At 68.4% G+C, this 56,776-nt stretch carries 56 protein-coding genes, 1 tRNA gene and 1 riboswitch (1 of these 58 only partly in view); of the genes, 25 read left to right on the top strand and 32 right to left on the bottom strand.

Annotated features, from left to right (window positions below; all coding sequences use genetic code 11):
- Positions 1-146: 146 nt before the first annotated feature.
- The 7 genes from AC069H_RS32010 to AC069H_RS32040 form a co-directional block, all read right to left on the bottom strand.
- The gene (locus tag AC069H_RS32010) at positions 147-1,763 is read right to left on the bottom strand and encodes a peptide ABC transporter substrate-binding protein (protein ID WP_478234802.1); all 1,617 of its coding nucleotides are present in this window, start codon (positions 1,761-1,763) and stop codon (positions 147-149) included.
- Between the two features lie 258 nt (positions 1,764-2,021).
- Positions 2,022-2,975 (bottom strand): Ppx/GppA phosphatase family protein, encoded by a 954-nt coding sequence (locus AC069H_RS32015; protein WP_378435579.1) that lies wholly within the window; start codon positions 2,973-2,975, stop codon positions 2,022-2,024.
- A 76-nt stretch (positions 2,976-3,051) separates the two neighbouring features.
- Positions 3,052-4,218: a lytic transglycosylase domain-containing protein gene (locus tag AC069H_RS32020; RefSeq protein WP_478234803.1), complete on the bottom strand. Its 1,167-nt coding sequence runs from the start codon at positions 4,216-4,218 to the stop codon at positions 3,052-3,054.
- A gap of 183 nt (positions 4,219-4,401) precedes the next feature.
- Entirely contained in the window at positions 4,402-4,917 is a 516-nt protein-coding gene (locus AC069H_RS32025; protein WP_478225533.1) for a DUF501 domain-containing protein, read from the bottom strand.
- A gap of 18 nt (positions 4,918-4,935) precedes the next feature.
- Positions 4,936-5,298 carry an FtsB family cell division protein gene (locus AC069H_RS32030; protein ID WP_091598626.1) on the bottom strand — a complete coding sequence of 121 codons (363 nt, stop codon included), beginning with the start codon at positions 5,296-5,298 and terminating at the stop codon, positions 4,936-4,938.
- Between the two features lie 186 nt (positions 5,299-5,484).
- The gene (gene eno / locus AC069H_RS32035; RefSeq protein ID WP_478234804.1) at positions 5,485-6,771 is read right to left on the bottom strand and encodes a phosphopyruvate hydratase; all 1,287 of its coding nucleotides are present in this window, start codon (positions 6,769-6,771) and stop codon (positions 5,485-5,487) included.
- Between the two features lie 161 nt (positions 6,772-6,932).
- Positions 6,933-7,421, bottom strand: coding sequence for a VOC family protein (locus AC069H_RS32040; RefSeq protein ID WP_478234805.1), 489 nt, complete (start codon positions 7,419-7,421; stop codon positions 6,933-6,935).
- A gap of 72 nt (positions 7,422-7,493) precedes the next feature.
- Between AC069H_RS32040 and AC069H_RS32045 the strand changes: the two genes are divergently transcribed.
- The gene (locus AC069H_RS32045) at positions 7,494-7,907 is read left to right on the top strand and encodes a tetratricopeptide repeat protein (RefSeq protein ID WP_125674103.1); all 414 of its coding nucleotides are present in this window, start codon (positions 7,494-7,496) and stop codon (positions 7,905-7,907) included.
- Between the two features lie 30 nt (positions 7,908-7,937).
- On the opposite strand, the gene AC069H_RS32050 is transcribed toward AC069H_RS32045, so the two are convergent.
- Complete coding sequence (locus tag AC069H_RS32050) at positions 7,938-8,507, bottom strand: helix-turn-helix domain-containing protein (RefSeq protein ID WP_219148332.1); 570 nt, start codon at positions 8,505-8,507, stop codon at positions 7,938-7,940.
- 54 nt (positions 8,508-8,561) lie between these two features.
- Here AC069H_RS32050 and AC069H_RS32055 point away from each other — a divergent pair, with 54 nt between their 5' ends.
- Complete coding sequence (locus AC069H_RS32055; RefSeq protein ID WP_478234891.1) at positions 8,562-9,482, top strand: NAD(P)/FAD-dependent oxidoreductase; 921 nt, start codon at positions 8,562-8,564, stop codon at positions 9,480-9,482.
- Here AC069H_RS32055 and AC069H_RS32060 read toward each other — a convergent pair.
- Positions 9,455-10,159 carry a lysozyme family protein gene (locus AC069H_RS32060; protein WP_478234806.1) on the bottom strand — a complete coding sequence of 235 codons (705 nt, stop codon included), beginning with the start codon at positions 10,157-10,159 and terminating at the stop codon, positions 9,455-9,457. The genes AC069H_RS32055 and AC069H_RS32060 overlap by 28 nt on opposite strands.
- Positions 10,160-10,304: 145 nt before the next feature.
- On the opposite strand from AC069H_RS32060, the gene AC069H_RS32065 reads away from it, so the two are divergent.
- Positions 10,305-10,715, top strand: coding sequence for a PPOX class F420-dependent oxidoreductase (locus AC069H_RS32065; protein ID WP_125674107.1), 411 nt, complete (start codon positions 10,305-10,307; stop codon positions 10,713-10,715).
- A gap of 63 nt (positions 10,716-10,778) precedes the next feature.
- Here the strand turns inward: AC069H_RS32065 and AC069H_RS32070 are convergent, their stop codons facing one another.
- The 9 genes from AC069H_RS32070 to AC069H_RS32110 all read right to left on the bottom strand — a co-directional run bounded on the left by AC069H_RS32070 (position 10,779) and on the right by AC069H_RS32110 (position 21,528).
- On the bottom strand, positions 10,779-11,339 hold the full coding sequence (locus AC069H_RS32070; protein ID WP_478234807.1) for a hypothetical protein: 561 nt from the start codon (positions 11,337-11,339) through the stop codon (positions 10,779-10,781).
- 8 nt (positions 11,340-11,347) lie between these two features.
- Positions 11,348-12,721: a hypothetical protein gene (locus AC069H_RS32075; protein ID WP_478234808.1), complete on the bottom strand. Its 1,374-nt coding sequence runs from the start codon at positions 12,719-12,721 to the stop codon at positions 11,348-11,350.
- Positions 12,718-13,521, bottom strand: a complete 804-nt coding sequence (locus tag AC069H_RS32080; RefSeq protein ID WP_478234892.1) for an ABC transporter ATP-binding protein — start codon at positions 13,519-13,521, stop codon at positions 12,718-12,720. Before AC069H_RS32080 ends, AC069H_RS32075 begins: the two co-directional genes overlap by 4 nt.
- Positions 13,522-13,538: 17 nt before the next feature.
- Positions 13,539-14,354 carry a zf-HC2 domain-containing protein gene (locus tag AC069H_RS32085; RefSeq protein WP_478234809.1) on the bottom strand — a complete coding sequence of 272 codons (816 nt, stop codon included), beginning with the start codon at positions 14,352-14,354 and terminating at the stop codon, positions 13,539-13,541.
- Entirely contained in the window at positions 14,351-14,893 is a 543-nt protein-coding gene (locus AC069H_RS32090) for an RNA polymerase sigma factor (protein WP_478225528.1), read from the bottom strand. Before AC069H_RS32090 ends, AC069H_RS32085 begins: the two co-directional genes overlap by 4 nt.
- Positions 14,894-14,973: 80 nt before the next feature.
- Positions 14,974-15,897, bottom strand: a complete 924-nt coding sequence (locus AC069H_RS32095; RefSeq protein WP_478234810.1) for a nucleoside triphosphate pyrophosphohydrolase — start codon at positions 15,895-15,897, stop codon at positions 14,974-14,976.
- Entirely contained in the window at positions 15,894-16,898 is a 1,005-nt protein-coding gene (locus AC069H_RS32100; RefSeq protein WP_478234811.1) for a hypothetical protein, read from the bottom strand. Before AC069H_RS32100 ends, AC069H_RS32095 begins: the two co-directional genes overlap by 4 nt.
- Before the next feature lie 104 nt (positions 16,899-17,002).
- Positions 17,003-20,557 (bottom strand): transcription-repair coupling factor, encoded by a 3,555-nt coding sequence (mfd, locus tag AC069H_RS32105; RefSeq protein WP_478234893.1) that lies wholly within the window; start codon positions 20,555-20,557, stop codon positions 17,003-17,005.
- 56 nt (positions 20,558-20,613) lie between these two features.
- Positions 20,614-21,528 (bottom strand): LLM class flavin-dependent oxidoreductase, encoded by a 915-nt coding sequence (locus tag AC069H_RS32110; protein ID WP_478234812.1) that lies wholly within the window; start codon positions 21,526-21,528, stop codon positions 20,614-20,616.
- A gap of 86 nt (positions 21,529-21,614) precedes the next feature.
- On the opposite strand from AC069H_RS32110, the gene AC069H_RS32115 reads away from it, so the two are divergent.
- Positions 21,615-22,379: an MmyB family transcriptional regulator gene (locus AC069H_RS32115; RefSeq protein ID WP_478234813.1), complete on the top strand. Its 765-nt coding sequence runs from the start codon at positions 21,615-21,617 to the stop codon at positions 22,377-22,379.
- Here AC069H_RS32115 and AC069H_RS32120 read toward each other — a convergent pair.
- Positions 22,306-22,935, bottom strand: a complete 630-nt coding sequence (locus tag AC069H_RS32120) for a class I SAM-dependent methyltransferase (protein WP_478234814.1) — start codon at positions 22,933-22,935, stop codon at positions 22,306-22,308. The genes AC069H_RS32115 and AC069H_RS32120 overlap by 74 nt on opposite strands.
- 131 nt (positions 22,936-23,066) lie before the next feature.
- On the opposite strand from AC069H_RS32120, the gene AC069H_RS32125 reads away from it, so the two are divergent.
- From AC069H_RS32125 to AC069H_RS32135, 3 genes are read left to right on the top strand one after another with little or no spacing between them, the layout of a single operon-like run.
- Positions 23,067-24,233, top strand: coding sequence for a sensor histidine kinase (locus AC069H_RS32125; RefSeq protein WP_478234815.1), 1,167 nt, complete (start codon positions 23,067-23,069; stop codon positions 24,231-24,233).
- Positions 24,230-24,892, top strand: a complete 663-nt coding sequence (locus AC069H_RS32130; protein ID WP_478225521.1) for a response regulator — start codon at positions 24,230-24,232, stop codon at positions 24,890-24,892. Before AC069H_RS32125 ends, AC069H_RS32130 begins: the two co-directional genes overlap by 4 nt.
- Positions 24,893-24,913: 21 nt before the next feature.
- A complete protein-coding gene (locus AC069H_RS32135) occupies positions 24,914-26,098 on the top strand; it encodes a PQQ-dependent sugar dehydrogenase (RefSeq protein WP_478234816.1) in 1,185 nt (394 codons plus the stop codon).
- Here the strand turns inward: AC069H_RS32135 and AC069H_RS32140 are convergent.
- Positions 26,095-26,784, bottom strand: a complete 690-nt coding sequence (locus AC069H_RS32140) for an SDR family NAD(P)-dependent oxidoreductase (protein ID WP_478234894.1) — start codon at positions 26,782-26,784, stop codon at positions 26,095-26,097. The two genes, AC069H_RS32135 and AC069H_RS32140, sit on opposite strands and share 4 nt — an antisense overlap.
- 54 nt (positions 26,785-26,838) lie before the next feature.
- Here AC069H_RS32140 and AC069H_RS32145 point away from each other — a divergent pair, with 54 nt between their 5' ends.
- Positions 26,839-27,360 (top strand): isochorismatase family protein, encoded by a 522-nt coding sequence (locus AC069H_RS32145; RefSeq protein WP_478234817.1) that lies wholly within the window; start codon positions 26,839-26,841, stop codon positions 27,358-27,360.
- Positions 27,361-27,363: 3 nt separating this feature from the next.
- Positions 27,364-27,756, top strand: coding sequence for an NUDIX hydrolase (locus AC069H_RS32150; RefSeq protein ID WP_478234818.1), 393 nt, complete (start codon positions 27,364-27,366; stop codon positions 27,754-27,756).
- Here AC069H_RS32150 and AC069H_RS32155 read toward each other — a convergent pair whose 3' ends face one another.
- Positions 27,757-28,350, bottom strand: coding sequence for a TetR/AcrR family transcriptional regulator (locus tag AC069H_RS32155; RefSeq protein ID WP_037318732.1), 594 nt, complete (start codon positions 28,348-28,350; stop codon positions 27,757-27,759).
- Positions 28,351-28,448: 98 nt separating this feature from the next.
- Positions 28,449-29,399: an acyl-CoA desaturase gene (locus tag AC069H_RS32160; protein WP_478234819.1), complete on the bottom strand. Its 951-nt coding sequence runs from the start codon at positions 29,397-29,399 to the stop codon at positions 28,449-28,451.
- A gap of 173 nt (positions 29,400-29,572) precedes the next feature.
- Between AC069H_RS32160 and AC069H_RS32165 the strand changes: the two genes are divergently transcribed.
- From AC069H_RS32165 to AC069H_RS32185, 5 genes are all read left to right on the top strand, one after another.
- A tRNA-Gln gene (locus AC069H_RS32165) sits at positions 29,573-29,644 on the top strand.
- A 43-nt stretch (positions 29,645-29,687) separates the two neighbouring features.
- Positions 29,688-31,436: a GGDEF domain-containing protein gene (locus tag AC069H_RS32170; RefSeq protein WP_478225517.1), complete on the top strand. Its 1,749-nt coding sequence runs from the start codon at positions 29,688-29,690 to the stop codon at positions 31,434-31,436.
- Positions 31,437-31,480: 44 nt separating this feature from the next.
- Positions 31,481-32,968: a bifunctional UDP-N-acetylglucosamine diphosphorylase/glucosamine-1-phosphate N-acetyltransferase GlmU gene (gene glmU, locus AC069H_RS32175; protein ID WP_478234820.1), complete on the top strand. Its 1,488-nt coding sequence runs from the start codon at positions 31,481-31,483 to the stop codon at positions 32,966-32,968.
- Positions 32,965-33,945, top strand: a complete 981-nt coding sequence (locus AC069H_RS32180; protein WP_478225515.1) for a ribose-phosphate diphosphokinase — start codon at positions 32,965-32,967, stop codon at positions 33,943-33,945. The genes glmU and AC069H_RS32180 overlap by 4 nt, the downstream gene beginning before the upstream one ends.
- Before the next feature lie 127 nt (positions 33,946-34,072).
- Complete coding sequence (locus AC069H_RS32185) at positions 34,073-34,948, top strand: TIGR03621 family F420-dependent LLM class oxidoreductase (protein WP_478234821.1); 876 nt, start codon at positions 34,073-34,075, stop codon at positions 34,946-34,948.
- On the opposite strand, the gene AC069H_RS32190 is transcribed toward AC069H_RS32185, so the two are convergent.
- Together AC069H_RS32190 and AC069H_RS32195 are read right to left on the bottom strand one after the other, a co-directional pair.
- Positions 34,942-35,559 carry an NAD(P)-dependent oxidoreductase gene (locus AC069H_RS32190; protein ID WP_478225513.1) on the bottom strand — a complete coding sequence of 206 codons (618 nt, stop codon included), beginning with the start codon at positions 35,557-35,559 and terminating at the stop codon, positions 34,942-34,944. The two genes, AC069H_RS32185 and AC069H_RS32190, sit on opposite strands and share 7 nt — an antisense overlap.
- A 96-nt stretch (positions 35,560-35,655) precedes the next feature.
- Entirely contained in the window at positions 35,656-36,777 is a 1,122-nt protein-coding gene (locus tag AC069H_RS32195; protein WP_478234822.1) for a hypothetical protein, read from the bottom strand.
- A 340-nt stretch (positions 36,778-37,117) separates the two neighbouring features.
- Here AC069H_RS32195 and AC069H_RS32200 point away from each other — a divergent pair, with 340 nt between their 5' ends.
- From AC069H_RS32200 to AC069H_RS32215, 4 genes are all read left to right on the top strand, one after another.
- A complete protein-coding gene (locus AC069H_RS32200) occupies positions 37,118-37,723 on the top strand; it encodes a 50S ribosomal protein L25/general stress protein Ctc (RefSeq protein ID WP_340687010.1) in 606 nt (201 codons plus the stop codon).
- A 10-nt stretch (positions 37,724-37,733) separates the two neighbouring features.
- Positions 37,734-38,330: an aminoacyl-tRNA hydrolase gene (pth, locus tag AC069H_RS32205; RefSeq protein ID WP_340687009.1), complete on the top strand. Its 597-nt coding sequence runs from the start codon at positions 37,734-37,736 to the stop codon at positions 38,328-38,330.
- 158 nt (positions 38,331-38,488) lie between these two features.
- Positions 38,489-38,848 (top strand): DivIVA domain-containing protein, encoded by a 360-nt coding sequence (locus AC069H_RS32210; RefSeq protein WP_478234823.1) that lies wholly within the window; start codon positions 38,489-38,491, stop codon positions 38,846-38,848.
- Positions 38,848-39,177: a DivIVA domain-containing protein gene (locus AC069H_RS32215; protein ID WP_340687007.1), complete on the top strand. Its 330-nt coding sequence runs from the start codon at positions 38,848-38,850 to the stop codon at positions 39,175-39,177. The genes AC069H_RS32210 and AC069H_RS32215 overlap by 1 nt, the downstream gene beginning before the upstream one ends.
- 62 nt (positions 39,178-39,239) lie before the next feature.
- Here the strand turns inward: AC069H_RS32215 and AC069H_RS32220 are convergent, their stop codons facing one another.
- The 5 genes from AC069H_RS32220 to rsmA form a co-directional block, all read right to left on the bottom strand.
- Entirely contained in the window at positions 39,240-40,931 is a 1,692-nt protein-coding gene (locus AC069H_RS32220) for a fatty acyl-AMP ligase (RefSeq protein ID WP_478225510.1), read from the bottom strand.
- A gap of 51 nt (positions 40,932-40,982) precedes the next feature.
- Positions 40,983-42,755 carry an ABC-F family ATP-binding cassette domain-containing protein gene (locus AC069H_RS32225; RefSeq protein ID WP_478225509.1) on the bottom strand — a complete coding sequence of 591 codons (1,773 nt, stop codon included), beginning with the start codon at positions 42,753-42,755 and terminating at the stop codon, positions 40,983-40,985.
- A gap of 67 nt (positions 42,756-42,822) precedes the next feature.
- Complete coding sequence (locus AC069H_RS32230; protein ID WP_007028772.1) at positions 42,823-43,788, bottom strand: 4-(cytidine 5'-diphospho)-2-C-methyl-D-erythritol kinase; 966 nt, start codon at positions 43,786-43,788, stop codon at positions 42,823-42,825.
- Between the two features lie 118 nt (positions 43,789-43,906).
- Positions 43,907-44,917 (bottom strand): methionine ABC transporter ATP-binding protein, encoded by a 1,011-nt coding sequence (locus tag AC069H_RS32235; RefSeq protein WP_478225508.1) that lies wholly within the window; start codon positions 44,915-44,917, stop codon positions 43,907-43,909.
- Positions 44,918-45,129: 212 nt separating this feature from the next.
- A riboswitch (SAM riboswitch) is annotated at positions 45,130-45,220 on the bottom strand.
- Between the two features lie 247 nt (positions 45,221-45,467).
- Entirely contained in the window at positions 45,468-46,304 is an 837-nt protein-coding gene (rsmA, locus tag AC069H_RS32240; protein WP_478225507.1) for a 16S rRNA (adenine(1518)-N(6)/adenine(1519)-N(6))-dimethyltransferase RsmA, read from the bottom strand.
- Positions 46,305-46,344: 40 nt separating this feature from the next.
- Here rsmA and AC069H_RS32245 point away from each other — a divergent pair, with 40 nt between their 5' ends.
- On the top strand, positions 46,345-46,986 hold the full coding sequence (locus AC069H_RS32245) for a GNAT family N-acetyltransferase (protein WP_478225506.1): 642 nt from the start codon (positions 46,345-46,347) through the stop codon (positions 46,984-46,986).
- 88 nt (positions 46,987-47,074) lie between these two features.
- Positions 47,075-48,082: a DUF222 domain-containing protein gene (locus AC069H_RS32250; RefSeq protein WP_478234824.1), complete on the top strand. Its 1,008-nt coding sequence runs from the start codon at positions 47,075-47,077 to the stop codon at positions 48,080-48,082.
- Between the two features lie 58 nt (positions 48,083-48,140).
- Here the strand turns inward: AC069H_RS32250 and AC069H_RS32255 are convergent, their stop codons facing one another.
- From AC069H_RS32255 to metG, 3 genes are all read right to left on the bottom strand, one after another.
- Positions 48,141-49,520 carry a transglycosylase family protein gene (locus tag AC069H_RS32255; protein ID WP_478225551.1) on the bottom strand — a complete coding sequence of 460 codons (1,380 nt, stop codon included), beginning with the start codon at positions 49,518-49,520 and terminating at the stop codon, positions 48,141-48,143.
- A 413-nt stretch (positions 49,521-49,933) separates the two neighbouring features.
- Entirely contained in the window at positions 49,934-50,770 is an 837-nt protein-coding gene (locus tag AC069H_RS32260) for a TatD family hydrolase (RefSeq protein WP_478225504.1), read from the bottom strand.
- A gap of 7 nt (positions 50,771-50,777) precedes the next feature.
- On the bottom strand, positions 50,778-52,571 hold the full coding sequence (gene metG / locus AC069H_RS32265) for a methionine--tRNA ligase (protein ID WP_457959804.1): 1,794 nt from the start codon (positions 52,569-52,571) through the stop codon (positions 50,778-50,780).
- Positions 52,572-52,633: 62 nt separating this feature from the next.
- Here metG and AC069H_RS32270 point away from each other — a divergent pair, with 62 nt between their 5' ends.
- The 5 genes from AC069H_RS32270 to AC069H_RS32290 all read left to right on the top strand — a co-directional run.
- Entirely contained in the window at positions 52,634-53,227 is a 594-nt protein-coding gene (locus tag AC069H_RS32270) for a PadR family transcriptional regulator (RefSeq protein ID WP_478234825.1), read from the top strand.
- A gap of 88 nt (positions 53,228-53,315) precedes the next feature.
- Positions 53,316-54,326, top strand: coding sequence for an ATP-binding cassette domain-containing protein (locus tag AC069H_RS32275; protein WP_478225502.1), 1,011 nt, complete (start codon positions 53,316-53,318; stop codon positions 54,324-54,326).
- On the top strand, positions 54,316-55,080 hold the full coding sequence (locus tag AC069H_RS32280) for an ABC transporter permease (protein ID WP_478225501.1): 765 nt from the start codon (positions 54,316-54,318) through the stop codon (positions 55,078-55,080). The genes AC069H_RS32275 and AC069H_RS32280 overlap by 11 nt, the downstream gene beginning before the upstream one ends.
- An 86-nt stretch (positions 55,081-55,166) precedes the next feature.
- The gene (locus AC069H_RS32285) at positions 55,167-55,787 is read left to right on the top strand and encodes a glycoside hydrolase family 25 protein (RefSeq protein WP_478234826.1); all 621 of its coding nucleotides are present in this window, start codon (positions 55,167-55,169) and stop codon (positions 55,785-55,787) included.
- A 109-nt stretch (positions 55,788-55,896) separates the two neighbouring features.
- A protein-coding gene (locus tag AC069H_RS32290; RefSeq protein ID WP_478234827.1) for an aminodeoxychorismate synthase component I crosses the window boundary here: on the top strand, positions 55,897-56,776 show its 5' portion. The gene runs 398 nt beyond the window's last position; only the first 880 of its 1,278 coding nucleotides appear in the window; it begins with the start codon at positions 55,897-55,899; the stop codon falls past the right edge of the window.

Below are 56,776 nucleotides of genomic sequence, written 5' to 3' on the forward strand. Positions count from 1 at the left end.
GGGGGGGAGGAACTTAGTGTGGGCTGGGGCCATCCCCTGGCCTCCCCGGAACCCAGGGGAGGAAACCCCCTCGGGGGGGTGGGGGGGGGTTTTTGGGGCGAAAACCAAAACCCCCCCCCACGACCGCACGGAGCCTGCGAAGTGCGTTACTTCGCCGCGACCTCGATGGACGAGTAGTCCGCGAGCCGACCGAAGTCAAGCTTCACGGTCTTGAGGCGGTTCGACTTGCCGCCGACGCCCTTCTCTTCCCACACGGGGATCTGGGGCAGATCCTTCGCGATCAGATCCTCGGCCTGCTGGTACAGCTTGATCGCGGCCGCCTTGTCGGCGGTCTGGTCCGCCTGGGTCAGCAGCGCGTCGACGGCCGGGTTGTTGTACGTGGAGTCGTTCGACGAACCGGTGCTCTTGTAGCGCGGGTTCAGGTAGTTCTCGATCGACGGGTAGTCGGCGGACCAGTCGGAGCGGCCCATGCCGGTCAGCTGGCGGTTGTTGACGATGCTGCGCCACTGCCCGAAGTCGGTCGCCGGCACGAAGTCGCATTCGACGCCGAGCGCGTTCTTGATGCTGTTGCACGCCGCGACCAGCGGCTCCTTGCGGCCGCCGTCGGCGTTCGACGCGATGGTCAGCTTGCCGGTGTAGCCGGACTTCGCAAAGAACTCCTTGGCCTTCACCGGATCGAACTTGCAAAACTCGCAGACGCCGGGCCGGTAACCCTCGATACCGCGCGACACATAGCCGTCGGCGGGCGCGTAGGTGTCGTTCATGACGGTCTTGACGATCTGCTCGCGGTCGATGGCCAGCGAGATCGCCTTACGCAGGTCGAGGTTGTTGTAACCCGGGACGTAGTACGGGAGGGCGAGCGCGCTGATGCCGAGCAGCTTCCCTTCGACCAGACGCTCACCGAGGTCGGTCTTGTACTTGCCACCGGCCTTCGCCGCCGGCGGGAGCGCCTCCATGAAGTCGAGGCGGTTGCTCAGCAGATCCTGGTACGCGGTCTCCTGGCTGGTGTAGATGCGGACTTCCAGATCCTTGAACTTGACCTTGTCCTCGCCCTGGTATTCGTCGAACCGCGTGAGCTTCATGTTCTGGTTCGGCGTACGCGAGACGAACTTCAGCGGTCCGTTTCCGATCGGGGCCTTGGCGAACGCCTCCGGGTCGGCGAAGAACTTGTCCGGCAGCGGCGCGAAGGCGAGGTAGCCGATCTTGGTGGCGAACACGGAGAACGGTCCCTTGAGGGTGGCCTGGAACTCGTAGTCGTTCACGACCTTGAGCCCGGACATCTCCTTGACGGCGGGTTCCTTGGCGCTGATCTCGTCGTAGCCCTGGATCTGCTCGAAGAACGACGCGTTCTGCATGCCGTTCTTGCCGTTCGCGCTGTAGTTCCAGGCGTCGACGAAGTTCTTGGCCTTGACCTCGGTCCCGTCGTGGAACTTCCAGCCCTTTTTGATCTTGATGTCGAAGACCTTCGAATCGGTCGTGGTGATCGATTCGGCCATCAGGTTGTACGGCTCGGCGGTGTCGGATTTGTAGCCGACCAGCGCCGAGAAGACCGGCTTGAGGGCCTTGGACCCACCGAGCTCGTTGGTGTTGGCGGGAATCAGCGAGTTCTCCGGCTCGGTGCCGTAGACCGAAACCGACGCGTCGGCGTCGACGGCGCCGGATCCCTTGTTCTCACTGGATCCACCACCTCCACAGGCCGTCAGCAGCAGGGCCGCCGTGGCCACCACCGCCGTCGCTCCCCAGAACCCGCGTGAAGCCCGCATGTCCACTCCAACTCTCGTCGTCGGATAGCGCGGCGAGCGCTGGTCGCGCCCTACCGCCCAGAAGGTGAGACGACGCTATGGGACTGGTGAAGCCGATCACAGTGCGTTGGTGTTGCAAATGGGTGACGGTCTCCCGGACCACCCGGTTAGAGCACAACGTTGGTAGGAACGACGCTGCGCCGAACGGCCCAATCCGGACTGGAGGTCACCGCTTGATCACCTAAAGAAATGGCTTCCTGTAAGAGAAAACTTCGACTGTCAAGCCAACGACAGCGCGATCCCGTCGAGGATGTCGTGCTCGGAGATCACCAGTTCGTCGGGGCCACCGCGTGTGGCGAACTGCTCGGCCAGCACCTGCACGATCACCGAGCCGCCGCCGATCACGTCGACCCGGCCGGGGTGGATCACGGGGTTCGCGGCGCGCGTCGCGTGATCGGCCGTGAGGAGCGACTGCGCGACACGGTCGATGTCGGCGTGGGAGAGCTTCGAGAGGTGGGTGCGCTCGGAGTCGTACTCCGAGAGGCCCTGCGCCACGGCGGTCAGGGTCGTGACCGTCCCGGCGACACCGATCCACGTCTTGGCGGTGGACACGTCCACGACGTCGAAGGCCTCGGTGAGGACCTTGGCGGCCAGCTCACGGGCTTCGGCGATCTCGGCCGCGGTCGGCGGGTCGGACTTCAGCGCGCGTTCGGTGATGCGCACACAGCCGATGTCGACCGACTTGGCCGCGATGACCTCGGCCTGGCGGCCGTCCCAGGTGCCGACCACGAGCTCGGTCGAGCCGCCGCCGACGTCGACCACCACGAAGGGGCCGTCGTCGGGATCCTGCTCGCCGACGGCACCGGTGAAGGACAGGCGCGCCTCTTCGTCCCCGCTGATGACTTCGGCCTCGGTGCCGAGCACCTCACGCGTCATCGCGAAGAACTCGTCGCGGTTGCTCGCGTCGCGGGTCGCGGACGTCGCGACCATGCGGACCTTCTCCACACCCTTGCGGCGCGCGGCGATCGTGTAGTCGGCCAGCGCCTTACGGGTGCGCTCGAGCGCCTCGGGGGCCAGCCTGCCGGTGGCGTCCACCCCCTGGCCGAGACGGACGATCCGCATCTCGCGGTGCAGGTCGCGCAGGTCGACCGTCCCGTCGTGGCGGGGGGTCAGCTCGGCGACGAGCAGGCGGATGGAGTTGGTCCCACAGTCGATCGCGGCAACACGAGGCATGCCCCGGAGATTACAGCGGAGCGGAGCTTCTCCGTCGAGGGTGGTGGCGGGGGCATGGATGGACAGTCAACGCCGATCAGGTGGGTTTGGTGCTGGTGCTCCCCGACTGCGTCACCGTCGTCGTGGTTGTGGTCGTCGTCGGAGAGGCACAGGTCGTCGGCGGCGGAGTCGAAGTCGTGGTCGTCGGGCTCGTGCTCGTCGTCGGTTGTGTCTCCGTCACGGTGACCGTCGGGCACTGCGGCATTGGCTTCGAGCTCGACGACGATTTCGAAGAAGACGAAGACCCCGAATTGGTCGGCGGCAGCGAACTCGACGGCGGGGGCGTCACCGAACCGGGCGGCGTCGGCGGCACCGGAGGCGGCGGCACCGACACGGGCGGCGGAGCGGCACCGGCGTTCGGGGCGCCGATCGGCACCTTGCTGTCCGGCGTCGGCAGCACACCGGTGCGGTACGCCTCGGCCCAGATCAGCACGGTGTTCACATAGGTGTCCGAGTTGTTGTAGCGGAACACGGCCGCGCGCAACTGGTCCGGTTTGGACAGATCGAGCCCGCCGGAGCACAGGTACCGGCCCGTGCCCAGCGCCGCATCGAAGATGTTGTTCGGATTGGACTCGCCGTCGCCGTTCCCGTCCGAGGCGTAGCCCTTCCACGTCGACGGGATGAACTGCGTCGGGCCGACCGCGCGGTCCCACACCGTGTCGCCGTCGAATTTGCCGCCGTCGGTGTCCGGGATGGCCGCGAACGGCCCGGCGCCGTTGAGCTGCGGGCCGAGGATCGGTTCGAGGGTGTTGCCCTTAGCGTCGACGTAACCGCCGCGCGCGTGATTGGACTCGATCCGGCCGATACTCGCGATCAAAGCCCAGTCGATGTGGCAACCGGGCTGTTCGGCGATGAGGATGTCGGCGGCGTTGCGGTACGCGGCGAGCGCGGTGACCGGGATGCCGAGCGGTCCTTCGGGGAGTTCGTCCGCGGGGAGCGGGAGCGGGGTCGGGGCGTTCGGCAGGCTGCCGTCGACACCGATCTGCTGGACGAGCGGGTTCTTCGGGTCGTAGCCGTCGATGAGGGCGACGTTGTCGGAATGGACCGTGCTCGCCGTCGCGGCCCAGCTGCCGGCACCGACGACCGCGGCACCGGCCGGGACGATGGCGAGGACCCCTCCGGTCACCGCGGCTATCGTGCGGTGCCGGAGACAGAGTCTCCGCACATGGCCGGTCACCGCGCCTGGCACGTGCCTCACGCGCATACCTCAGAACCCTCCCGGCGGATCACGACTCGGCGATCCGGTACTTGCCCACCCCGTCAACCCTCGGCTGTGCCCAGCCTGCCGCATACGGTGACCGGTTTCACCCCATTGAGGAGGACCAGTTGGCCGACATCGGGTGAATTAACCCACCTGGAGGAACTATCTGTACATCGCGGGCGGGTGTTACCCCTGGCAGTCGCCGGACGGCCAGCCGTTCGCCTTGAGCAGCTCGAGCGTCTCGTCCCCGAACGGGTTCACCCCGGGGCCGACGGCCAGCGTGTGCGCCAGGTGGACGTGCAGGCATTTGACGCGGCCGGGCATCCCACCCGCGCTGACCTCGTGGCCGAGCGAATCGATGGCGTCGCGTTCGGCGAGATAGCTCTCGTGGGTCCGCCGGTAGGCGGCCGCCAGCTCGGGGTCCTCCGCGAGCCGGTCGGTCATCTCCTTCATCAGCCCGGACGCCTCGAGCGTGCCGACCATCGACGTCAGCTTCGGGCAGGTCAAGTAGTAGAGCGTGGGGAACGGCGTGCCGTCGTCGAGGCGGGGGCTGGTCTGCACGACCGACGGGTGGCCGCTCGGGCAGCGCGCGGCGACGGCGCGCAGCGCACGGGGGGCCCGGCCGAGCTGTTCCGCGATGATCTCGCGGTCGGCGTCGGTCACAGGCTCGTAGGAGGACTTTTCCGTGCTGTTCACACCCATAAGGCTAAAGGGCGCACTTCAGCCGCCCGCGACCTGATCCCACAGCTTCTCGTACCAGGAGCCCGCGGGCACCGGCTGCTGACCTTGCGGCTGCCCCTGCTCGGGCGCCTTGTCTTCGGGGAGCTGCACGATGTACGGCGTCTCGCCGGGCTTCACGAAACCGAACCGTTTACGCGCCTCCGCCTCGATCTGCGCCGGGTCGCTCAGCTCGGCCTTGCGGCCTTCCAGCTGGGTGACGCTCCGCTGCAGTTCGGACTGCAACTGCTGCTGCTCGGTCACCTCGGACTTTTGGCTGAGGTACGTGCGCAGCGGGACGGCGATGGTGAACGCGAGCGCGCACACCACGATCGCCACCACCGCGGCCCGGCGGGTGGTGGACATGCCGAGCACCTTCGCGGCACCCGATGCCCGCTTCGCCGCCAGGCTGCGGCGCAGCCGGGTTCGGGCGCGGACCTCCGTCGTCGTCGTGCGACGGGCGCGCTCCGGTCGGCGGCCCCTGCTGGAGCCGCCGCCGTCCGCGCGCCCGCTACGACGGGTCCGCGCCCTCCCCCGGTCCGCCATCGTTCGTCATCCCTCGACGCTGAACCGCGGGAACGCGAGGTCGCCGGCGTAGCGCGCCGCGTCGGCGAGGGTCTCCTCGATGCGGAGCAGCTGGTTGTACTTGGCGATCCGCTCGCCGCGCGCCGGGGCGCCGGTCTTGATCTGGCCGACACCGGTCGCGACGGCGAGGTCGGCGATGAAGGTGTCCTCGGTCTCGCCGGACCGGTGGCTCATCATCGACTTGTAGCCGTACGAGGTGGCCAGCGAGATCGCGTCGAGGGTCTCCGACAGGGTGCCGATCTGGTTGACCTTCACCAGCAGCGCGTTGGCGGCGCGGCGGGTGATGCCCTCTTCGAGGCGGTCCGGGTTGGTGACGAACAGGTCGTCGCCGACCAGCTGGACCTTCTCACCGATCTCGGTGGTCAGCTGGACCCAGCCGTCCCAGTCGTCCTCGCTCAGCGGGTCCTCGATGGACACGAGCGGGTAGTCGCGGACGAGCTCGCCGTAGTAGGCCGACATCTGCTCGGCGCTCTTCTTCGCGCCTTCGAAGGTGTACGCGCCGTCGGAGAAGAACTCCGTCGCGGCGACGTCGAGCGCGAGCGCGACGTCGCGGCCCGGGGCGTACCCGGCCTTCTCGATCGCCTGAAGGATCAGGTCGAGCGCCTCGCGGTTGTTCTTCAAGCTGGGCGCGAAGCCGCCTTCGTCACCGAGGCCGGTGGCCAGGCCGCGGCCCTTCAGGACCGACTTCAGCGAGTGGTAGACCTCGGTGCCCCAGCGCAGGGCCTCGCGGAACGACTCGGCGCCGATCGGCGCGATCATGAATTCCTGGATGTCGACATCGGTGTCGGCGTGCGCGCCACCGTTGAGGATGTTCAGCATCGGCACCGGCAGCACGTGCGCGTTCGGCCCGCCGAGGTAGCGGAACAGCTCCAGCTCGGCCGACTCCGCGGCGGCCTTCGCGACGGCGAGCGAAACACCGAGGATGGCGTTCGCGCCGAGGCGGGACTTCGCCGGCGTGCCGTCGAGGTCGACCAGCTTCTGGTCGACGATGCGCTGGTCGACGGCGTCGGTGCCGACCAGGTCCGGGCCGATCTCGTCCAGGACGGCCGCGACCGCGCGCTCGACACCCTTGCCGTTGTACCGGCCGGTGTCGCCGTCACGCAGCTCGACGGCTTCGTGTTCGCCGGTGGACGCACCCGAGGGGACCGCGGCCCGCGCCAGCGTGCCGTCGTCGAGAGCCACCTCCACTTCGACCGTCGGGTTGCCTCGCGAGTCCAGAATCTCGCGAGCGCCTACCTGCTCGATGAGCGCCACGCCATGCTCCTCATGTGGGTTGTGCCTGCGGTGACCGGGCCCAGCCTAGCCGTCACCGCAGTTCACCCGTTGGAGGCACGCGCCACATCAGCCGTCGACCGGACCTTTCCGACCTTCCTCCCCGCCACCGCCCTCAACGGAGGAGCTTCGCTCCGCGGTACCTACTCCTCGGCTGGTTCGTCCGCCCGGACTTCCTTCCAGCCTGACGGAAGCTCGACGGTGTCGGAGAACTGCTGCCAGAAGGTCCAGCTGTTGCCGCCGATGTCGGAGACGGTGAACACCCGGGCGCCGTAGGGCTGATCCTGGGGCGCGTCGATGTCGGCGTCGTCGCCGAGCGCGGCGCGGACGCGCTCGTACTGCGCGTCGGCGTCGGGGACGTACACGATGTTCAGCTGCCCGACCGGGCCGTCGACGCCTTTCGCCTGCCAGTACTCGGGGCCGACGCCGGCCAGCTGGATCTTGGCCGGACCGGCGCACAGAGTGGCCTGGAACACCTCTCCGGAGGCGTCGGCGAAGCGCACTTCCTCGGTGAACCCGAACACTCTGACCAGCCACGCGACCGCCTCGGTGGCGTCGGCGTAGTAGAGGTACGGCGCGAGCCCGAGGTAGCCGGGCTCGTTTTCGGGCCTATCCGCTTCGGCACTGCTCATGGCAGGACAGTCCACCATGACCGTTTCAGCTCCTCGTGAACGGCCCTGCCCAGGCGTATCGTGGAGCGGACCATGATGGATGCCGAACCCGCCCCAGAACCCGGTGAGGACTCGTCCGGTGAGTCGCGGTTCCGCGCCTTCCGACAGGCGGAGGCGCTGGTCGAAAGCCGCAGGCCGCTCGATGCCCTCAAGGCCCTCGAGCCGTTGCTGGAGGACGAAACCGACAAACCGAGTGTTCAGTTGCTGGCAGGCCGCGCGTACTTCCACTCCGCACAGTTGCGGCGGGCCGAACGCGCCTTCACCCGGGTGCTGGAACTGGACCCCACCGATCATTACGCGCGGTTCGTGCTCGGGCGGACCCTCCAGCGCCTCGGCAGGCTGACCGAGGCGCTCGCGCAGATGCGGATAGCGTCGGCGATGCACCCGATCCCGGAGTATCTGGAAGCGATCAGCGAGGTCAGCGCGCGGATCGCGTTGCGCGACTGACCCGGCGGCGAGAGCAAGGGACCTTTGCTCTCACTTCGACCTGGCCCGCAGGTGGGCCCGCTCGCCCTGTTTGCCGAACAGCACCAGCAGCTCCACCGGCCCCGGCCCCGCGCTGCCGAACCAATGCGGCACCCGCGTGTCGAACTCCGCGGCCTCGCCGGGCCCCATCGTGAAGTCGCGGTCGCCGAGCAGCGCCCGCAGCCGTCCACTGAGGACGTACATCCACTCGTAGCCCTCGTGCGTGCGTTGCACGGGCTCGATGTCCTCGACCGGGATCAACAGTTTGAACGCCTGCGGCTGGCCGGGCTGCGCGGTCAGCGCCCACGCGGTGAACCTGCCGAATTTCTGCGGTTTCATCCGGACCCGCGGGTCGGCGGGTTCGGGTTCGCCGACCAGTTCGTCGAGCGGCACCTGATGCGCCGCCGACAGCGTGAGCAACAGCTCCAGCGTGGCCTTCCGGGAGCCCGATTCGAGCCGCGAGAGCGTACTGGCGGAGATCCCCGTCGCCTCCGAAAGCGCGGAGAGCGTGGTGCCACGCTCCTTGCGGAGCTGCTTGAGCTTCGGGCCGACCTCGGCGAGCCGCCGTTCGATGTCCTCCATACCTCCAGTTTGCCAAATCGGCAATGAACTTTGCCAACTTTGCCGCAAATCCGGATGCTCGGCAGCATGAACAACGAATTCGACGTGGTGATCATCGGTGGTGGCGTCGCGGGTCTCAGCGCGGCCTTGGTACTGGGCAGGGCGCGGCGCCGGGTCGTCGTGATCGACGGCGGCACCCCGCGCAACGCGCCCGCCGCGCACGCCCACGGTTTCCTGACCAGGGACGGCATCCCACCCAAGGAACTGCTGGAAATAGGCCGCGACGAGGTCCGCGGCTACGGCGTCGAGATCGTCGAAGACGTCGTCCACCGGCTGCGGCACGACAAGGCGGTGGAACTGGCGAGCGGCCGGGTCATCCGCGGTCGCCGGATCGTGGTGACCACCGGGCTGGCCGACGAACTGCCGGACGTCCCCGGCGTCGCGGAGCGCTTCGGCGCCGACGTCCTGCACTGCCCGTACTGCCACGGCTGGGAGGTGCGCGATCAGAGTTTCGGCGTGCTCGCCACCTCCGAGAAGTCGGTCCACCAGGCGCTGATCGTCTGGCAGTGGAGCAAGGACCTGACCTTCTTCACGCATACGCAGCAGCTCTCGGCCGAAGACCGGGCGAAGCTGACCGGGCTGGGCATCCGGATCGTCGACGGGAAGGTGTCCGAGCTCGCCGTCGAGAACGACCGGCTGACCGGCGTCCGGCTCGTCGACGGCGAATTCGTCGAACGCGATGTCGTGTTCGTCGGCCCGAAGTTCGTCCCGCACGACCGGCTTCTCGCCCAGATCGGCTGCGCGCGCACCGAAAGCGGCTCGATCGCGGTGGACGCGCAGGGCCGCACGAACGTGGACGGTGTCTGGGCGGCGGGGAACGTCGTCGATCCGATGGCGCAGTTGGTCGTCGCCGCGGGCGACGCCTACCGGATGGCGTCGGCACTCAACTTCGATCTGGTGCTCGAGGATCAGGGCGCGACGCTGGCGTCCGCGTAGGTGTCGGCCGCGCTGAAGACCTCCTGGACGTAGGGCACCGACGGGTTGAACACCCGCATCGACTTCCACCAGCCATCCGGGGTGGCGACGTCGTCGCCGGCTGCGCACAGATAGCGGGCGGTGGCGAAGGCGGCGTCGTCGAGGTCCTTCGGATCCGGCTGCTTCCCGTCGCTCCTGGCCCGGGCGGAGTGTTTGGCCCAGACGTCGGCCGGGAGCGTGATCGGGCTGGGCCTGCCCTGCGCCGTTTCGACGTGGGAGATCCCGGCGAGGGTCGCCCACGAGAGGTGGCAACCCGGTTTCTGCCGCCGGAGCCACATCTCGGCGCGGCCGTAGGCGGACAGGTCGGCGAAGGAGAGCTGCGTCTTCGCCGCCACCCGTTTCGCCCAGGTTTCGAGTTCGGCCGCGTCGGAAACGGTGGGCCGGTCGGGCGGCGCGGCGAGCCCCGCACGCGGCGTCGCCACGCCAGGCTGGGGCTTCTGGTCGGGAACCGCGAGCGCGGGCTGGGGCTGAGCCGGCGGAGGGGGCTCCTCGCCTCCCGGCCGGTTCACCCCGACGGTCATGATCAGCACCACGCCCGTGAGCACGAGCCCGCCCGCGAAAGCGAGCCTGGGCACGTACGGCGGCAGAGGGCGGACAGCATGCTCCGGGGCTTCGGTGCTCTGCGCGGTTTCGGCCACCCGGTCAGGTTACTTCGCCACACTTCCGGGCGATGCCCCAATCGGCTTACGAACCCGACTGACGGTAGAACCGATCGGCGACCGGCAGCTCGAAGCGGGATTACCTCTTGACCTCCAGCTAAGTGGAGGTCACACACTGATTCCCATGTTCAGTGAAGCGGAACTCGACTACCTCGCCACCCAAGGTCTCGGGCGGCTCGCGACGGCGCAGCCGGACGGCACGCTGCAGGTCAGCCCCGTCGGTTACGCCTACAACACCGAGACCCGGACGATCGACATCACCGGCTACGAACTGGCGAAGAGCAAGAAGTTCCGGAACGTGGCCGCGAACGGGCAGGCCGCGTTCGTGGTGGACGACATGCCCTCGCAGGACCCGCCGAGGATCCGCTGCCTCGAAATCCGCGGCCGGGCCGAGGCGCTGACCGGCGCCCGCACCCCCGACGGCCATCTCGACGGCGCGGTGATCCGGATCCACCCGTCGCGGATCATCAGCCTCGGTGTCGACGACCCGGACCACGACCCGCTCGACCTCGTTCCGCACAACCGAAACGTCTGACCGGGGAAGGGAAAGGGGCGTTCCTGGCGAATTTCGCCGGGAACGCCCCTTTCTTCGGCGGAGTCAGCGCCGGGCACCGTAGACCGCGTAGGTCCCCAAACCGGCCACCGCGAGCACCACGGCGGTCCACGTGGCTTCGGCGACGCCGGCGGACTGGAAGGGCCAAGTGATCACCAGGTGCACACTCTCCGTGCCCGATATGGTGGCCCAGGCCACGAACGCGACCGCGAACCCGGCCAGCGGCAACGTCCACCCGAAGGCGCCGCCGAACAGCACCGCGGCGATTCCGGCGAGACCGAGCAGTCCACTCGCGTTCCGCACGATGATCTCCACCGGAACCCGCTCCGCCACCCACAGCCTCGGCAGCAGCACGGCACCGATGCCGAGGCCGCCGATCAGCAGGAGATGCACGACGCGGCGAGGCGCCCAGCGGATCGCGGCGGTCCGGTCGAGATCGATGTCCTGCCCGCCGAGGCCGATGGCGGTCACCGCGATCGCCACCAGCAGCGCCAGGGAAACCGAGAGCTCCGACCAGCGGTCCCACGCCAGGAACCACATCACCGCCATGCTCACGGCCAGCGCCGCGAACGACGCGGGCATGGCGCGCGAGCGCGCGTACAGCACCGCCCACCTCATCGGGCGCCGCCGAGGAGGATGTCGAGCTGGTTGCCCCGGCAGGTCAGGCCCGCCTGCCGCTGCGCGATGACCCGCGTTCGCTGCACGTCGGGCGGCAGGGCACGGAAGGTCTCCCAAGCGCGGAGGACCTCGTTCTTCTTGTCGTCGCTCAGCCACGACCCGTTGAGCATCTCCCACTCACCGAGCAGCCAGCTCGAAGTGATCGACCGCGCGGTGACTTCGTCCATGAAGGACCTGTCGACACCGTGGACGGTGTAGCAGGTCGGCGTCCCGGCGCCGGCGACCAGTGTCCGCGTCATGTCGTCCGAATTCAGGGCCGAACGGACGGACCAATCCAGCAGGTCGACGAAGACGGTGTCCGCGGCACGCGGCGGTTCCTCGTCGAAGTCCAGCCGCCGGTCCATCACCGTGACCTTGACCGGCGCGTCCGGCAAGGTTCCCAAGAGCCGCAAAGCTTCCTTTCCGGGCCCGGCGAGACGGGCGAGTTCGGGCTCGAGCAGGCGGGGAACGCAGACCGGGCCGTCACAGACCATCGCCGTCGCACGCGGGTCGACGGTCTTGGCCTCGGCGTAGGTCGCGGGCAGGACGGGTATCGCGATCACGACCGCCACCAGCGCGGGGACGACGGAGAGTGCCTTCGCCCGCTTGGAGCGGGCCGCCAGCAGAAGGAATCCGGTCACGGCAAGTCCGGCGAGCCAGACCCCCTGCCCGAGATCCACCCGGCTCGCGGTGGTGGTGAACGGATCGTTGGTGACGTCCATCGCGGGAGAGAGCGAAGAGACCCAGGCCGGAACAGCGCCCACGAGCACGCTGCCCTTCGACCCGGCGATCTGGAGCACGAGCACGGTCACGAGAGCGGCGACGGCCACCGCGGGCGCGGTCAGCGGATGCGGCAGCAACCGGCCGATCCCCAGTCCGATCCAGGCGCCGGCGAGCATCGCGAGCGCGCCGACCACGACGATCGGCAGCCAGCCGAAGGTGAAGAACGCGCCGCTGAAGATCACCTGTACGGCACCGACGGCGAAGATCAGCAGGTAGCCCAGCACCAGCAGGCCACCCAGCGCACCGGCGAGTTTCGCCGCCCGGTGCCAGGGGGGCCGTGGCATCGTAGTGAGCAGTTCGGCCATCCCTGACCGGCTGTCCCGCATGCCTTGGATGGCCCCGGCGCCGATCGCGATCGGCCACAGGAACACCAGCAGGAACCGGCTCCACGCCGCGGCGGGCACCCAGTTTTCGTCCCAGGCGATCGGCGCCTTCGACCACGGCCCGCTGAACGAATACAGGAATCCGAACGCGACGACGAGGATGGCGAGGGTGGCCCAAGGGGCGATGGAACGGCGGAGTTCGGTCCGCAGGACACGCGTTTTCACCAGTTCCCCCTCCCCGGTTCTTGTCCGAGCAGCGCCGAGTAACCGCGCTCGATCGGGCTGTCGCCGACGTACTCCTCGCTCCCGGCCGCGGCCAGCTCGTCCGGTGTCCCCTGGAAGACGAGTTTCCCGTTTTCGAACAGGACGACGTCTGTGCAGGCCGTCGCGACGTCCTCGACGAGATGTGTCGAGACGACGACGCAGGCGTCGCGGCCGATTTCCTGAAGGAGATCGCGGAACCGCACGCGCTGTGCCGGGTCGAGCCCGGCGGTCGGCTCGTCCAGCAGGAGGATGTCCGGATCGTTCACGATCGCCTGCGCGATCCCGACCCGCCGCACCATGCCGCCGGACAGCGTCTTCATCCGGTCGTCGGCCCGATCGGCGAGGCCGACCCGCTCGATCGACCGCTGCACCGCGGCCGGGATGTCCTGTTTGGACATCTCCTTCAGCCAGGCGATGTATTCGACGAATTCGCGGACGGTGAATCGCTTGTAGTAACCGAAATTCTGCGGCAGATAGCCGATACGGCGGCGCAGGCGGCGCTGATCGGTGAACCCCCCGACGGATTCACCGAGCAGCGCCAGCCCTCCCTCCGCCGGCCGGAGCACCGTCGCCAGTGCCCGGATCAGCGTGGTCTTGCCCGCCCCGTTCGGACCGAGCAGACCGTGCACCCCCGTGCCGAGTTCCAGGTCGAGGCCGTTCACGGCGAACTTGCGTTTGCCGACCCGGACCTTCAGTCCCTCCGCCTTGATCTGCCACGCGTAGGTCGTCGGTGCGACCTCCGCGGCCCCGACAGCACGCATCATGTTCTCCCCTTCGTTCATCGTTCGGATCCGGTGAGCAGGCCGAAGACGCTCCGCCGGAGCACCACCACGACCGCGGTCAGCGCGAAGATCGCGCCCCACACCGGGAGCAGCCGGGGTTCGAGCGCGGTGGCGCGCCCTTGCGAAGCCACCGCGGGCGCCAAGATCACCGCCATCCAGACCCCGGTCAGGACGTAGCCCGCCCGCGCCACTCCGATCACACCGCCGAGCGCGAGCGTCCCGGTGGTGAAGGCCAGGCTCGGCAGGAGGCCGAGCCCGAATCCGCCACCGCCGAGCCAGCCCGCGAGGGCCTGTATCGGCAACACGACGGCGAGGACCGCCGTCGTCCGGCGCAGCAACAGGTAGAGCCCGGCCCTCGGCGTGGAAGTGACGAGTTCGTACGCGGGATCGAGCCCCTTGGCCCACGACACCGCGACCCCGAGCACCGGCAGCACCGGTGAGAAGAGCTGGACGAACGAGTAGCCCTTGGACCCGGTGAACCCGAGCGAGTCCAGCAGGAAGCCCAGCGCCGGGATCAGGACGATCATCACCAGCCACGGCAGCATCACCGGCGTCACCCAGGTGTGCAGCCGTCCGGCCCACCGGAACCGCAGCGGGCTCGGGCCCGCTTCGGCGAGCTTCGGCCCCAGTCCGGCCCAGACGTCGTCCACCAGCGCCGACACCGCCGGAAGGCTGAGCGCGGACAGTCTCCCCCGGCATTCCGCGCACGATTCGAGATGGGCTTCGACCGCCCAGACCTCGTCACCGGCCAAGCCGTCGTCCCCGCGGACGTAACCGGCGAGGAGCTGTTCGGACACGTGTTCCTTGTTCACGACAGCGCCTCCCGCATCGCGATCCGAGCCCGCCTGGCACGGGTTTTGACGGTTCCTTCCGGCAGGCCGAGCAGGACCGCGGTCTCACGGACGGTCAGCCCGTCGAGCACCATGGCCTGCAGGACCTGCCGGAGTTCGGGCGCGAGGCGTCGCAGCGCGTCGCCGACGTGGTCGCCGACCGCGCCGGCCAGCGCCTCGTCCTCGGCGGCGGGCGCGACGGTGCTTTCCGCGACCGGCAGCGGCTGCGCGTGCCGCGCCCGGCGGCGGAAGGCGTCGACCAGCCGGCGCGCGGCGATCGTCCACAGCCAGCCCACGGCGCTCCCGCCGACGGCGGAACCGGCGAACGCGCCCGCCGCGCGCCAGACCGCGAGGTAGGTCTCCTGCATCACCTCGGCGACGATCTGATCGTCGGCGCAGCGACGGCGCAGGCGCACGGCCAGCCACGGCGACGTGCGGCGGTAGAGCTCCTCGAACGCCGCGCGGTCACCTTGGGCCGTGCGGCGGACGAGCTGCTCTTCGTCCGGTTCCGTTCCTTTCACATCCGGCAAGACGCCGAGATCACCGAAACGGTTCTCACCCGATTGTGTCCTGTGTCACAAGTCCTCCGTGGAGGCTTCGCTCAGGAATCCGGCCAGAACTTGCGCCAGCCGTCGGCTTCGAGCGTCGTCGGCTCCAGACCGGCGTCGCGTGCGGCCTGCTCGGCGGCCCGGATATCGCGGGCGAACTGCTTCGCGACGGCGCGGAGCTCGCCTTCGGGATCGACGCCCGCGCGGCGCGCGGTCGCGGCCACCCGGAACAGCTGGGCGGCCGCTTCGGAACCGTCGGGGAAGAGGTCGAGCGGGATCCCGGCCCGCCCACTGCGCTGGCCGAGCTTCCCGGCGAGCGCCACGGCGGGCTGGCCGAGCGCGACACCATCCACAATGGACTGGCGGCTCTTCTCGGCCTGCTTCAGTTCTTCCCATTTGAGGTTCTGGTCGCTGACGGTCTCGACCCGGGGAGCGTCGGCGAAGACATGCGGATGACGTCCGACGAGTTTCGCGACCAGTTCGGAAGCGACCTCGTCGATCCCGAACGGATCGTCCGCGTCCTCGACCGCGACGCGCGCGTGGAACAGCACCTGGAGCAGGACGTCGCCGAGTTCCTCGCGCAAGGCGACGCGGTCGCCCTCCTCGATCGCGTCGAGCAGCTCGTAGGTCTCCTCGACCAGGTATTGGCGCAGCGACTCGTGTGTCTGGACGGCGTCCCACGGGCATCCGCCCGGCGAGCGGAGCCGGTCCATCACCTCGGCGGCCTCGACCAGCGGCGGAACGGGCGCTTCGATCACGCGCGCGCCCGACCTGATCAGCGCCGCGGCCTTCGGTTCCCTGCGCGATCCGGCGATGAGCACGAACTCGCGCACCTGCGCCTCACCGAGCGCGGGTACCCCGAAAACGCCTGGATCCACATCGGACGCCGCGTACACGGCCGCGCCGTTCCGCAGGATCGGGAGTGCCGCGGCGGGCAGTGTCGCACCGCGGGCGATCACGACGACGGCAGCGGTCACGGGTTCTGCGGGGCGGCACCGTGCACAGGCAGCACGATGCCCTTCTTCGAAGCTTCGTTGGGCGCGAGGTCCATGTCGACAACATCCCACACGCCGTAGCGCGGGTTCACCTTGAGGTCGACCTGGTCGAGGTCCGGCTGGAGGAGCCGGACACCGATCTTGGCCAGCTGCTGGGCAGTGGGCTGCGCGGCCTGGTCCGACGCGACGGGCTTGTCCGCGGTCCGCTCACGCACCACGACGACGACCCACAGAGGCTGCTGCGGTGTCGGCTTGAAGGCGGCGACGGTGTTGGGTTCGAGACCGAACAAGACGGTGGCCGCGGTCGCGGGCGACTGCATGGCGGGCAGCTTCTGGCCGGTGCCCGCCTGCCTGTCGGAGGTCTGCTGGTCCTGCGCGATCAGCTCGGCGGCCGCGTTCGGCGAGGCGGCGAAGCGGCGGGCCTTCTCGATCGCCTGCTCGCGCAGCTTGTCCGAGTCGCCACCGGTGGCGTCGGTCGAGGAGACCGAGCTGAAATCGAACGTGACGGTGAGCTTGTCCACGTACTTCATCGCGAGCTGGGTCTGCAGCGCCGCGTCGACCAGCGCCTCGCGGTGGTCCCGCACCCGCGCCACGAGCTGCTCGACGCTGAGCTCGGGGTCGTCCTGCGGGTTGGCCTCCATCGGCTTCGCCAGCGGATCGTTCTGCAACGCGTTCACCACGAGGGATTCGTCGACCCCGATGCCTTCCCGCTGAGCGGCGCGCTTGGTGAGGTCGTGCAGGATCTCCTGCCGGACGATTTCGCGGCCGACGAGGTCGAGCTTGTGCTCCTTGGCGAGCTGCTGACCGTACGGGTGCTCACGAACGGCCTTGTCGATCAGCTGCTGCACGCGATCCACCGAAACGGTCCTGCCGTCGACGATCACCGCCGCACCGACCTGCCCGGGTCCGGCGTTGCATCCGGCGAGAAGGAGAGAACCGGCAAGAACCCCGACCAGCGCGCGACGGCGCCCCATGATCCGCATCACAGGGCCTACCCTCTCATACCGGCCCCGGCGAGAGAACCAGGTCGTGAGTCGCGATTCGGGCTCGGCTCATGAGCCCGTGACACCCCGTGTCCCGCCTCCGATCACGCGACGGGCGCCGGCGACTTCATCAGATTCGTCAGCAGCTTCGCGCACCAGTCCAGCAGCTCCTCGTCTCGCAGCGCCGGGGCGCCCATCCGCCCGCCCGCCGGACCTTCCGTCGGCTTCGGCACGGAGACCGTGTTCGTCACCGCCTTGTAGAGAGCCTTGGGGTACAAGCGCTTCAGCCGCACCATCTGCGAATCCGCCAGCGGCAGCGGCGCGAACCGGATCGACGTGCCCTGGGCGGAGACCTCGGTGACCCCGGCCGCGCGGCAGGTGTGCCGGAACGCGGCGACCGCGAGCAGCCTCCGCACCGGTGCGGGCGGCTGGCCGTAGCGGTCGACCAGTTCCTCGCGGACGGCGTCGAGCCCGGCCTGGTCGGGCGCGGCGGCGATCTTGCGGTACGCCTCCAGCCGCAGCCGCTCGCCCGGCACGTAGTCGTGCGGGATATGCGCGTCCACCGGGAGATCCACGCGGACCTCGGCGAGTTCCTCCTCTTCGGCGGTCTCCGCGCCCGCGTGACGGCGGAACGCGTCGACCGCTTCGCCGACGAGCCGCACGTACAGATCGAACCCGACGCCCGCGATGTGCCCGGACTGCTCCGCGCCGAGGATGTTGCCCGCGCCGCGGATCTCCAGGTCCTTCATCGCGACGGCCATGCCCGCGCCCAGTTCGGTGTTCTGCGCGATGGTCGCCAGCCGGTCGTGCGCCGTCTCGGTGAGCGGGGCCTCCGGCGGGTACAGGAAGTACGCGTACCCGCGCTCACGCCCTCGCCCGACCCGGCCGCGCAACTGGTGCAGCTGCGCGAGACCCAGCAGGTCACCGCGTTCCACCAGCAGCGTGTTGGCGTTCGAGATGTCCAGCCCGGTCTCGACGATCGTGGTGCAGACGAGCACGTCGTACTCGTTCTCCCAGAAACCCTGGATGATCTTCTCGAGTTTGTCCTCGTTCATCTGCCCGTGCGCGGTGACGACACGCGCCTCGGGCACCAGCTCGCGAATGCGCTTCGCGGCCTTCTCGATCGACGAAACCCTGTTGTGCACGTAGAAGACCTGGCCGTCGCGCAGCAGTTCGCGCCGGATCGCGGCGCCGACCTGTTTGTCGTCGTACGCGCCGACGTAGGTCAGGATCGGGTGCCTGTCCTCGGGAGGGGTCAGGATCGTGGACATCTCACGGATCCCGGCGAGCGACATCTCCAGCGTCCGCGGGATCGGCGTCGCCGACATGGTCAGCACGTCGACGTGCGTCCGCAGCGCCTTGATGTGCTCCTTGTGCTCGACGCCGAACCGCTGCTCCTCGTCGACGATCACCAGGCCGAGGTCCTTGTACCGGATCCCGGTCTGCAGCAGGCGATGCGTGCCGATCACGATGTCGACGTCGCCCGAAGCGAGCTGTTCGAGGATCGCGTCCGACTCGGGCTTCGAGGTGAACCGCGAAAGGCCCCTGATCTTCACCGGGAACGAACTCATCCGTTCGGTGAAGGTGTTGAGGTGCTGCTGCGCGAGCAGCGTCGTGGGCACCAGCACCGCGACCTGCTTGCCGTCCTGCACCGCCTTGAACGCCGCGCGCACCGCGATCTCGGTCTTGCCGTAGCCGACGTCGCCGCAGATGACGCGGTCCATCGGGACGCCGCGTTCCATATCCGCCTTGACCTCGTCGATCGCGGCGAGCTGGTCGTTGGTCTCGGTGAACGGGAAGGCGTCCTCGAGTTCGCCCTGCCACGGGGTGTCCTGGCCGAACGCGTGCCCCGGAGCGGCCTGCCGCGCCGCGTAGAGCTGCACGAGCTCGGCGGCGATCTCCTTGACCGCCTTCTTCGCCTTGGCCTTGGTGTTCTTCCAGTCCGACCCGCCGAGTTTGTTCAGCGTCGGCAGTTCGCCGCCGACGTAACGGGAGACCTCGTCGAGCTGGTCGGTCGGGACGAACAGCCGGTCCCCCGGGTGCCCGCGTTTGGAGGAGGCGTACTCCAGCAGCAGGTACTCGCGCGTCGCGCCGGCGACGGTACGCTGCACCATCTCGACGAACCGGCCGATGCCGTGCTGGTCGTGCACCACGTAGTCGCCGGCCTTGAGGGCGAGCGGATCGACGGCGTTGCGGCGCCGCGACGGCATCTTGGTGCTGAAGTCCTTTGTGGACGTCCCCGCGCCCGATCCCCGGCCCGTGAGATCCGATTCGGACAGCACGACCAGCGCTCGCTCCGGCGAGACGAAACCGTCCGAAAGGCCGCCGCACGTCACCGTCACGACGCCGGGTGTCAGCGGACCGGTGACGCCTTCGGCGAGCGACGCGGGCACGTCCCCCGCCGACAGCTGCTCGACGGCGCGAGCCGCGGTGCCGTGCCCGGCGACGACGAGCACGGCCGTCCCGCCCGCGGCCGTGTGCGCGCGCAGGTCCGTCGTCGCGCGCTCGACCTCGCCGCGGTAGTTCGGCGCGGCCTCGATCGAGACGCGGTAGACGTCGGGATCGTCACTGGCCAGCTGAGTCAGCGTCCACCAAGGGCGCTTCGTCTCCTGAGCGTGCTTCGCGATCCCCGCGAGGTCCCGGTACGCGGACGCGCCGAGGTCGATCGGCGCCTGACCGCCCGCGGCGGCCGTCGTCCAGGACGCTTCGAGGAACTCCTGCCCGGTGCGGACCAGGTCGGCCGCGCGGGCGCGGATCTTCTCCGGATCGGCCAGCAGCACGTGCGTGCCCTGGGGCATCGCGTCGGTCAGCAGCTCCAGCTCGCCCTCGCACAGGACCGGGATGAGCGCCTCCATGCCCTCGACGGGGACCCCGCCCGAGAGCTTGGTGAGCATCTCGGTGAGCTGGGCGTCCGCTTCGTACGTCGTCGCCAGCTCGGCGGCCTTCGCGCGCACCGGCTCGGTGAGCAGCAGCTCACGGCACGGCGGCGCGCTGACGTGCCGGATCTCCCCCGGCAGCGACCGCTGATCCGACACCGCGAACGCGCGGATCTCGCTGACCTCGTCGCCCCAGAACTCGACCCGCACCGGATGCTGCGCCGTCGGCCCGAACAGGTCGAGGATGCCGCCGCGCACGGCGAACTCGCCGCGCTTCTCGACCATGTCCACCCGCGTGTAGGCGAGCTCGACCAGCCGCTCGAGCAGCCCTTCGAAACTCTGCTCCTCGCCGACCACCAGGTCGATGGGCGCGAGCGAACCGAGCCCGGGCGCCATCGGCTGGATGAGGCTGCGGACGGTCGCGACGACGACACGCAGGTCGTCGGCGCCCGCTTTGAGCCGGTGGAGCACCTCCAGCCGCCGCCCGACGGTGTCCGCCCGGGGTGACAGCCGCTCGTGCGGCAGCGTCTCCCAGGACGGGAAGTCGGCGACGGCGCCTTCGCCGAGGAAGGACTTCAGCGAAGCGGTCAATTCGTCGGCCTCGCGGCCGGTCGCGGTCACCGCGAGCACGGGGCGGCCGGCGCCCTCGTCCGCGGCGAGGGCGCCCACGACCAGCTGGCGGGTGGCGATCGCGCCCTGGAGTTCGAGCACCGGTGCACCGGCCCGCTCCACGACCCCGCGAAGGGCCGGATCGGGAAGGATGGAATGAAGGAGTCCGGACAATGGAGCGTTTGTCACCGTCCCAGCCTACGTGGGGGCACCGACAGTCCGCCGCGCGATTACCGGGGCAAGGCGTCGGCGACCTTCGGAAGCTGTTCGTCGAACTCGGCCGGTTCCTGCGTCGCGATCCGGATCAGCACGTGTTCGGCGCCCGCGTCCTGGTATTCGCGCAACCTGTCGGCGACCTGCGCCGGGCTGCCCGCGATCTGCACTTGGATCTTCTCGGCGAAGTCCAGCGGAACGCCGTAATTCCGCTGCGCGTAGTCCTCCAGCCGCTCGCGGGCACGGATCGAGTCCTCCTCGATGAGCACTGTCGCGAACAACGCGGGCGTCACGGGACGTACAGCTGCTTCGCGGATCTTCGCGAGCCCGTCGGCGTAGTCCGCGACGTCGGGCGGATACGGCAGCCAGCCGTCGTAAAGCCGTCCCGCCCGCTGGAGCGCGCCCGGGGTGAACGCGGCCAGCCACACCGGCGGACCACCCGGACGGTGCGGTTCCGGGTACTCCGGAAGTGTGTCGTAGTGCAGCACGTCGCCGTGGAACGGACCGCTGTTCCCGCTCCAGACGTGCCGCCACAACGCGACGATGTCGTCGAGCCGGGCGCGGCGGCGTTCCCACGGCACGCGCGTGAAGGCGAACTCGGGTTCGCTGCGGCCGGCGAACCCCGCGCCGACGCCGAGCGTGACCCGGCCCTGGCTGAGCAGGTCGAGCGAGAGGATCGCGTTCGCGGAAAGCAGCGGATCCCGCAACGCCGGAAGCAGCGCGGCGGTGCCGAGGGTGACCCGCTCGGTTCTGGCGGCGAACGCGGCGAGCAACGTCAACGGATCGATGGGCGCCCGCGCGAGGGTGTCGCCGACCCAGACCGAATCGAGGCCGAGGCGCTCGGCTTCGACGGCGATGGCGACCATTTCCGGCGCGGTGCGCCCGGCGTCGAGGATGGACCGATAAGTAGGGACGACCAGACCGAATTTCATGCCGGGAGCATCGCCGCGGCGGGGAATCGTCTCAATTCCTTCGAGGGAATGGCGGCGCCGACGGCGGCTCGGCCAAGATGACGGCCATGGTTTCCGGATTCGGCCCCGCGCTGCGGGGCTGGCGTGAGCGGCGGCGGCTTTCCCAGCTGGAACTGGCGCTCCGGGCCGGGACCACCCAACGGCATGTGAGTTTCCTGGAAGGCGGCCGGTCGATCCCCGGCCGCGGCCTGGTGCTGCGCGTCGCCGAATCGCTCGAACTCCCGCTCCGGGAACGCAACGGCCTGCTGCTCGCGGCCGGGTTCGCCCCCGGTTTCCCCGAAACGGATCTGGACGATCCCGCGTTGAAGCCGGTCCTCGACGGCATGCGTCGGCTGCTCGACGGGCACCGGCCGTACCCGGCCATCGTCGTCGACCGCTACGGCGTGCTCGTCGCCCGCAACGACGCACTCGACCTGCTCTTCGAGGACGTGGCGCCCGAACTGCTGGAGGAACCGGTCAACACCCTGCGGCTCGCGCTGCATCCGAAGGGGATGGCGCCGCGGGTGCTGAACCTCGCGGACTGGGCGCGGCACATCCTGGAACGGCTGACGCAGGAGATCGCGCACGCGCCCGACGAGCGGCTCGCCGCGCTGCTGGCCGAACTCGAAAGTTACGTTCCGGAGCAGGGACCGCCCGGCCCGGACCATCTCGGGTTCGCCGTGCCGATGCGCCTGTCCACTTCGGCGGGTGAGCTGCGGCTGATCACGGCCATCACGACGTTCGCCACCGCGGCCGACGTCACGGTGTCGGAATTGAAACTGGAGACCTTCCTTCCCGCCGACGCCGAGACGGCCGCGATCCTGACGCGCTGACCGGCAGGGCCGCGCGGTGCACGAACGCGGGCGGCAGGTTCGGCCAGACGACCGGCGAGCGCCCGGTCACCGCGAACCGGTCACGCAGCGCGGCGGCGAACCGCCTGCCCGGCGGTGCCCAGGCGGCGTGGGCGTAGGCGAAGGTCGTGAACCGCCCGTTCGGGACCAGGACTTCGGTCACCCGGTCGAGGATCCGTTCCTGGCGTTCCGCTGTCATGACCGTCCACGGCAGACCGGAAACCACGACGTCGGCGGCCTCACGCACGTACTCGTCCAGGCTCTCGGCGGATCCCTGGACGATCTCGATCTCCGGATACCGCTCCCGCAGGTTCCCGGCGAGCCTGGGATTGATCTCGACGGCGACCAGCCGGGCGCCCGGCGGCAGCCGCCGGAGGATCGCACCGGTGAACACGCCCGTACCGGGCCCCAGCTCGACGACGAACCTGGCGTTTTCCAGCCCGAGGCCCGTCGTCATGGCTTCGGCCAGTTTCGGGGAGCTGGCCGCGACGGCACCGGTGAGCATCGGATGGCGGAGGAATTCCCTGGTGATCGACATGATCCCGACGCTAGGAACGGGTTCCGTGGCCCCGCGTCGGCCGCGACGGCCGTCCCCGTCCTCCCGCGGGAGGACGACGGGGGTACCCCAGGACGACGCGCTCGGCCGCCCACCGCGGTTACGTTCGGGACGTGCTCAGGCTGTCCGAGCGGATCCGCGCCCACCCGTGGGTGACCGACCTGCCGCTCTTCGCGTGCTTCATCTTCCTCGCGCCGACAGGGTCGTCGCCGGTCCCCAAGGCGATCCTGCTCGTGCCGTACCTCTTCCTCCTCCCGCTGCTCTGGCGGCGACGTCATCCCGAGATCGTCGCGGTGCTGATCGTCACGGGTGTGGCCGCGCAGAGCCTCGTGGAGGTCTGGGCGTACGACCGCGGCCGCTGCGAACTGGCGATGGCCGTCGCGCTCTACACCATGGTCCGCGCGGGGAACCGCCGGTTCGCCGCGGTCATCGCCGTCGTCATCGTCTCCCTCGACGTCACCTGGGGCCTCACCTGGGGAGCCACCACCGAACAGGGACCGGAGGTCGCGATCTTCGCGACGATCCCGCTGCACGTCGCGGCCTGGGCGCTCGGCGAATTCTTCCGCGCGCGCCAACGTCTTTCGGACGAGGAGGCGGCGAAGGCCGAGTTGGCCGCGTCCGAACAGGACGCCCGCGCGCGGGCCGCGGTCGCCGAGGAGCGCACCCGCATCGCGCGGGAACTGCACGACGTCCTCGCGCACAGCGTGAGTGTCATCGTGATCAACGCCGAGGGCGCGAAACTCATGCGTCACAAGGATCCCGAAGCGGTCGACCGCACGCTCGACACGATCGGCAAAGCGGGTCGCGACGCGCTGGCCGAGTTGCGCCGTCTCCTGGAGGTCCTCCATGCGGGCGAAACCGTTCGAAGTCCTCAGCCCGCCGTCGCGGAACTTCGCGATTTGGTCGAGCAAGTGAGCGCGACGGGCCGCGAAGTCGGTCTCCGGGTCACCGGTGACGCCGACAGGCTGCCGCCCAGCGCCGCGCTCCAGGCGTACCGGATCGTCCAGGAAGCACTGACGAACATGATCAAGCACGCGCCCGGCGACGCGAGCGGAACCGTCGAAATCGATTTCAGCGAGGAGGGCCCGCGCCGGGACGTCCGGATCGAGGTGACGAACACCGGCGGTTCCGGGCCGCCCGCGCCGAGGCTGCCGTCTTCGGGGCGGGGCCTGGCGGGGATGGCGCAGCGGGTCGAGATGTTCCACGGGACACTCGACACCGGGCCGACCCGGGACGGCGGTTACCGGGTGGCCGCGAGCCTGGTGGTGGAGGCGGGATGACATCCCCGGTGAAGGTGCTGATCTGCGACGACCAGGAACTGGTCCGCGTCGGGATGGGCATGATCGTCACGAGCCAGGAGGACCTGACCGTCGCGGGCGAAGCCGCCAACGGGGCCGAAGCGGTGGAGACCGCATTGAGACTGCGGCCGGATCTGGTCCTGATGGACGTCCGGATGCCGGTGCTCGACGGCGTCGCGGCGACGGAGCGGATCTGCGCGGCGCTGCCAGGGACGCGGGTCCTGATGATCACCACCTTCGACCTCGACGAGTACGCGTACGCGGCGTTGCGCGCCGGCGCCAGCGGTTTCCTGGTCAAGGACGCTCCGGCCGAAGAAATCCTCGTCGCGATCCGAGGTGTGCTTCGCGGGGATTCGATGGTCTCCCCTTCGGTCACGAAACGCCTGCTGGACCGCTATCTGGACGACGCCCGCGACGGCGGCGAAAGCAAGCGGCTGGAGAAGCTGACCGAACGCGAGAAGGACGTCCTCGCGCTCATCGCGCGCGGCCTGGCGAACAGCGAAATCGCCTCGAAGCTCTACATCGGCGAGACGACGGTGAAAACCCACGTCGGCCGCATTCTCGCGAAACTCTCACTGCGCGACCGGGTGCACGCGGTCGTGTTCGCCTACGAAAGCGGTTTGGTTCGCGCGGGCGGTTGAGCACGGTGGCATGCTGATGTCATGCGCACTACCGCCGTCGTCGGGTTCGCTTCGCTGTCCTTGCTGGTCACGGCCTGTTCCGGGGCTTCGAGCGAGACGGTGCAGAGCGCACCACCGGTCACTTCGAAGCCCGCCGCGTCGGCGCTGAAGGTGGAGCAGGTGACGACCGGGCTCGAACACGGCTGGGACGTCGGTTTCCTGCCGGACGGGAAGATCCTCGTCACCCAGCGCCCCGGGAAGCTGGCCCTGGTCGAAGGCGGCACGAAACGCGACGTCGCCGCGGACTTCTCCGACGTCCACGTCCGCGGCGAAGGCGGCCTGATGGGGATGGTGATCAGCAAGGACTTCGCGACGTCGCGCGAGTTCATCACCTGCCAGACCCACAAGGAGGGCGACACCGCCGTCGACATCCGGCTGGTCACCTGGCGGCTGTCGGACGACGGCGCGAGCGCCACGAAGGTCAAGGACCTCCTGACCGGGTTGCCGGTGAACCCCAGCGGCAGGCACTCCGGCTGCCGTCCCGCGTTCGGCGCGGACGGCGCGCTGCTCATCGGCACCGGCGACACCGCCCGCCCGCAGCATCCGCAGGACCGGACGAGTCTCGGCGGCAAGGTGCTCCGCGTCGACGCGAAGACCGGGAACGCGTTGCCGGACAACCCGTTCATCAAGTCCGCGAACCCGAACGAACAGCGCGTGTTCACCTACGGGCACCGCAACGTCCAGGGCGTCACGGTCCGTCCCGGCACCGGGCAGGTGTTCACCGCCGAGCACGGGCCGACCATCGACGACGAGGTCAACCTGGAGACCGCGGGCGCGAACTACGGCTGGGACCCCTCCAAGGGCGGCACCGAGACCAGCTACGACGAAAGCGTCCCGATGACCGACAAGCAGCGCTTCCCGGACGCCGTCAGTCCTTTGTGGACGACCGGCGAGATCACCGAGGCGATCTGCGGCGCGGAGTTCCTCACCGGATCGCAGTGGGGAGCGCTCGAAGGCTCGCTGGCCGTGACCGCGCTGAAAGGCCAGAAGCTCCTGCTGTTCCGCCTCGACGACGCGGGCAAGGTCACCGAAGTGACGCTGCCGCCCGAGTTCGACGACAAGTTCGGCAGGCTTCGCGCCGTCCGAAGCGCGCCCGACGGCTCGCTCTACATCACGACTTCGGAAGGCCAGGACGACAAACTGCTGAAGGTCACCCCTGGTGCCTAACGACCGAGGTGCGCGCCGCCGTTGACGTGGACGATCTGGCCGGTGACGTGCCGCGCCTCCGGGCTCGCCAGGAAGGCCACCACTTCGGCGACGTCCGCGGGCTCGCCGGCGCGTTTGGTCAGCGTGTTGCAGATCAGCCACGCCCGGCGTTCGTCGGACAGCTTGCCCTGGAAGAATTCGGTGTCCCCGGCCAGTCCGGGCGCGACGATGTTCGCGGTGATCCCGCGCGGCCCGAATCCCCTTGCCACATCGACGTTCCACGCCTCCAGCGCGGCCTTGGCCGCACCGTAGGAACCCGCTCGCGTCCGCGCGGCGATGGAGCCGATGGTGACGATCCGCGCGCCGTCGGCGAACCTTTCCCGCAAGGCACGGGTGGCCAGCACGGCGCTGAACACGTTCGCGTCGATGTTGGCCTGCCAGTTCGCCGCGAAGGCATTCAGGTCTTCGGCGGGCTCGTTCCGGAAATCGGTGTTCCCGCCCGCGTTGTTGACCAGGACGTCGACGCGCTCCGGCGGTTCGGCCGGCGCCCGGTCCACCGCGTCGAACGGGACTGGGTTCGCGCCGAGCAGCGTGGCGGCCTCGGTGAGGACCTGTTCGCGGTGGCCGGTGATCGTCACCCGATCACCTCGCGCGGCGAACGCCGCCGCGACCGCGTGACCGATCCCGGTGCCGCCGCCGGTGACCACCACTTCCCCTGTTCTGCCCCATGACCTCCGGCATAGGGACACTAGGCTTCCCCCATGACGAAGATCGACCCGGCGACGACGGCGCTCGTCCTGATCGACCTCCAGACGCGGATCGTCGCGCTGGAGACCGTCCCGATCGAAGGCACCGAGGTCGTGTCGAACGCCGTCCTGTTGCGAGAGGCCTTCAGCGCGGCCGGCTCACCGATCGTCCACGTGCGCGCGCACCGGCCGGGTGTCGACGAGCAACCGCCCGGCAGCGAACTGGTCGCCGAGCTGACGCCTCGTGAAGGCGAGCACCTGATCACCAAGCACACGATCGGCGCGTTCTACCGCACCGGACTCGACGAACTCCTGTGCGGACTCGGTATGAAAACACTGGTGCTCGCCGGGATCGCCACGGAATACGGCGTCGAATCGACACTGAGGGCCGCGATCGACCACGCCTACGAGACCATCGCCGTTTCGGACGCGATGGCGGGTATCGCCGCGATCTCCCATGAGTCGGCGGTCACGAAGGTGTTCCCGCGGCTGGGCGAAGTGCTCACGACCGCCGAGACCGCCGCGGCGCTGGGCTGAACCATGATCGACAAGATCGCTTGGCTGCACCTGCGCGACGGCCGGATCCTGAGCACCCGCTCGCGCGGCAAGTCCGTGTTCTACCCGCCCGGCGGCAAACGCGAACCCGGCGAAACCGACACGGAGACCCTGATCCGCGAAATCCGTGAGGAAATGACCGTCGAGATCGCACCGGCGAGCATCGAGCCCGCCGGGGTCTTCGAAGCGCAGGCGGATGGCCACGCGACGGGGCTACTGGTCCGGATGACCTGCTACACGGCCGAATTCGGCGGGACACTCACGGCCAGCAGCGAGATCGACGAGGTCGCGTGGCTCGGCTACGAGGACAGGGACCGGGTCTCCGCGGTGGACAAGATCATCTTCGATCACCTGCGGGAGACCGGCCTCCTGCGCTGACTAGTACAGCCGCAGCTTGGGTTTGTGCTCCAAATTGGACAGACCGTTCCAGGCCAGGTTGACCAGATGCGCGGCGACCTCGTCGCGCTTCGGCTTCCTGGCGTCGAGCCACCACTGCCCGGTGAGCGCGACCATCCCGACGAGCGCCTGCGCGTACAGCGCGGCCAGCTTCTCGTCGTAGCCCCGCGCGGCGAACTGCTGCGCGAGGATGTGCTCGACCTGGCTGGCGATGTCGTTCAGCACCGTCGAGAACGTGCCCGTCGAACTCGCGACCGGTGAATCCCGCACCAGGATGCGGAAGCCGTCGTGGGAGTCCTCGACGTAGGAGAGCAACGCGATCGCCGCCTGCTCCAGCATCACCCTCGGGTGTCCACCGTGGAGGGTGGACACCATCCGGTCGAGCAGCAGCTGCGTCTCGCGGTCGACGACGACGGCGTAGATGCCTTCCTTGCCGCCGAAATGCTCGTACACCACCGGTTTGGAGACGTTCGCGCGATGCGCGATCTCCTCGATGGACGTGCCTTCGAAACCCTTCTCCGCGAACAGGGCCCTGGCGACGTTGAGCAGCTGCTGCCTGCGCTCGGTCCCCGTCATCCGCACCCGGGCCACCGGAGCGACAGGACGCGCCCCGGTGACCGCTTCACGTTTGGTCCGCCTTCTCCCCGCCATCGCAGAAGACTAACGCGACCTCGCTATTTGCTTTCAGTGGCGATGCGCGCGAGGCGCTGCGGGGTCGGCCAGCGCACGTCGTAGGCCCAGCCGAACTTCTCGAAGATCCAAATCAGCCGCGCGGAAAGGTCGATCTGACCACGCTGCACACCGTGCCGCGCCGAGGTCGGGTCGGCGTGGTGCAGGTTGTGCCACGACTCGCCGAAGGAGAAGATCGCCAGCGGCCAGAAGTTGGCCGACTTGTCGCGAGCCGCGAACGGGCGCTCGCCGATCATGTGGCAGACCGAGTTGACCGACCAGGTCACGTGGTGCAACACGCAGACGCGCACCAGCCCGGCCCAGAAGAAGGCGGTCACCGCGCCCCAGAACGACCAGGTGATCAGTCCACCGAGGATCGCTGGCAGCACCAGGGTGAGCAGGCTCCACAGCCAGAACAGGTCGTCGACCTTCTTGATGGCCGGATCCTTCACCAGGTCCGGCGCGAACCGCTCCGCGTTGGTCTGGTCGCGGTCGAACAGCCAGCCCATGTGCGCGTGCCAGAACCCCTTGGCGATGGCGAGCGGCGAGGTGCCGAACAGCCACGGCGAATGCGGGTCGCCGTCGCGATCGGAGAAGGCGTGGTGGCGCCGGTGGTCGGCGACCCAGGTGATCACGGGGCCCTGGACGGCCATGCTGCCGGCGATCGCCATGGCGACGCGCAGCCACGACTTGGCCTTGAACGAGCCGTGTGTGAAGTAGCGGTGGTACGAAACGGTGATACCGAGCCCGCTGATCGCGTAGAAGACCACGAACAGGCCGACGTCGACCCAGGTCAGTCCCCAGCCCCAGGCGAACGGGACGGCCGCGAGCAACGCGGCGAGCGGGAAGATGACCCCGAGGTAGACCGAGAGCTGCACGCCGCTCGATCGATGTCCTTCGATTACCGGCTTGGGGCCCTTCGCGGGCTTCTGGGAACGGTCCAGGGTAGCCGTCATGCAGTCACTTCTTTTCTATGCGCAACCCCGAGGGTTTCCCTAAGGGTGACCTTACCTACGATGCCGTAAGTTACGGTACAGGAGGTTTCGGCCCCTGTGGAGTGCCCGCGACGGTGAGACAACCCCCGGGCGCACGCGGAGGTCCCCGGCATGGCTATCCTGACCAGGATCGATCCGCCGTAGTGTAATCGGCAGCACTTCAGATTTTGGTTCTGACAGTTCAGGTTCGAATCCTGGCGGCGGAGCAGACGAACAGATGACCAGCGGCGTTTTCAACGGTGGGGGTGTGTGCGGCTGACCGAGGACGCGACGACCAGTGGCAGGCGGCCGGCGCTTGCGGAGATGTCCGACGCCTGGCTCTACGGTCGCGCGCGCGAACTCGGAGCGGCCATCCAGCGGGTCAGCTACGCCGAACAGCTGGACATCGTCACCAGCCTCGACGAACTCCTCGACGAGACGCAGCGCCGCGGCGAACCGTTGCTGGTCGCCCAGCTGCTGCGCTACTCGGCGATGGCCAGGCTCGTCACTCGCGGTCTCGCCGCCGAAGCCGAGCCCCGGCTCGACGAGATGCTCGCGCACACCAGGCGGCACGGGCTCGCGCTGATGCGGGCCGACGCGCACGCCATGCGCGGCCGCCGTCTGGTGATCGCCAAACAGGAGGACGCCGCCCTCACCGAGATCGCCAGGGCGCTGGCCATCCTCGACGACTCCGCGGTCCCGGACCGCCAGGTCGGCAGGCGCAACTGGGACCGGATGCTGTCCACGACCCTGGTCGACTGCTGGCTGGTGCTGAACCAGCTGGGCGTCTACGAGGCGGCCGAGGAGGCCATCGCCCGCGCCGCGCAGGCGATCCGCGACAGCGCGAGCCCGCATGAGATCGCGCTCCAGCTGATCAACCGGGTCAAGATGCTGCTGGGCTGGGGTCTGCGGCTCGAACGCATCGAGCGCTACGACGAGGGCGCGGACAAGTTCCGCACCGCGGCGTCGATGGCCCAGGCCGCCGAAGGCCCGTTCACTGAGTCGCTCTTCCCGCGCAAGGCCGGGGTGCCCGCGATCGACCAGGTCGGCGTGCTCGCCGCGGCCGCCGCACTGGCGTCGCCCGATTCGTCGCATATCGAACGCCTGAACTCGCTGCTGCATCCGGAACTGGTGTTCCCGCACGAACGCGAGATCATCGCCATCGCGCTGGCCCGCTGCCTGGACAACGACGGCCGACGCGAGGACGCCCTGCAGGTGCTCAAAGAGGTCCGCGAGGACAACGAGGACGGCTCGCTGCCGTCGATGCGGTTGAACCTCGCCCGCGAGCTCGCCAGGCTCGACACCACCCCGGACTACGCGTCGGGGGCGAGCCAGTCGCTGATCGACTACGCGACCATCCTGGAAACGGAGATGTGGTCGCTGCGGGAATCGCAGATCGCCACGCTCAACGCGCGCCGGGAGCACGAACGCCTGTCCGCCGAGCACGGCGCGATCACCCAGCAGGCCCTCCAGGACCCGCTCACCGGGTTGCCGAACCGGCGCGCGCTCGACGAAAAGCTGCGTTCGCTGGCGTCGTCCGCCGACGCCCAGCCGCTCGCGGTCGCGCTGGTCGACCTCGACGGTTTCAAGGACGTCAACGACAAGCAGTCGCACGCCGAGGGCGACAACGTGCTCCGTGTCATCGCGAGCACGCTGCGCGACGCCCTGCGCGGAGACGACGTGGTCGCCCGCTACGGCGGAGACGAGTTCATCGTGCTTCTACCTGGGGCTCCGGCCTCCGCGGCGAAGCAGGCGCTGGGGCGTTCTGTGAATGCCGTCGCATCTCTGCCGCACCATCTTTCGCACGGCGTCACCCTCTCCGTCGGCCTCGTCTCGCTTCGCCCGCAGGAACGGGCCGAGCAGGTCCTCGCCCGCGCCGACGCGGCCATGTACCAGGCGAAACGCGGCGGCGGGAACCAGGTTTCGTCGGTGAACTCGATGGCCATCGACCCGGCGACCGGATGGCCCGGTGAGGATGCTCCGACCGACCCCGCGTGGGACTCCGAGCAGCCCACGTAGGATCAATGCCCGACAACCACCGTTGGTGAAATGTTGGGAGAGCCGTGACCGGCCCGCTGAGCACGTTGATCCTCGCCGCGGGTGAGGGCACCCGCATGCGTTCGTCCACCCCGAAGGTGCTGCACCCGATCGCCGGCCGTCCGTTGGTCGAGCACGCGGTGCGGGCCGCCGCGGGACTGAACCCGGAGCACCTGGTCGTGGTCGTCGGCCACGGTCGCGACTCGGTCGGCGCCCGGCTGGAAAAGGTCGGCGAGGCACTCGGCCGCCAGGTCGTCACGGCCGTCCAGGAAGAGCAGAAGGGCACCGGGCACGCCGTCTCGTGCGCGCTCTCCGCGCTGCCCGCCGGGCTGACCGGCACCGTCGTCGTCAGCTACGGCGACGTCCCGCTGCTCGACACCGAAACGCTCGCTTCCCTGGTCGCCGAGCACACCTCCACCGGTAACGCGGTCACCGTGCTGACCGCGGTCGTCGAGAACCCGACCGGTTACGGCCGGATCATCCGCGACGAAAACGGCGTCGTCACCTCGATCGTCGAGCAGAAGGACGCCACCCCCGAACAGCACGAAATCGCCGAAATCAACTCCGGCGTCTACGCCTTCGACGCTTCGGTCCTCGTCGACGGGCTCTCGCGGCTTTCGACGGACAACGCGCAGGGCGAGCTCTACCTCACCGACGTCCTCGGCATCGCCCGCGGCGACGGCAAGGGCGTCGGCGCGCTGGTCATCGACGACCCGTGGGTGACCGAAGGCGTCAACGACCGCGTTCAGCTCTCCGTCCTCGGCGCCGAACTGAACCGCCGGATCGTCCGTGGCTGGCAGCGGGCGGGCGTCACCGTCGTCGACCCCGCGAGCACCTGGATCGACGCGGGTGTGACCCTGTCGCGCGACGTCGTCATCGAGCCCGGCGTGCAGCTGAAGGGTTCGACGTCGGTCGGCGAGGGCGCGCAGATCGGCCCGGACAGCACCCTGGAGAACGTCTCCGTCGGTGCGGGCGCGTCGGTGGTGCGGACGCACGGTTCCGATTCGGAACTGGGCGACGGCGTGAAGGTCGGCCCGTTCACCTACCTGCGTCCCGGCTCCAAGCTGGGGACCAAGGGCAAACTCGGCGCTTTCGTCGAGACGAAGAACGCCGACATCGGCGCCGGCACGAAGGTCCCGCACCTGACCTACGTCGGCGACGCGACCATCGGCGAGAACAGCAACATCGGGTGCTCCAGCGTCTTCGTCAACTACGACGGCGTGAACAAGCACCACACCACGATCGGCTCCCATGTGCGGCTCGGCGCGGACAACACGTTCGTCGCCCCGGTGACCATCGGCGATGGCGCCTACAGTGGGGCAGGCACCGTGATCAGGCAAGACGTGCCCCCCGGCGCGCTCGCCGTGTCCACCGGGCCGCAGCGCAACATCGAAGACTGGGTGTCCCGGCGCAGGCCGGGCACACCCGCGGCGGGAGCAGCTTCCGCCGCGAAGCAGGACACCACCGCCGTGTCCGATTCAAACAAGGGAAACGACGGGGAGTCGCCAGCATGAGCTCGAAGTCCGGAACACCGAAGAAGAACCTGATGCTCTTCTCCGGGCGCGCCCACCCGGAACTCGCGGAAGAGGTCGCCAAGCACCTCAACGTGTCGGTCGTTCCGCAGACCGCGCACAACTTCGCCAACGGGGAGATCTTCGTCCGGTTCAACGAATCGGTGCGCGGGACCGACGCTTTCGTGATCCAGAGCCACCCCGCTCCCATCAACGAATGGGTGATGGAGCAGCTGATCATGGTGGACGCCCTCAAGCGCGCGAGCGCCAAGCGGATCACCGTGATCATGCCGTTCTACCCGTACGCGCGGCAGGACAAGAAGCACAAGGGCCGCGAACCGATCTCCGCGCGCCTGATCGCGGACCTGTTCAAGACCGCGGGCGCCGACCGGATCATGACGGTCGACCTGCACACCGCGCAGATCCAGGGCTTCTTCGACGGCCCCGTCGACCACCTGCTCGCGCAGAACGTGCTGGCCGCGCACATCAACAAGACCTACCACGGCGAGAACATCACCGTCGTCTCGCCGGACTCCGGCCGCGTGCGGCTCGCCGAGAAGTGGGCGGCGCAGCTGGGTGACCGGCCGATCGCCTTCATCCACAAGACCCGCGACCCCGACAAGCCGAACCAGGCCGTCGCCAACCGCGTCGTCGGCAAGGTCCGCGGTCAGCTGTGCGTGCTGATCGACGACATGATCGACACCGGCGGCACGATCGTGAAGGCCACCGAGGCCCTGCTCGACGAAGGCGCGTCCGACGTCGTCATCGCCTCGACCCACGGCATCCTGTCCGACCCCGCCACCGAGCGGCTGTCGAACTGCAAGGCGCGCGAGGTCATCATCACCAACACGCTGCCGATCCCGGAGGAGAAGCGGTTCCCCGGGCTGACCGTGCTGTCCATCGCGCCGCTGCTGGCGCAGGCGATCCAGCAGGTCTTCGAGGACGGGTCGGTCACGTCCCTCTTCGACGGCAACGCCTGATCCAGGCGAAGCAAGGGACCTTTGCTATCGCTCTCTTTCGGAGAGTGACAGCAAAGGTCCCTTGCTCGTTTTCGGCTCCTCGCGAAACGACGCGCACCCGGCCGCCCTGCGTGGCTAGGTTCCGTACATGGGGAAATTCAAGTTCGGCGTGAACCTTTGGGGCGCCGAGAATCATGAAGACTGGGTCGCGAAGTGCCGCCGCGTCGAGGCCCTCGGATACGACGTCATCTCCGTGCCCGATCATCTCGGCCCAGGACGGAACGCGCCTTTCCCGGCGCTGACCATGGCCGCCGCGGTGACCCAGCGGCCCCGCGTCGGCACTCTTGTTTCCAATATGGCCTTCTACAACGCCGCGCTCTTCGCACGCGAAGTCGTCACCACGGTGAAGATGACGGGCGACCGGCTGGACCTCGGGCTCGGCTCCGGCCACATGAAATCGGAGTTCGACGAAGCATGCCTGCCGTGGACCCCGGCCAAGGAACGTATCGAGTACCTCGCCAAGAGCCTTGACCAACTGCGTGAACACTTCGCCGCCGAAGGAATCACGCCTCCCCCGCTGCTCATCGCGGGCAACAGCGACGGCGTGCTCTCCCTCGCCGCCCGCGAAGCCGACATCGCCGGCTTCGCGGGCCTTCGTCAAGCACCAGGGAAACCGCCGGGCACGTTCCGGCTCGACGACGCCGAGCGCATGGACGAACGCGTCGCCTTCTTCCGTTCACACGCGAACGGCCGCGATCCCGAACTGAACATGCTCGTCCAGCGGGTCGTCGTCGCGGACGACCGGCGCGCGGCCGCCGAGGCCTGGCGTGAAGAAGTCAAGGACCAGGACGGCCTCGACGTCGACGCCCTGCTCGAAACGCCCCAATTGCTGTTCGGGACCACCGACGAGATGGTCCGGCAGCTCCAGGAGCGTCGCGAACGGTACGGCTTCTCCTACATCACGGTGTTCGAACCGATGCTGGAAACGTTCGCGCCGGTCGTGCGGGAACTGTCCGGTCAGTAAGCGACGCAGAAACGCTGACGGCGGTGTTCCGGCTTGTCGATCTCATCGACGAACGCGATCGCGTAGTCGGCGCCGCCGATCTTCGAACCGCCGTTCTCGTCGGTCAGGAGCACGTCGCCGCCGAGCCGGAACTCGCCGGTCCGCTCGCCCTCGGCCCACGCGCCGAACTCCGCGGCCGGGCTGACGTAGAACCAGTCGACATCCTCGGGAAGCTTCCGGAACGCTTCGAGAACCTCGGCGTGCGCACCCGCTTCACCCTTGTACTCGTCCGGGAACTCGGGGGTGTCGATCAGTCGCGGCCCGCCCTCGGCCACGTGCAGGCTGCCCGCCCCGCCGACCACGCCGATCCGCGCGCCGTTGTCCTTCGCGACCTGAGCGATCGAGGGCACCGCGTCGAGCAGACCACTCTGCCCGTGAACCGCGATGACCAGGACATCGGCGCCCTTGGCGACATCGGCCAAGAAGCCCTCGTCGTAGAGCGAGCCCGCCCTGGTCCCCTCGCCTTCGGCGTTCCTGGACACCACCAAGACGTCGTGACCGCGGCCGCGGGCCTCCGCGGCGATCTTCCCGCCCGCGTACCCGGTTCCTCCGAACACAACCAACTTCGCCATCGCGTTTCTCCCTTTTCATCGGCGACCACGCCGATGCTAAGAACGCGAGTTCGGCTACTTCAACGTATGCAACGCACCCCGAGGTGAGCGTGCAGGTCAGCCGCCCAGCGTGGCGAACTCGGACTTGAGCTTTTCGCGAACACCGTTGACGTCGACCGGAGCCCGGACCTCACCTTTGGCCGACGGCTTCGCCTGCACCTGATAGCTGGCGTTCCGATTCGGCAGTTTGAACTTGACCTCGCAGCTCATGCTCGTCGTGGTGTCCGGCGCCGCGTCGGCGTCCGCCGTGCAGCTCTGCGCGCCGAGGGACTGCGCGGTGAAGTCGACGGTCAGCTTCAGGTGCACAGGCGTCCCGCTCACGCCGCCGATGACGGAGTTGGCGACGTCGATGGTCGCCCGGCAGGTCCCGACGAAGTCCGTGCAGTCCAGCTTGTCGTTGACGACGCTGACCCTGACCTGGGTGAGCGCGTCGAACGGCTGCCCGATCCCGCCGATCGCGCCGTCCAGATCGGTCTGGAGCTTCTTGAGCGCATCCCCGGCGAGCGGCTCGACCCGCATCTCGGCGCCGAGCGTCTTGCCGCCCGCCGCGGCGACGAGGGAAGGCGCGAAACTGACGACACGGTGCGGCGCCGAGGTGGTCACCCGCAGTGCTCCGAGCCCGCTCCCGACGTCGTAGACCTCGGTCCCGTCGGGCAACTTCGAACGGACCGGATCGGTCAACGGGTTCAACCCGGACACCGCGGTCCTGAGCGTCGACGCGGCCTTGCGCGGGCTGAGCACCTCGACGGCGTTCACCGGCAGATCCGAGCTGTCCGTACGGACCCAGTTGGTGCCGTACTGGTCGCTGTCGCCGAGCCCGTGCGCCTTCCAGTACTCCGGCGTCGCCGAGAGGTACAGCTGCTTGTCGGCGGAGATGACCTGGACGGTCTGGCCGTCGACCGGCAGCGCGCCGTGCGCGCTCCCGTTCCGGGTGATCCGGAACTGTAATTCCGCGGGCTGACCCGACGCGTCCTTGATCGTCGATTTGTACACGACGGCCGGAGCCTGCTCCAGCGCCTTCAGCGCGCTCTCGACAGCGCCGCGTTGCTCCGCGCGCCGATCCACCCGCTGCTGCTCGGCGGACGGGATCCCGGCCGCTCCGTCGATCGCGACGTCGCAACCGGCCACGAGGCAGCACAGGGCGGCGATCGCGCCGATCTTCGACCGTCGTGCCGGCATCCCGTCCCCTTAGTCTCGCGTGCGAGCAGATCACACCTTAGAAAAGGGGTCGCGCACCACTGCATCCGCGGGTTCGCGAAGCAGCTGTCACCGACTTGTCACCTGTACGAGCCACCCGCCGGGACCCCCGCACGACCGGTTGGTCTACACTTTCCCGGTCTCGGCGAGGCGGGTTCCGTGAGCACCTGGTGCCCGACGTGATCGACGCGGCGGCTTGAGTGGCCACACGCGGTCGAGCACGCCTGTGGAATTCGCCGCCGAACACCAGAACCGCCCCGAACCATCCCCACCTCAGCATGCTTTCGCTGAACATGTTGGTGAATTGAAGGAGTGCTACACCGTGTCCGAGGTACGCCTGTCCGTCGAGCCCCGCACCGAATTCGGCAAGGGTGCCGCGCGCCGCACGCGTCGCGCCGGCAAGATCCCCGCGGTGCTGTACGGGCACGGCTCGGAACCGCGCCACTACGCCCTGCCCGCCATCGAGTTCGCCCGCGTCGTGCGTGAGAACGGCAGCAACGCCGTCATCACCCTCGACCTCGAGGGCAAGAGCGAGCTGGCGCTGACGAAGACCATCGTCGTCCACCCGCTGAAGAACTACATCGAGCACGTCGACCTGCTGGTCGTCATCCGCGGCGAGAAGGTCACCGTCGACGTCCCCGTCGTCGTCACCGGCACCCCGGGCCCGGGCACCCTGGTCACCACCGACCTCGACACCATCCAGATCGAGGTCGAGGCGCTGCACATCCCCGAGCAGGTCGAGCTCTCGGTCGAGGGCGTCGAAGCCGGCACCCAGATCCTCGCCTCGCAGGTCACCCTGCCGCAGGGCGCCACCCTGGTCACCGACCCCGAGGCGCTGGTCGTCGCCGTCAACGAGGCGCCGTCCGAGTCCTCGCTCGAGGGCGACGAGGCCGAGGCTGCGGAGACCACCGCCGAGGACGCCGAATAAAGTCACCGATGTGACCGAAGCAGTACTTCCCGGGGCCGGCGAGCAGATCCTGCTCGTCGGCCTCGGCAATCCCGGCCCCCAATACGCGGGCAACAGGCACAATGTCGGCTTCATGGTGCTCGACGAACTCGCCGGCCGCGTCGGCGGCAAGTTCAAGACCCACAAGAGCGGTGCCGAGGTCCTCGAAGGCAGGCTCGCCGGGCAGCGAGTGGTCCTGGCGAAGCCGCGCTCGTACATGAATCTCTCGGGCGGCCCCGTCGTGGGCGCGGCCCGGTTCTACAAGATCCCCCCGGCCGGTGTCGTGGTCGTCCACGACGAGCTGGACGTCGACTTCGGCGCGCTCAAGATGAAACTGGGCGGCGGCGACAACGGCCACAACGGTCTCCGCTCGATCACCAAATCGCTGGGCACGAAGGACTACTACCGGGTCCGGTTCGGTGTCGGCCGCCCTCCGGGTCGGCAGGATCCGGCGGATTTCGTGCTGAAAGACTTCTCGACGGTCGAACGCAAAGAACTCGCTTTCGAGATCGATCGTTGCGCCGACGCCGTTGAAGCGCTCATCAGCACCGGTCTCGCCGCGGCCCAGAACACCTTCCACGCTGGGTGAACCCGCTCACATGGCAGTGCGTTACAGCTCGTCACTCGAAGGCGTTTCACCACGCCCTGATCGAGTCGTGGAGTAGCGCGAGCTCTTCCGGGGAACTCTCAAACCCGTTAGGACGGAATGCGGAGATCGCATTCCCCACCGAAACCGGAGAGAGTTTCATGTCGTTTACGGCCGAAGACATCACCGGCGCCACTTTCCCGAACGCCCCGATCGGGCGACGCGGATATGCCAAACACGAGGTCGACGCGTTCCTGGAACGGATCGCCGACACGATCTCGGACCGGGACGACCTGACGGCCGCCGAGGTCCACCACGTCATGTTCTCGCGTCCGTTGATCGGTAAGCGCGGCTATGACGAACGCGAAGTCGACGATTTCCTCGACAAGGTCGAAGCACAGCTCGCTCACCGGACCGGCCAGCACGCGCTCGGTGTGCCCGGCGCCCGCGAAGAGAACGAAGCGACCGCCGAACGCGCCGTCCCGGACCGCGGCCCCGTCGAGTTCCTGCGGGAGCGCTAGTGCCCGTCACCGCCTTCGAGGCCAGAACCCGGCAGTTCGACCGGGCGCCGATCGGCGCCCGCGGCTATCACGAACCCGCGGTCGACGCCTTCCTCGAACGGGTCGCGGCGACCCTCGACGGCGATGACGACCTGTCGGTTTCAGACGTCCACAACGTGGCTTTCGCCAAAGCCCCGCTGTCGAAACGAGGCTACGACCCGGCAGCCGTCGACGCGTTCCTGCGAGACGTCGAGGGAACACTGGCCGGGCTGTCCCATTCCGCCGGCTACTACATAGCGCCTGCCTTGGAGCACACCCATACCCGCAAGCCACCTTGGCGACGCCGCTGACCACCGGGAGGTGCAGCGAAGGGGGCCGGGTCCGCGATCTTCGCGGACCCGGCCTATTCGTGTCAGCTGGTCGCCGCGTTCTTGGCGATCTTGTCCGCGAACTGGACGGCGGTCGCGGCCCGCTTCACCTTGCCCGAGGGCGTCTTGGGCAGGCTTCCCGCCGGGAGCACCACGACCGCGAAGGGCCGCATGTCGACGGCGCCGCGCACCTTGGCCGCGACCTCCTTCGCCAGCGCCTTCTCCGCTTCCGGATCCCCGGCGAGTTTCGATTCGACCACGACGGCGAACCGTTCACGGCGGCTGCCGGCGTCGAGCCGCACGGCCACGGCGTTCCCCGCTCGGACCCCCTCGACCGAGGTCGCCGCGCGTTCGATATCGGTCGGGTACAGGTTCCGGCCGCCCATGATGATGACGTCCTTGCGACGGCCGCAGATGACGATCATGCCATCGACCAGGTAGCCGAGGTCACCGGTGAGCAGCCAGCCGTCCTCGTCCTGCGTCGCGAGAGGCCCTTCCATGGTCAGGTACCCCGGTGTCACGGCCTCGCCGCGCAGGCGGATCTCCCCGACCTCGCGTTCTCCGAGCACCGTTCCCTTGTCGTCGACGATCTCGGCCTCGAGCCCGTCGAGCGGCGGCCCGAGCACCGCGAACGACCGGACTTCGTCGGTCCCCCGGCGCGGGTCACCCTCGGGGACCGGCACCGCGCGGTTGTCCGCCTCGAGCGCGTCGGCCTCGACCACGTCCAGCGTCAAGCCGGTGAACAACGGCGCGAACGAAACCGCGAGAGTCGCCTCCGCCATGCCGTACGCGGGGAACACGCATTCGGCGGGCATCTTGAAGCGTGCCCCAGCCTCGACGAACGTCTTCACGGCTGTTTCGTCGATCGGCTCGGCGCCGTTCAGCGCGATCCGGAGCTTCGAGAGGTCGTACGCGTCGTCGTCCTCGACACGGGCCATCCGCCTGCCCACGATCGCGTACGCGAAGTTCGGCGCGGCCGTGGTCGTGCCGTTGTACTTGCTGATCAGCTGCGGCCAGATCAACGGTCCCGACAGGAACTCCAGCGGCGTGATCTTGACGAGCTCGACGCCGAACGTCATCGGCACCGTCAGGAACCCGACCATCCCCATGTCGTGGAAGGTGGGCAGCCACGAGACCATCACGTCGACGTCGAAATCGAACTCTGCCCGGTCGACCATCGCCTTGACGTTCGAATACAGGTTCCCGTAGGTGATCTGAACGGCCTTCGGGTCGGCCGTCGACCCGCTGGTCAGCTGCAGGAGCGCCGTGTCCGATTCGGCTGTCGGCACGGGCTCCGGCAGCGGTTCGGCCTCGAGCAGCTCGGCGATGACCTGGAAGGCGATGCCGTGCTCCGTGAGCACCGGCGCCAGCTGATCGAACGGCTCACCGAGCAGAACCAGGCCGGACCCGATCATCCGCAGCACGCGAACGGTGTCCTCGGCCCATTCGGCGAGGTCTGTGCGCTGCGTCGGCTGGTGCAGCATCGTCACGCTGCCGCCGGCGAGCCAGACCGCCTGAACCGTCGGCGCGATCAGCGACGGCGCCGCCGCCAGTACCGCGACCGCTTTGCCGGGTTCCAGCCCAGCCGCCACCAGACCCCCGGCGACCCGCTTGGCCTGCTCGTGAATCTCGGCCCACGTACGCCGAACCGGCTCCTTGGGCTCCCCGGTGACCATTCCCCGCTGCTGACCTCGCCCCGCCGCGGTGGCGACGAGCGTGTCCACGAACCGACTCATGCGCGTCACACTACTGTCCGCGCTGAACGGCCCGCTCGCCGTCGAGCGAACTCATTCGATCGCTTCGGAGGTCTCGAGCCACTGGGCCTCGACCTCCTCCTTCTCCGTTTCGACGGCTTTCAATTCGGTGTTCAGCTCGATGAGTTTCGTCGGATCGGTCGCCGCTGCGAGCAGCGCCGCATGCAGCTTCTCTTCCTTCGCGTGCAGCTGGTCGAGCTTGCGCTCGAGGCGGGACAGCTCCTTCTGGGCCGCCCGCTGTTCCGCGGCGTTCTTCCTGGGCGCGGAGGCCTGCGCGTTGCCGCTCTTTCGGTCTCCGCCGGCCTTCTCGAGTTTCTTGGCGCGACGGTCGAGGTACTCCTCGATCCCGCCCGGCAGGTGGGTCACTTGCCCGTCCCCGAACAAGGCCACGATCGTGTCGCAGACGCGTTCCACCAGGTATCGGTCGTGCGAAACGACGACGAGGCTGCCCGGCCAGGAATCCAGCAGATCTTCGAGCTGCTGCAAGGTGTCGATGTCGAGATCGTTCGTCGGTTCGTCGAGCAGCAGCACGTTGGGCTCGGCCATCAGGAGCCGGCACAGCTGCAGACGGCGCCGTTCACCACCGGAAAGGTCCTCGACCGGCGTCCACTGCCTCGCGGCGGGGAAACCCAGCTTTTCGGCCAGCTGGGAAGCGGTCAGCTCCTGCTTGCCGAACACGACCCGGCCGGAGACCTCTTCGATCGCCTGCAGCACGCGCAGATCGCCCGGCAGGTCATCGAGCTCCTGGCGCAGATGCGCGAGGCTGACCGTCTTGCCCTGGATCCGTCGTCCCGTCTCGGGTTCCCTGTCGCCGCCGAGCAGCTTGAGGAGCGTCGTCTTGCCGGACCCGTTGACGCCGACCAGGCCGATCCGATCGCCGGGCCCGATCCGCCAGGTGACGTGATCGAGCAGAGTGCGGTCGCCGACGGTCAACGTGGCGTCCTCGATCTCCAGCACGGTCTTCCCCAGCCGACGGCGGGCGAACGCCTGCAGCTCGACCGAATCACGCGGCTCCGGCACGTCGGAGATCAACGCCTCCGCCGCCTCGACGCGGTATCGCGGCTTCGACGTCCTGGCCTGCGGACCGCGACGCAGCCATGCGAGCTCTTTACGTGCCAGGTTCTGCCGCTTTTCCTCGGCCGTCGCCGCAAGCCTCGCCCGCTCGGCCCGCGCGAAGATCCAGTCAGCGTATCCGCCTTCGTACTGCTCGACGCGACCGTTGGCGACCTCCCAGGTCACACTCGCGACCGTGTCGAGGAACCACCGGTCGTGGGTGACGACCACGACCGCGATCTTGCGGTTGAGCAGGTGATCCGCGAGCCAGCGCACACCTTCCACGTCGAGGTGGTTGGTGGGCTCGTCGAGGACGACGAGGTCCAGTTCACCGGTGAGGGCGGCCGCCAACGCGACACGGCGCCGTTCGCCACCTGACAGGTTCGCCGTCGCCTTCTCGATACCGAGAGCGGTGATGCCCAAACCATCCATAATGGACCGGACACGCGCGTCAGCGGCCCACTCGTGCTCCGCGCCGTAGCGCTCCAGCACGACGTCTCCGACCGTGCTGCCGTCGGGAAGTTCGGTCCGCTGGGTGACCACCGCCATCCGCAGGCCCCGGACTTGACTGACACGTCCCGCGTCCGGCTCGCTGATCCCCGCGAGGACCTCCAGCAGCGTCGTCTTCCCGCCCCCGTTGAGACCGACGACACCGATACGCTGCCCCTCCGCCACACCGAGCGAAACACCGTCGAGCAGCGGGCGCACCCCGAAGGACTTGCTCACCGACTCCAGGTTGACCAAGTTGGCCATGCCTCAGCCGATCCTTTCCAAAAAGCTCGCACCACAACGAATTAGTCGGTGTCCATTTCGGACACCCTCATGCGTGCACCCGAGGCGGCGACGGCCGCGGCGCGTCGTCTCCGCCGACCAGCCGGGCTCCGGGGACCGGCCCGTGCGCGACGCGCACCGTGCGACAGACACCCGCGCCGGACAGCTCCGCGGCCACCTCGACGGCCGACTGGGCGTCCGCGCACAGGAACGCACAGGTCGGCCCGGATCCGGACACGGTGCCGGCGAGCGCCCCCGCGTTGACTCCCGCCCTCAATGTGCGACGCAGCCCCGGACGCAACGAGACAGCGGCCGCCTGCAGGTCATTGCCAAGAAGCAGCGCCAGCTGCCGCGGGTCGCCGGATGCCAGCGCCTCCACCACCGGAGTGTGCGAGCCGATTCGCGGCGGGCTGCCCTCTTCACGCAACTTGTCCAGCTCGCCGAACACCCGTGGAGTCGAAAGCCCACGCTGGTCGAAGGCCAGGACCCAGTGGAAGGTGTGCCTCGACAAGACAGGCACCAGCTGCTCGCCTCGGCCGGTGCCCAGCGCTGTCCCGCCGTAGAGCGCGAAAGGTACATCGCTACCGAGCTTCGCGGCGATACCCGCCAGTTCGTCCCGGGAGATGTCGAGCTTCCAAAGCGACGCGAGCCCCACCAGCGTCGCGGCCGCGTCGGCACTGCCACCGGCCATCCCGCCCGCGACCGGGATGCCTTTGCGCAACACGACTCTGACCTTGGACTCGCCGTCCGCCTTGCCGACGTGGGCCGCCAACGCCTGCGCCGCCTTCCAGGCGAGGTTGTTGGCTCCTGTCGGTACGGAACCTTCACCTTCGCCGTAGACCTCGACGCCGGGGTCCTCGGTGACCGCGACGGTCACCTCGTCGGTCAGGGAAAGCGCCTGGAACACGGTCACCAGCTCGTGGTAACCGTCCGGGCGTACGTCACCGACCGACAGGTGCAGGTTGACCTTGGCGGGAACCCTGACGGTCACTGGGGGCGGTACGACGGCGAGCACGCGTCAAGCCTACGTGGCCGCTCCACTTGCGCTGTCACCAGGAGAAAGAGAACGGACGGGTCGGACGCGAACGGGCCGCCCGGACGAAATTCGTCTGAGCGGCCCGTTCGCGGAGAAATCAGGCGGCGACACCCTGCGGCCCGCGGACCGGGTGGGTCACGTGGCCGCCACGTTCGGCGATCCAGGCGAGCGCGGCGTCCGCGCGCTCACCACGCACCCCGAGGCGGAACCGGCCGACCGGCGTGTCGCCGATCCGGGTCAGGCCGCCCCCGATGGTGGCGAGTTCGACGTCGAAGCGACCGGCGGCCTCCGGCAGCAGCGCACCGACCGAGGCGAAGCCGACGAGCACGACGTCCACCGCGCGGTCGTACTTCGAGGCCTGTGCCCGCCCGGTTTCGATGGCGGGAAGCAGCGCCTGCGCGGTCCGGCTGTTCGGGTCGGAGACCAGGTCGAGCACGGTTCCGCGTTCGATGATCGCGCCGGCCTCCAGAACCGCGACGTCGTCGCAGACACGGCGGACCACGCCGGCGTCGGGAGTGGTGAGCAGCACGGTGACGCCGAGCTCGGCGCGCGCGCGGTCGAGCACGGTCAGGACCGCGCCGGACTCCTCGGGCTGCACGCCCGCGGTCGGGTCGTCGGCCAGGAGCACGGACGGCCCGGCGGCCAGCGCCTTGGCGATGGCCACGCGGCGCAGCTGCCCCGCGGACAAGTCGCCCGGTCGCTGCCCCGCACGGGGGGTGAGCCCGACCAGGTCGAGCAGGTTGCCGACCCGGTTGCGGCGCTGCGGCCCGTCGAGGCCGAGCTGCTCGAGCGGCGAAGCGATGTTGCCGGCGATGGTGCGCTCGGCGAGCAATTCCGGCTTGGTGCTCACGACTCCGACCTGGCGCCGGATTTCGCGGAGCCGGCGTCCGTCGAGTGTCCCGGTGTTGAGGCCGTCGAGACGGACGACGCCGCGGTCGGGACGCTCCTGAAGACCGATGCACCGGGCGAGAGTCGATTTGCCGGAGCCCGCCGGACCGACGACCCCGAACAGCGAGCCTGCTTGGATGTCCACGCTCACATCGCGCAGTGCGACGACGGGATTTCCGTTGAGGGGAAAGGACTTGGACAGGTTTTCGACAGTGATCACGAAGGGCTCCATGCACATGGGGCGCTGCTTCTTTCGAGCGCGCCAACCGTCACCGAGTAACCGTCCGGGAAACGAACGGATTCAGAGATAAGGGAAAGGACTCAGGCAGTAACGGTGGAGCGTCGACACGCACTTACCGTGCGGCGACCTTCATCGACGACACGTCGCCTGGTCAGCAGGAGCGGGTGGGTGACCCTGTTCATTAGGCACAGCCTCCATCGGTCCTGGCGGTAGCACCTGCCCTGTGGAGGGTGGTTGCTGCGACTTCGGCGAGCCAGGTCTCTCAGTCGCTCGGGATGGCTCATTGAGTAAAACCGATCCCACTGGATGAAAGCAAGCGCGTAGGCGCAGATCACACGTCTGGTCGCGTCCATCATACAGGATGGTAAGTCCATATTATGAGACGCCAGTAGGCGTATCTACGTCACGACAGGCGCGCTGCCTGCTAAGACGAGGTCCGCCCACGCCGAATCGAGAGGAGGAATCACGCAGGTGCGCGGCCTTGGCCTGCCGCCGTTCGCGCGGCTCCGGTCACACCTGCGACACGTGGTCAGCCGGCGGCCGCGGCGATCCGGGCGAACTGATGAACGTCCAGCTGCTCCCCGCGAGTCTTGGGGTCGATACCCGCCTTTTCGAGCAGTTCCCCCGCGCGTTCGGCGGAACCGGCCCACGACGCCAACGCGGCACGCAAGGTCTTCCGCCGTTGCGAGAAGGCGGCGTCGACGACCGCGAACAGCCGTTCCCGATCCACGGACGACACCACGTCGCCCCGTTCGAACGCGACCAAGGCGGAGTCGACGTTCGGAACGGGCCAGAACACCGCCCGGGGCACCGCGGCGACCTTGCGCGTCTTCCCGTACCAGGCGAGCTTGACGCTGGGAACGCCGTAAGTCCGGCTTCCCGGACCCGCCGCCATCCTGTCCGCGACCTCGGTCTGGACCATTACGAGACCGCTGGTCAGCGACGGCAGTTCGGCGAGCAGGTGGAGCACGACGGGAACGGCGACGTTGTACGGCAGGTTCGCGACGAGCGCCGTCGGCCGCGCGGGCAGATCGTCCGCGGTGATCCGCAACGCGTCCGCGCCGACGACCGTCAGCCTTTCGCCCCCGCCTCGTTCTGCCACGGTGCTCGGCAGCCGCCCCGCCAGGACAGGGTCGATTTCAACCGCGACGACCTCGGCGCCGGTCGCGAGCAGCCCGAGTGTCAGCGAGCCGAGGCCCGGCCCGACCTCCAGGACGACGTCCCCTTCGCCGATCCCCGAAAGGTCGACGATGCGGCGCACCGTGTTGGGATCGTGCACGAAGTTCTGACCGAGCTTCTTGGTCGGACGTACGTCCAGCTCGGCCGCCAGCGCCCTGATTTCCGCAGGACCGAGCAGTTCAGTCACCCGACGATCGTAACCAGGTCCGGTAAGCCACGATTGGCCGGTGGACGACGTCGCACTCGATGGGGAAAAAGTCCGGCTGCGCGAATGGCGCCCGTCCGACCTCGGGCCGCTCCTCGACTTACTCGATCCCGCGCGGCCTTGGCACGAAACGAACGGGCCCTACTTCGGCACCCCGACCACAGCCGCCGCCGAATCCACGGCGCGCGAACTCACCACGATCAAGTCCGATCCGCCCGATCCCCGCACCAGCCTCGCCGTGTGCGATCTGAGCGACGGAAGGCTGATCGGGCGGGTCAGCTGGTACTGGGAAAGCAGGCAGACCGACTGGCGGCGGATGGGGCTGGTCATCTACGACGAGCGGTATTGGGGCGGCGGGTTCGGCACCGAGGCCTTGCGCATGTGGACGACCTACTTGTTCTCCCGCACCGACGCGCTCCGCCTGGACTTCGCCACGTTCTCGGGTAACCCGGGAATGATCGCCGTCGGGCGACGGCTCGGGTTCGTCGAAGAAGGCCGGTTCCGGCGCGCACGGCGCTGGTCCGGCGGCGTCCACGATTCCGTCGTCTACGGGGTGCTCCGCGAGGAGTGGGCCCGGATGCATCGCCAGGGCAAGGGCCCGGCCGGATCCGACCCCACCATCCGTATGGCTTTCCGAAGCGACACGCATCCCACTCAAGGGTGATCGGCGCAGGTTCGCACCGCCGGAGCGTGATGATCATCCACCCGATCGATACCGTGCATTCGTTCGAATCTGCCTCGACAATCGAGGGATGACCAGTACAAACATTCCCAAGGCCTTCCCGCTCAACCTGCCGGAAGGTGACGCCGACCTGCTTCTCGACGAGTTGCAGACGCGGCTACGCGAAGGGCGACGTCTTGTCGCCGAAGTCGGCCAGATCCTGGCCGAGATCGAGTCACGTGGGGTCCGTGAGCTCTACGGACACAACTCGATCGCCGTCTTCTACGAGCATGTGGCCCGGGTACCTCGAGCAGAGGCTCAGAGAGTGACCGGCAGAGCGCTGGCGCTCAATTCGAGACGGGCGCGCGACGGCACGTCGATCGACCCCGTCGCGCCCCTGACCGGTACTGCGGCCACCACCGGCGCGCTGGCCGAGGCCAGCATCGACCGGATCGTCACGGTCATGAAGAGGCTGCCCGAGCACGTCACCGCGAGCGCACGCCTCGAGGCCGAGGAGGGCTTGGTCGAGCTCGCCCGCGTCGCGAGACCGCGCGACGTCACGGTGGCGGGCACAGAGCTGCTCGCACAACTGGACCCGGATGGAGGACCCAAAGACGACCCCGCTCCGCAAAGGCGGCGGAGCGACTTCTGGTTGCGCCAGAAACGAACCGGCCGCTGGGACATGCGCGGCGACCTCGATGCCGAGACAGGCGCCCGCCTGAACGCGCTCCTGGTACCACGGGCCTATCCGGTCCCCGATGGAGAAGCCGACGACCGTTCGCCGGCTGAAAGACGCGGCGACGCGTTCTCAGAGATCGTCGAGCTCGCGGAAACCGGCCCGGACATCCCTTTGCCCCGGAAGAGCTCGGAGCAGGTCGCCGAGCAGTCCTCGGCTGCCGAGCCCGCCGAGGAGTCGGCAAACCGTCCTAAGCCCGCCCAGGCGCCGCCTCAGGGCCGCCAAAGCCCGCCTCACGGCGGTGGAGGTGTTCGAGAACCGTCCAGGAACGTGGCACATATACGGCCCGCGCGCTGGTGGGCGAGACTCTCGAGACCGCGAGCCGGGAACCCGGCTCAGCCTCCGAAGCCCCTAACGGCCTGAAGGCCACCTTGCGGGCGAACCCACACGGTGACCTTCAGGAAAGGAGGATGATCTGGCGTCAGGCCTTCTTGCCACAGTGCGGCCAAGCGCCGTAACCGCCACGGTCCTCGCGGACCTTCTCGGCGACAGCGATCTGCTGGGCCTTGCTGGCCTGGTGCGGGTACGCGGCGTACTGGTCGCCGCCATAGGCGTCCCAGGTGCTCTTGTTGAACTGCAGGCCACCGTAGTAGCCGTTGCCGGTGTTGGCGGACCAGTTACCGGTCGACTCGCACTGCGCGATGCGGTCCCAGGCGCCGGCGTCTCCGATGACCGGATCGGCGGGCTTCTTGGTACCGACCTTGACGATCTTGGGCTTGGCCTCGGTGAGGACCTCTTCCGAGACCTTCTCGCGGCCGACCTCTTTGCCGTTGCGCTTGGTGACCTTGTAGGTCACGGTCTTCTGGCCGGGAGTGCCCGGGTCCTCGACCTTGGTCTTGCCCTTTTCGAGGTTCGGGTCGTCGACCTTCTGCTCCGGCGGCGCGATCTCCTCGTCCTGCTTGACCATGGTGACGCCAGTCCGGCTGATGTGGACCTCGGCGCCGTCGACCAGCTTGACGTCGAGACCGCCGACGGCCTCGTCGTCCGGGCCGAGGGTCATCCGGAGCTCACCGAGGAATTCCTTGGTGGTGACCGAGTTGGTCTGAACCTTGCGCGGTTCGTTCGCGCCGTCGTAGACGGTGACGTTCTTGAGGGTCTTGACCTCGACGGTGGCGCCTTCGAGCGGCAGCTCGCCGTTCTGCGGGAGCGAGGTCCAAGTGCCGGCCTTGGCGAGGTCGGCACGACCGAGCTGGTTCAGCGCGTCGCCGAGGTTGGTCGCGCGGACCCAGGACTCCTGCTGCGGTGCGCCGTCGACGATCAGGTTCAGCTTGCGGCCACGCTCCAGCTTGATGACGCCGCCGTCGCCCACCTCGGCCTGAGGCGAGGGAGAGAGCGAGTCGTGCGCGCCGACCGAGAGGCCGGCGTCTTCGAGGACCTCACCGACGGTGTCGCCGAAGCTGTGGACGGTCTGCTGCTTGCCGTCGACGTCGACCGTGACGCTCTTGTTCATCGCCATCGCGGCCGCGCCGCCACCGCCGAGGGTGAGCAGCACCGCCATGACGGTTCCCTTGAGGAAACGCTTCTTCCAGACGCGGGTCGCGCTCGAGATGACCTCGTCCTTGGTCGCGGCCTTCATCGGCGCGCCCGCGGTGCGGTCTTCGGCCAGCTCGTCCGGGATGACGATCGGCGGGAGCATGGTGGTCTCGGCGCTGATGAGGCGGATCAGCTCGTCGACGTCGACGTCGATCTCGGCCATCAGGGTGTCGGCGTCGGGGCCGAGCGCGGCCAGGACGTCCTGGTGCGTGATGCGCGGATCGTCGGAGTAGTCCAGCTCGCCGTACTGAGTGTCGCGGTCGAGCACGGCAACCGAACCGGAGGAAGCGAAGGTGTTCGTCTCTGCGCCGGGGCGCGAGCCATCCTGCCTACTGCTACCAGTCACTGGGTCGTTCCCTTTCCCAAGACGTCGAGGAGCTCGACAACCACTCCACTACGTCCTTCGTCTCGATGCGCGCTTCGGCACACCTCTAGAAGTCCGACACCCCCAGCCAGCGCCATCGTCACGGTTCCAGGCCGTACCGCTCCTGGTTCCGCTTCCCCGACGTGCACTGACGTGACTGTGGGCGTAACAGCCGGAAACCGCTTGAGCGGGTCCCGACCGGCACGATCACGGGACAGTAACGAACCTCGCCGGGTTGCGCAAACACCGCCCGGAGTGTCGTGACGTTGGTCACTCATCAGAGTGGGCCATTGCTGATCACTAATGTCGCAATCCGTTCAACCGGTGGTGACTGTCGGCAATCCGAAGACCCGCTCAGCGGTCGTTCGCACCGATTCGGCCACCTCGTGTACCGCCTCGCCCCTGAGCGAGGCGAGGTGCCGGACCGTGTAGGCGGCACAGTAGGGCTCGTTCGGCCGCCCACGGAACGGATGCGGGGTCAGGAACGGAGCGTCCGTTTCGACGAGGTACTGGTCCGCCGGAACGATCCGTGCCGCCTCGTGGAGGCCGCGGGCGTTACGGAAGCTGACCGTGCCGGCGAACGAAAGCACGTATCCCGCGTCGACGCACCGGCGCGCGATGTGTTCGTCCCCGGAGAAACAGTGGAAGACGACCTCCTCGGGCGCTCCCTCTTCCTCGAGGATCCGGAGGACGTCCTCGTGGGCGTCCCGATCGTGGATCATCAGCGGTTTGCCGATCCGCTTGGCGAGATCGATATGCCACCGGAAGGCGTCCTGCTGAGCGTCGTGGGGCGAGTAGTCCCAGTAGTAGTCGAGGCCGGTCTCGCCGACCGCGACCACTCTGGACTCTTTGGCGAGACTCTCCACTTCAGATTTCTCGGGCTCGCCGAAATCCTTGGTACGCGTGGGATGGATCGCGACGGCGGCCCAGACCCTCGGGTCCCAAGTGGACGCTTGCGCGGCCCAGCGAGCGGCCGCGAGGTCGTCCGCGACGGTGATCACCCGCGAAACACCGGCGCGTTCGGCGCGGTCGACCATGGCTGTCACATCAGCCGCGGTGACCGCGCCGCACGCGTCGAGGTGGGTATGCGCGTCCACCACCGATACCGGCAATCTGTCCGGGATCGGCGGCAGTTCCTTCTTCTCCGCACCCATCAGCTGATCACTTCGAGATCGGGGCCCATTCGGGACCGGTCTCGCCGAGTTCCGGGTCCAGCTTGGCGAACAGCGGGGTCGGCTTCTCCAGCGGTTTGCCGACCTCGATCGGCACGGACTTCCAGCGTGCCTGCTCGGCCTTGTAGTCGCCGGTGATGATGGGGTTGATCCGGCCGGGGATGTCGAGGTCCTCGACTTCCTGAAGCTCGGGCTGGGCCGCCCAGACGCCCGTGCCACCGAGTGCCTCGTGCACCTTCTGCGCCGAGTGGGGCAGGAAGGGAGTCAGCAGCGTGTTGGCGTCCGAGACGACCTGCAGCGCGGTGTGCAGAACGCTGTCGCGCCGGGCGGGGTCGTCCTTGAGCTTCCAAGGCTCCTGGTCCGACAGGTACCGGTTCGCGGCGGTGACGACACGCATGGCCTCGCTCGCCGCGGCTTTGAACCGTGACCGCTGCAAGTGGGCGCCGGCGGTGTCGAACGCCTTGCGGGAGAGCTCCTTGAGCTCTTCGTCTGCGGCCGTGGGGGCGTCGGGGCGAGGAATGGCACCGACGTTCTTGTGGGCCATCGAGATGGACCGGTTGACGAGGTTGCCCCACTCGTTGGCCAGTTCGAAGTTGGTCCGGCGGACGAATTCGTCCCAGGTGAAGTCGGTGTCCTGGGTCTCGGGTCCCGCGACCGAGATGAAGTACCGCAGTGTGTCCGGGCCGAAGTCGCGAAGGAAGTCGTGGACGTAGATGACAGTGCCGCGCGAGGTCGAGAACTTCGAGCCGCTCATGGTGAGAAACTCGCTGGAAACGATCTCGTCGGGCAGGTGCAGCTTGCCGTACTTGCCCGCCACGCCGCCTCGATCGCCTTCGCCGTTGTGGCCGAAGAGCAGCGCGGGCCAGATCTGGGCGTGGAAGGTGATGTTGTCCTTGCCCATGAAGTAGTAGGAGCGGGCGTCCGGGTTGTTCCACCACTCCTGCCAGGCGTCCGGGTTACCGGTGCGCCGCGCCCACTCGACACTCGCCGAGAAATAGCCGATGACCGCGTCGAACCAGACGTAGAAGCGCTTGAGCGGCTGGTCGCGCCAGCCGTCCAGCGGGATCTTCACGCCCCAGTCGAGATCGCGGGTGATCGGCCGCGGCCGCATGTCGTCGATCAGGTTCTTCGTGAAGTTGAGGACGTTCGGACGCCAGTCGGTCTTACTGGACAGCCACTTGCCCAGCGTGTCGACGAAGGCCGTCAGGTCGAGGAAGTAGTGCTCGGTCTCGACGAACTTCGGCGTTTCACCGTTGATCCGGGACTTCGGGTTGATCAGTTCGGCGGCGTCGAGCTGGTTGCCGCAGTTGTCGCACTGGTCGCCGCGAGCGCCGTCGTAGCCGCAGATCGGGCACGTGCCTTCGATGTACCGGTCGGGCAGGGTGCGACCTGTGGAGGGGCTGATCGCGCCCCGGGTCGTCTTGGGGACGACATAGCCGTTGCGGTGCAGCGCGAGGAAGATCTGCTGCGTGACCTCGGCGTGGTTGCCCGTGGTGGTGCGGGTGAACAGGTCGTAGGTGAGGCCGAGCCCCTGCAGGTCCTGACCGATCTGGCGGGTGTACTTGTCGGCCGTCTGCTGGGAGGTCATGCCTTCTTTGTCGGCCTGGACGGTGATCGGGGTGCCGTGTTCGTCGGTACCGGACACCATGAGCACCCGGTTGCCGGCCATTCGCTGGTAGCGGGAGAAGACGTCGGACGGGACGCCGAATCCGGACACGTGGCCGATGTGGCGGGGGCCGTTGGCGTAGGGCCAGGCCACCGCAGTCAACACTGGGGTGCTCATGCTTGTTTAGCCTACGGACGTCGTCTAAGGCATTGTTGTCCGGGAGAGGATCGGAGGCCTCGGTGTCCGCCACGCGTCTGCTGGTGCTGGGTGTCGTGCGCATGTACGGGAAGGCACACGGCTACCAGGTCCGGCGCGAGCTTCTCTCGTGGGCGGCCGACAAGTGGGGCAATGTCCAGCCGGGTTCGATCTATCACGCGCTGAAGAAGATGACCACCGAAGGCCTGCTGGAACAGGTCGAGGACGTCGAGACGGGTGGCGGGCCCGATCGCGTCGCCTACCGGCTGACCGAAGACGGCGAGACCGAGTTCCTCGTGCAACTCGGCAGGGCGTTGTCGAGCGACGACGCCACCGGGTACTCGCTGTCGGCGGCGGTCACGTTCATGCCGGCCCTTCCCCGCGCGCAGGTACTGGCCCTGCTGAAACAGCAGCTGGCGAACATGGAAGCGCACGCACAATCGACTCACTACGCCCGCGAACACGCCGTCGACCTCGGGAAACCGCCCCACGTGAGCGAGCTGTACCGCCTGTGGAGCGCGCACGCGGAAGCGAACGTGAGCTGGATGCGGGATTTGATCGGCCGTCTCGAAGCCGGCGAGTACGTCATGGCGGGCGAAGGCGACGACGAAGCCGTGTTCGGCGCGCCACCCAAGTAATCAAATTTGACTACGGAACGACTCCTAGGGCACAGTGCGTCCTGCCACTAGTCAAACTTGACTAGCTGGACGCCCGAAAGGAGTAGACATGATCAAGGCACGCGGCCTTGAGCGGCGGTTCCGCCGCAAGGGCCGCAATGGGGGCGAGGTCCACGCCGTCAAAGGCGTCGATCTCGACGTGTCGGCCGGGGAACTGGTCGGTTTCCTGGGACCGAACGGCGCGGGGAAGACCACGACCCTGCGCATGCTGACGACGCTGCTCAAGCCCACCGCCGGTGAGGCGACGGTCGGCGGCTGCGACCTGCTCGCCGACCCGCTGGGGGTGCGTCGGCGAATCGGCTATGTCGCCCAGGGCGGCGGCACCGCGCCGGCGAGCAAGGTCATCGAAGAGATCGAATTCCAAGGCCGGCTGTACCGGATGAGCAAGACGGAGGCGTTCGCGCGCGGAGCCGTCCTCGCCGAACAACTGGACCTGGCCGGGCTCGACCAGCGCACGACCGCGACCCTGTCGGGTGGCCAGCGCCGCCGTCTCGACATCGCGCTCGGGCTGATTCACTCGCCCGGTCTCGTCTTCCTCGACGAACCGTCGACAGGTCTCGACCCGCAGAGCCGGGCGAACCTCTGGGACCACATCCGGAGGTTGCGCGACGAGCAAGGTGTCACGGTCTTCCTGACCACGCACTACCTCGACGAGGCCGACGCGCTCTCGGACCGGCTGATCGTCATCGACGACGGGAAGATCGTCGCCGAAGGCACACCGGACTCGTTGAAGGCGCGGGTTTCCGGTGACAGCGTCGTCATCGGGGTCTCACCGGAGTCGGCGGCCGAGACCGCGGAGGTCGCGGGCCGCCTCGAAGGGGCACACGAACTGACCGTCACCGACGGCACCGTGCGATTCCGGGTTCCTCGCGGCGACACCGCGATGCCCGAACTGCTTCGGGCGCTGGACGCGCGTGGCATCGCGATGGCGTCCATGCAGGTGCACCGGCCGACGCTCGACGACGTCTTCCTGACCCTGACGGGCAGGAGCCTGCGCGACGCCGAAGAAGGCGCGCCGGTCGACGCCGCCGCGGAGAAGGAGGCCACGCATGTTGCATGACACCTGGTTGATCTTCCGCCGCGACATGCTCGCGGCGTTGCGCAACCCGACATGGCTGGCGATCGGCATCATGCAGCCGCTGCTCTACTTGTTCTTCTTCGGACCGCTTCTGGTGAAGGCCCTCAACGCGCAAGGCCTGTCCGATGTGGACGGCTGGATGATCTTCACGCCGGCGATCATCGCGCAGCTCGCGCTGTTCGGTAGCTCATTCGTCGGGTTCGGGCTCCTCGCGGAGTACCGCTCGGGCGTGGTCGAGCGGATGCGGGTCACACCGGTGAGCCGGGTGGCGTTGTTGCTGGGCAAGGTGCTCGCCAACGCGCTGCAGACCGTCGTCCAGGCCTTGCTCATCATCGCGCTGGCGTATCTGGTCTTCGACCTGAACGCGCCGTTCGGCGGCGTCGTACTCAGCCTGGTGATCGTCTTCCTGATGTCGATCACCTTGGCATCGTGCTCGTACGCACTGGCGTTGACGCTCAAGAGCGAAGACACCTTCCCGGCTTTGCTCAACGCGGTTCTCCTGCCCCTGCTGCTGCTTTCCGGAATCCTGATCCCGATCACCGCGCGCTCGGCGCCGGAGTGGCTGTACACGATTTCCCGCATCAATCCGTTCCGGCACGTGGTGGATGTCGAGCGGAGCAGTTTCCGCGGTGACTTCTCGATGGACGCGCTGTTCACCGGGAGCGTCGTGGTGCTGGTCATGGCCGTTCTGGCCATCTGGTGGGGCTCACGGACGTTCCAACGCGAAAACGCCTGAGACACGCTGAACCGAAAGGTCACCTTGCGGCCGCTCCTCGGACGTAGGGTGACCTTTCGGTCGCACTGGGGCGAAATTCGAGGCAGGTGAGTTCGATCGATCCGGAAGGTGAGCACGGCGTCACCCTGTCCCACCGCGAGACGGTGACGGACTGGGCGGCGGTGCGTGGCGCCGACACCCGGTTCGCTTCGGTCACCGTCACCGAAAACACCAACTGGCGGGACGTCGCGGCGGAACGCAATCTGACCGGCGCGCAGCACGCGGGTATCCACACCGGTGCACGGCACTACGCCCGTCCCGGCGCCGTCCACGACCAGGCCGATCATTTCGTGCGGACGGCGAGCGCGCTCGGCGCCTTCGCGCCCGGTTCGCTCGCGCCCGCGCTCGAGGTGGAGGCGCCCAGCGTCGACGACCGGTTCATCAAGGCGTGGATCAAGCATGTCAGGCATGCGGCGCGCGTCGAACGCGTGCTGGTGTACGCGGGGCTCGACTGCTGGACGAACCGCTTGCACCCGGACAAGTGGGCGGACAGCGAAGTGGTGTTGTGGCTGGTCAGGCACAACGAAATCCCGGGAAGGCCGGGATGGTTCCACTCGCGATTGGGCCTGCATCAGCACGGTTTCGGTACCGGTCTGCCCGGTGTGGACGGACCGATCGCGCAGGACACCGTGGTCTACCCCTTCAAGCTCACGGATGTGCTCTTGTAGTACCCACTGCGTGACGACGGGTGTGCACGATGTCACCGCGTGGTCGCGGATCTCACTTTCCGGCCGACACGGGTTGCCTTTCCGGCTATCCGGACGGTGACAATGTCGCGTGCGGTTGATGTGCGGGAGGCTGCGGACGGACGTCGGGCCCGAACGGGCACTGGCGGTCCTCGGGGTACGCGCCGGGAAGCTCGGACTCGCACCGCCCGCCGCGCTGTGCGGAGAGTGGTTCTCGTCGCGCGCGGTCATCGCGCTCAACGCTTCCCTGGCTCCTGTCCGGGACGTGGCGGAAGCGTTCGCGATCCCCACCCGGCTGCCTGACATTCGCGACGCGATACCCGGCGCGGTCGGGGGCGGCTGGTTCGGGTACCTGGGTTATGACTTGACCGATCCCGCCGGCCGGTCCGGCGCGCTTCCTCCGGCTGCCTGGGGCTGGGTCGACAGGGTGCTGCGGCTGGACGCGGACGGTACGTGGTGGTTCGAAGCCCTGGTTCCCGACGACGCCCCGGATCCGGTCGACGAATTGGCCGCGGTGGAATCCGCCCTTGCCGAGGTTCCCGAAGCGACGGCTTGGAGTTCCGGCCCGTTGTCGCGTCCGCTTCCCTCGGAGCACTACGACGCGGTCAAAGCCTGTGTGCACGCGATCGAAGCCGGAGAGCTGTTCCAGGCGAATATCTGCGCTCGCTTCAGCGGGAAGTTCACCGGCGACCCGATCGCGTTGTTCGCCGAGGGTGCACGTCGTCTGGGAGCACGCCGGGCGGCGTTCCTCGGCGGCGACTGGGGCTCGGTCGTGTCGTTCTCCCCCGAGCTTTTCCTTGCCAGGCATGGGCGGCACGTCCGGTCGACGCCGATCAAGGGCACGCTGCCGCGGCGGAACACCGCCGACGCGCATCTCGCGCAGCGGCTGCGGGAATCCATCAAGGACGTCGCCGAGAACGTGATGATCACCGATCTCGTCCGCAACGATCTCGGGCGGGTGTGCGCCACCG

This window comes from Amycolatopsis sp. NPDC043887, assembly GCF_056435665.1.

Coding starts and splice junctions, on each gene's coding strand:
- AC069H_RS32120 (WP_478234814.1), bottom strand. CDS start 22,935: ATGTCGATCACCAGGGAATTCCTCCGCCATCCGATGCTCACCGGTGCC.
- AC069H_RS32150 (WP_478234818.1), top strand. CDS start 27,364: ATGATCGACAAGATCGCTTGGCTGCACCTGCGCGACGGCCGGATCCTG.
- AC069H_RS32080 (WP_478234892.1), bottom strand. CDS start 13,521: ATGCGTGCTGTCGGGGCCGCGGAGGTCGCACCGACGACCTACGCGTGG.
- AC069H_RS32260 (WP_478225504.1), bottom strand. CDS start 50,770: ATGGGTGCGGAGAAGAAGGAACTGCCGCCGATCCCGGACAGATTGCCG.
- AC069H_RS32055 (WP_478234891.1), top strand. CDS start 8,562: ATGCTCGGCAGCATGAACAACGAATTCGACGTGGTGATCATCGGTGGT.
- AC069H_RS32155 (WP_037318732.1), bottom strand. CDS start 28,350: ATGACGGGGACCGAGCGCAGGCAGCAGCTGCTCAACGTCGCCAGGGCC.
- AC069H_RS32195 (WP_478234822.1), bottom strand. CDS start 36,777: ATGCCGGCACGACGGTCGAAGATCGGCGCGATCGCCGCCCTGTGCTGC.
- AC069H_RS32160 (WP_478234819.1), bottom strand. CDS start 29,399: ATGACGGCTACCCTGGACCGTTCCCAGAAGCCCGCGAAGGGCCCCAAG.
- AC069H_RS32220 (WP_478225510.1), bottom strand. CDS start 40,931: ATGAGTCGGTTCGTGGACACGCTCGTCGCCACCGCGGCGGGGCGAGGT.
- AC069H_RS32065 (WP_125674107.1), top strand. CDS start 10,305: ATGTTCAGTGAAGCGGAACTCGACTACCTCGCCACCCAAGGTCTCGGG.
- AC069H_RS32045 (WP_125674103.1), top strand. CDS start 7,494: ATGATGGATGCCGAACCCGCCCCAGAACCCGGTGAGGACTCGTCCGGT.
- AC069H_RS32040 (WP_478234805.1), bottom strand. CDS start 7,421: ATGAGCAGTGCCGAAGCGGATAGGCCCGAAAACGAGCCCGGCTACCTC.
- AC069H_RS32115 (WP_478234813.1), top strand. CDS start 21,615: ATGGTTTCCGGATTCGGCCCCGCGCTGCGGGGCTGGCGTGAGCGGCGG.
- AC069H_RS32110 (WP_478234812.1), bottom strand. CDS start 21,528: ATGAAATTCGGTCTGGTCGTCCCTACTTATCGGTCCATCCTCGACGCC.
- AC069H_RS32010 (WP_478234802.1), bottom strand. CDS start 1,763: ATGCGGGCTTCACGCGGGTTCTGGGGAGCGACGGCGGTGGTGGCCACG.
- AC069H_RS32145 (WP_478234817.1), top strand. CDS start 26,839: ATGACGAAGATCGACCCGGCGACGACGGCGCTCGTCCTGATCGACCTC.
- AC069H_RS32190 (WP_478225513.1), bottom strand. CDS start 35,559: ATGGCGAAGTTGGTTGTGTTCGGAGGAACCGGGTACGCGGGCGGGAAG.
- AC069H_RS32100 (WP_478234811.1), bottom strand. CDS start 16,898: ATGCGGATCATGGGGCGCCGTCGCGCGCTGGTCGGGGTTCTTGCCGGT.
- AC069H_RS32130 (WP_478225521.1), top strand. CDS start 24,230: ATGACATCCCCGGTGAAGGTGCTGATCTGCGACGACCAGGAACTGGTC.
- AC069H_RS32250 (WP_478234824.1), top strand. CDS start 47,075: ATGACCAGTACAAACATTCCCAAGGCCTTCCCGCTCAACCTGCCGGAA.
- AC069H_RS32020 (WP_478234803.1), bottom strand. CDS start 4,218: ATGCGCGTGAGGCACGTGCCAGGCGCGGTGACCGGCCATGTGCGGAGA.
- AC069H_RS32280 (WP_478225501.1), top strand. CDS start 54,316: ATGTTGCATGACACCTGGTTGATCTTCCGCCGCGACATGCTCGCGGCG.
- AC069H_RS32015 (WP_378435579.1), bottom strand. CDS start 2,975: ATGCCTCGTGTTGCCGCGATCGACTGTGGGACCAACTCCATCCGCCTG.
- AC069H_RS32185 (WP_478234821.1), top strand. CDS start 34,073: ATGGGGAAATTCAAGTTCGGCGTGAACCTTTGGGGCGCCGAGAATCAT.
- AC069H_RS32050 (WP_219148332.1), bottom strand. CDS start 8,507: ATGGAGGACATCGAACGGCGGCTCGCCGAGGTCGGCCCGAAGCTCAAG.
- AC069H_RS32225 (WP_478225509.1), bottom strand. CDS start 42,755: ATGGCCAACTTGGTCAACCTGGAGTCGGTGAGCAAGTCCTTCGGGGTG.
- AC069H_RS32025 (WP_478225533.1), bottom strand. CDS start 4,917: ATGGGTGTGAACAGCACGGAAAAGTCCTCCTACGAGCCTGTGACCGAC.
- AC069H_RS32210 (WP_478234823.1), top strand. CDS start 38,489: ATGTCGTTTACGGCCGAAGACATCACCGGCGCCACTTTCCCGAACGCC.
- AC069H_RS32135 (WP_478234816.1), top strand. CDS start 24,914: ATGCGCACTACCGCCGTCGTCGGGTTCGCTTCGCTGTCCTTGCTGGTC.
- AC069H_RS32030 (WP_091598626.1), bottom strand. CDS start 5,298: ATGTCCACCACCCGCCGGGCCGCGGTGGTGGCGATCGTGGTGTGCGCG.
- AC069H_RS32180 (WP_478225515.1), top strand. CDS start 32,965: ATGAGCTCGAAGTCCGGAACACCGAAGAAGAACCTGATGCTCTTCTCC.
- metG (WP_457959804.1), bottom strand. CDS start 52,571: ATGAGCACCCCAGTGTTGACTGCGGTGGCCTGGCCCTACGCCAACGGC.
- AC069H_RS32275 (WP_478225502.1), top strand. CDS start 53,316: ATGATCAAGGCACGCGGCCTTGAGCGGCGGTTCCGCCGCAAGGGCCGC.